The organism is Arthrobacter sp. 1088, assembly GCF_031455315.1.
In the GTDB taxonomy this organism is placed as follows: Bacteria; Actinomycetota; Actinomycetes; order Actinomycetales; family Micrococcaceae; genus Arthrobacter.
The window spans coordinates 1-57,133 of the sequence record NZ_JAVDSM010000012.1 but is presented as its reverse complement, the minus strand read 5'-3'; the positions used below and the strand labels follow the sequence as shown (position 1 = coordinate 57,133).

Below are 57,133 nucleotides of genomic sequence, written 5' to 3'. Positions count from 1 at the left end.
TTGTCAGGCGCTGTTCTGAAAGACGCGCGGAAGGCGCCTGCGTGGCATCGCAGCGGTCATTTCACGTCAGGAGTCTTGCCCGGATCCAGGAGCCTGGCCGGGAGCAATGTTTTGGAGCCGAAGCGTTCGGCGACGCGGTCAAGGGCCTGCTCCGCGGCACGCCAGTTGTCATCGCGCCGGTCAAGGCTGAGCTGCATGGACGCTTGGCCGGCCGGTTCCAACTGCTCCGCACGGACACCCACGAGACGAACGCTCATGGATCGTGCCCCCAAGGATTCCAGGAGTTGCACGGCAACCTGGTAAATAAGCTGGGCGCTGTCAACGGGAGTATGCACCGTCCGGCTGCGGGTCACCGTGGAAAAGTCGGCGTACCGGAGTTTCAAAGCTACGGTACGGGCCAGCATCCCGGAACTGCGCAGCCGCGCCGCCGTGCGATGGGACAGCCTGAGTAGCTCCCTGTGCAGCAGGGCATCGTCCGCCGAATCTGTGGCGAAAGTCTCCTCCGCGCCGATGCTCTTTTCCAGCCGCGTAGGAGTGACCGGCCTGGGATCCATTCCCATCGACAGCCTGTGCACGTGCTCTCCGCTGGCGCCAAGGACCTTTTTCAGCGATGCCACCGGCGTAGCCGCCACGTCAGCCACTGTCCGGATGCCGAGGCGCGCCAGCACCTCGGCGGTCTTGCCGCCGACGCCCCAGAGGGCACTGACCGGCAAGCTGTGAAGGTAGGCGATGGTGTCCTCGGCGTCGATCTGGAGGATGCCGTCCGGCTTGCACCGCGTGGATGCGATCTTGGCCACAAACTTGGTTCCGGCAATCCCCACTGAAGCGGTGATACCAAGTTCAGACCGAACACGACGACGGATGAGATGTCCGATGTCCAAGGGAGATCCGAGACGGCGGATTGCCCCACCAACGTCCAGGAAAGCCTCGTCAACGCTCAAGGGCTCCACAAGGTCAGTAATGGAGGCGAAGATCTCCATGAGCTGTGCCGAAACCTCGTAGTAGAGCTTGTGGCGCGGGTGGATGATGACAGCGCCGGGGCACATCCGCATGGCAATGGCCATGGGCATCGCTGACTTGACACCTGTGGCCCGCGCCTTGTAGGACGCGGACAAGACGACGGAGCGTTCGGCAGGGAAGCCGACGATCACTGGCTTTCCACGCAAGTCCGGCCGGCTGCGCAGTTCCACGGAAACGAAAAAGGCGTCCATGTCCACGTGCAGGATGCTGGTTCGCCGCTGTTCCCGCAGGGCGTCGTGCGCGCTGCGGGCTGGTTCGCTGCCGGCGCTTTGGGCGCCACCGAATGCTTCCTGCCTCACAACGGCAATACTATGCCCGGCCACTGACTAAACTGGAGGCACAGTCCCCCCGTCAGCCCAAGGAAGGATACCCCTGTGAAGCTCTTTGGAACTCCTCAATCGCGAGGGTTTACCCTGCTCGCAGCGAGTGTCGCCCTGGCGGTTTCCGCCTGTACTCCATCCCCCGGCAGCCCGGCTGCCACACCCGCATCCGGGAACTCCCCTGATTCCTCCACGGCTACGACCTCTTCCACGGCCTCCGACCCATCGTCGTCACAGGCTCCTGGCACGTCCGCGTCAGCCGGACCCGTGCCCGGCGCGACGGCCACAGTTGGCGCTTTGGTCCCGGGCTTTCCGGAACAGCTCATCCCGGTGATGCCCAAGACGTCCGTGCGCTCCAGCAGCTTTGACAAGAACGTATCTCCTGCCACCGTTGCCCTCGTAGGAACGGTCAAAGCTCCGCCGGAAAGCGTGGTGGATTACTACAAGACCTCGCTTGAAGCACAAGGATTCAAGGTTGTTCCAGGCCCAGAAGCCGTAGGAAACGTCACATCAATCGACTTCATCCGCGGTGACGGTGAGACGGTCAACGTGTCGGTGAGGCAAAAGGAAGGCGTTTCCACGTTCACCATCGGCGCCAACGTGGCGGCCGGGTCCGTCAAGTGACGCCGGTTTCCCAACTCCACACGGAGCAACTCGAGTTTATTGCCGGCGTCGCCGGGAAGCTGAATGGGTTCCTGGCGGTCCAGCAGGACATGATGGCTACGATTTCCCCGGACGTCGCTCCCCTCATGGGGTCAATATCCAGCCTCGTCACAGGCGGAAAACGGCTTCGTGCACTGATGTGCTACTGGGGCTGGCGGGGTGCGGGCGGTCCCGCGGGTGACGCGGACATCCTGACGGCCGGCTGCGCTTTGGAACTTTTCCAAGCCGCGGCCCTCATCCATGACGACATCATTGACCGTTCCGATACGCGTCGCGGAGGCCCCAGTGTGCACCGCCGCTTCAGCCAACTCCACGAGGCCAACGGATGGGCGCTGGACAATGAACGGTTCGGCCACGCCGCGGCGATCCTGACCGGCGATTTGTGCCTTTCCTTCAGCGAGGAATCCTTCACGGAAATCGGCCCCAGGGCAGCCGCAGGAAGTGAAGCGCGCCGTATTTTCAACCTCATGCGGGCCGAGGTAATGGCAGGGCAATACCTGGACATTCTTGAGGAAGTAGCCGGCCCGGTACGCGATCGCGCGGGTTCCGTGGAGCGCGCCACCTCGATTATTCGCTATAAATCCGCCAAATATTCCACCGAGCACCCCTTGGCCCTGGGCGGAGCATTGGCGGGCGCATCGAAGGACCTGCTGAAGGCATATTCGGCATTTTCATTGCCCTTGGGCGAGGCGTTCCAATTGCGCGATGACGTCCTGGGCGTTTTCGGCGATCCGGAGACAACGGGAAAACCTGCCGGCGATGACCTCCGGGAGGGCAAGCGGACAGTGCTCGTTGGGTTTGCCATTAATCTGGCTCCCACGGATCAAGCCACGTACTTGGACGAAATGTTGGGGAAACCGAATCTGGGTGAGGACGAAGTTTCCACAATCCGCAACATAATGGTCGAGTGCGGCGCCCTTGATGCCACGGAATCCCTCATCGACGAGCTGAGCGACAAAGCCTTCGCTGCCCTGGAACAACTGCCGCTGGAAGAATTACCGCTCACGGCATTGCGCCAACTGGCTGAGGCAGCTGTCAGCCGGGCCGCCTGACGGGGCATTTCCAGACGTTGAGACGACGACGGCGGTCAAGAACCGCCGTCGTCCACTGTTTAACTGCTTATGGGAATCTGAGCGCCGGCTAACCGGCAACCAGGCGAGCGACTGATCTACCAGGCGAGCGATTGGGCGCGACGCCGAATCTCCGTCTTGCGTCCTTCGCGCAACGAATCGACAGGCCGTCCCCGCAATGAATCGTCAGGCGTAAACAACCACACGATGAGTTCTTCGTCGTTATAACCAGCATCGCTAAGAACCGCGATGGTCCCCTTCAAGCTGTCTACGACGTGTCCATCTTGAATAAACAGGGCAGGAATCGAGCGGATATTCCGCTCTCCCCGCCTGATGGCCACCAGCGCACGCTCATCCAACAGTCCATGGACTTTGGTGATGGAAACTCCCAACAGCTCGGCGACATCCGGCAGCGGCAACCAGTCGGAAACAAGGCTTTCTACATTACTCACGGAACTAGGTTGCCACGCCGGGCTGCCAGTCGCCTAGCCGGAGTACGACGACGGTCCCTCCATGCGCGAGAAAGTCGCCTTTCCAGGGGGATGAATTCAGCGACGGGATTTCCATAGTGCAGGAATTGTTGTGCCGAATGAATAAGTGTGAGAGATTCACACTGATCACAGTTGCAACATTGATAACATTGATAACATCAGTAACATTGGCAACACTGGTAACAGCGGCAACACAAACTATTCCCGCTGCTGAGATGAGGACACACTCCATGACGACGCCCCGCTCGCCGAAACGAACCATGAGCATGCCGGTAATTGCGGCAACCACGGCTGCGCTTCCCGCCGTGGTTTTGTCCTCGCTTGCCTTGGCCCAGCCAGCCACGGCTGCACCGGCACCCCAACCGCGCAAGATTCCGGCTACCCTCGCGGCAGCCATGAAGGCCCAGGCCACCAAAGCGGGCAACGTGATTCCCGCCCAAGCGGTTGCGGCAACGCTTCCTGCCGCCCTGAGGCCCATGGCCCCCGCTGTCCCGGACACCTACAAGATCGTCCGCGGAGACACCATCAGTGCCATTGCACGCCGCTTCAACCTGGACACGGCCGCTGTCCTGCAGCTGAACAAGCTCACGGCAACAACGCTGATCTACCCTGGCCAGACCATCAAACTCACTGGCACCGCCCCGGCCGCCCCTGAACAGACGCCGGCGCCTGCGGCACCTTCGAATGCCACCACCTACACGGTGGTTCCGGGCGATACGCTGGGCGCGATCGCCGCCCGGCACGGTGTCCCGCTGTCCAGCATCTTCAGCTGGAACAACCTCAGTGGAAGCTCCATCATCTACCCCGGCCAGAAGATCAAGGTCAGTGGCGGCTCTTCGCCCTCGACTCCGCCTGCTCCTGCCCCCGCCCCGGCACCTGCGGCCACTCCTGTCGCCAGCACAGGCTCGTATACCATCAAAGCGGGCGATACCCTCAGCTCCATTGCATCGCGTCACAACGTTTCGTTGTCAGCGCTGATGAGCGTGAATACAGTTTCGGCGACGACCGTCATTTACCCCGGGCAGAAGCTCACCATCCCCGGCACTTCGTCGCTGCAGCCCGCCGGGGAGACCAAGCCACTGGTGCCGAGCACCTTCCTCGGCTTTACGTACCCGCCCGCTGTTGTCAGCTCTGCGAACGAAAACAAGGCGCTGTTGAACGCTTCGCCGGTCCCGAGCCGGGATGAAATGAAGTCAATCGTGGCTGATACCGCCCGCCGCATGGGAGTCAGCCCCTCCTTGGCACTCGCTTTCGCCGAGCAGGAATCCGGCTTTGACCAGCGCGCGGTCTCCCCCGCCAACGCCATTGGAACCATGCAGGTCATTCCTTCCTCGGGCCAATGGGCATCGGATTTGGTGGGCCGCAAGCTCAACCTCCTGGATCCATATGACAATGCGACGGCCGGCGTCGCCATCATCAGGGCACTCATCGCCACCAGCAAAGACCTTGACAACGCCATCGCCGGTTACTACCAAGGGCAGTACTCGGTCAGCAAGTACGGCATGTACGACGACACGAAGCGCTACGTCGAATCGATCAAAGCCCGGCAACGCACTTTCGGCTAGGCCGTCCCAAGCACCTTTGGACGAGGCCCGGATTCCCCGCGGATTCGGGCCTCTTCCCTGCCTCGTTTAGGATCGTATGGTGCAGGAACCAACGCAGGACCACCTCATCGGGACCACGGTGGACGGGCGCTACCACGTCCGCTCACGCCTTGCCAGAGGTGGAATGTCCACCGTTTACCTGGCCACGGACCAGCGCCTGGAGCGCGACGTGGCCCTCAAAGTCCTGCACCCGCACCTGGCCAACGACGAAACATTCCTGGCACGGCTCAGCCGCGAGGCAAAGGCCGCCGCGAGCCTGTCCCATCCCCACGTTGTCAGCGTGCTGGACCAGGGCGAAGACGGGCATATCGCTTATCTGGTGATGGAGTATGTCAAAGGCCATACGCTCCGCGACGTCATCAACCAGCAGGGTGCACTTCCGCCGCGCCTGGCCCTCGCCCTGATCGATCCGGTCATCGAAGGCCTGGCGGCAGCCCACGGATCCGGACTCATTCATCGGGACATCAAGCCCGAGAACGTGCTCATAGCGGAAGACGGCCGGATCAAGGTAGGGGACTTCGGATTGGCCAGGGCTGTCACGGCCACCACAAGTACTGGCGCCTTGATCGGCACGGTCGCGTACCTCGCCCCCGAATTGGTGCTCGGCAAACCCGCTGACGCCCGCAGCGACGTCTACTCAGCGGGCATCATGCTCTACGAAATGCTCACAGGCAAGCAGCCATATGCTGGTGAATCCCCGATTCAAGTTGCTTACCAGCACGTCAACGCCGTGGTTGGCCGCCCCTCCGAGGCTGCCCCCGGTCTTGCCGAAGACCTCGACGAACTTGTGCAGTGGTGCACTGCCGTGGACGCCGAAAACCGGCCCGTGGACGGCTCCGCCCTGCTATCGGAACTGCGCCACATCCGGACCACACTCAGCGACGAGCAACTGGACCACAGGCAGCCGTCCTCCCGCCCTCTCTCCCCTGCAGCTGCTGCCGGGGCAGTTGGTTCCGTTGGGGCAGCTGCTTCCGCGGGACCCGGTTCCGGCGCAACCCCGCAGGAGAATCCCACCGAGGCCCTTGCCACTACAGCATCGCCCACGGAATTCATTCCACATCAAAGCAACCCGACAACCGTCATGGCAGCGCGGCAACCACACAACGCCGGCCTCGCCCTTCCCGGTGCGAACGATGACCCGCGCCAGCCCGGCAAACGGGAGCAAAAAAAGCTGGAGCGGCAACAGGCTAAAGACCAAGCCCGGGCTGCTGCTACTCCTGTGCGCCCCCTTCGTGAAGGCAATCCCCGCCGACGCGCTGCGATTTGGACAGTCGTGATCGTGATCCTGGCCCTGCTGGCAGGTTCTGCCGGTTGGTTCTTCGGCATGGGCCCTGGATCTCCAGGCACGGTTCCCGATGTCAAGAACAAGACAGTGGCCGAGGCCCAACAGCTCTTGCGAACGGCAGGATTCCAGTCTGAGCCCCAGGACGTATTCGACGACGACGTCCAGGCCGGTCTCGCCGTCGGGACTGAACCAAAATCGGGGGAAGTGGTACGGAAATTTCAACCCATCGCCCTCTTCGTTTCGAAAGGCGCACAGCTCTTTGCACTGCCCGGGCTGACAGGCGGAACCCTTGATCAAGCGAAGACTGCACTGAACGCCGCCCAAATGACGCTCGGAAATGTCACGGAGGCGTTCGACGAAAAGATCCCTGCGGGCATTGTCATCTCCCAGGACCCTGCGCCGGGTAAAGAAGTCCGCCACGGCACGCCGGTATCCTTCGTCGTCTCCAAGGGACCCCAGCCCATCCCCGTTCCCGATGTTCGCGGCTTACAGCAGGATGCTGCCGTGAAAGCAATTCAGGACGCTGGCCTGAAGGCAGTCATTGCCCCTGAGACTGTCAATGACAAAACCGTGCCCAAAGGCGCCGTGGTGGCACAGACGCCTGGCAACGGCACGCTCGTCCGCGGCGAATCAGTGACCCTGACGGTCTCCAAGGGACCCAAGCTTGTGAGGGTGCCGAGCTTTATTGGCAAGCAAGCCAAAGATGCGCAGAAGGACCTGGAAAAACTGGGTTTCGACGTGAAAATCAATGCAATTCTGGGCGGCTTCTTCGGGACTGTGCGAGACCAGAATCCCGTAGACACCGAGGTCCCGGAAGGCTCGGTCGTCACCTTGACCGTGGTCTGATCCAGGACGTACACAGGCGTACACGGAAAAGGGGCGGTCCGGATTCATCCGGACCGCCCCTCTTCTGTAGAGTCCACCATACCTACCGCTTGGATAGTGCTCCTGCGACCAGGAAGGCCATCTCAAGTGACTGCATGTGGTTCAGGCGCGGGTCGCAGACAGACTCATAGCGGTCCAGGAAAGCGTCCTGGTCGATGGGATCTGCGCCACCGAGGCACTCGGCGACGTCGTCGCCGGTCATTTCGACATGCAGGCCGCCCGGAACCGTACCCAGGGAGTGGTGTACTTCGAAGAATCCACGTACTTCGTCAATGACGTCGTCGAAGTTGCGGGTCTTGTATCCGTTGGGCGAGGTCACCGTGTTGCCGTGCATCGGGTCCGTCACCCACAGGACCTGGGCGCCCGAAGCGGTAACACGCTCGACGACGGCAGGCAGCTTCTCGCGGATGTTTTTGGCCCCCATGCGGGTAATGAATGTCAGGCGCCCGGGTTCGCGGTTCGGGTCCAGCTTGTCGATAAGGCGCAGGGCATCGTCGCCGCTGGTGGTGGGGCCTAGCTTGACGCCAATGGGGTTCCGCACACGGGAGAGGAAGTCCACGTGCGCATGATCGAGTTCGCGGGTCCGCTCGCCGATCCAGAGGAAGTGGGCGGAAGTGTCGTACGGCAGGCCCGTCCGGGAGTCGATGCGGGTCAATGCGCGCTCGTAGTCCAGCAGCAGCGCCTCGTGGCTGGCGAAGAACTCAACCCGCTTGAGGGCCTCGAAGTCAGCACCACACGAGTCCATGAACATGATGGCACGATCAATGTCACGGGCAAGGGACTCGTACCGGGCATGTGCCGGGTTCTCAGTGAAGCCCTTGTTCCACTGGTGGACCAGCCTCAGGTCCGCGAAACCGCCCTGGGTGAATGCCCGGATCAGGTTCAGTGTTGATGCGGACGTATGGTACGCCTGCAGCATCCTGCCGGCGTCGTGCGCGCGGGACTCGGGCGTAAAGTCGTAGCCGTTGACGATATCTCCGCGGTACGCGGGAAGCGTCACGCCGTCGCGGGTTTCATCGTTGGACGAGCGTGGCTTGGCGAATTGGCCTGCCATGCGACCCATCTTGATGACCGGCATCGCCGCACCGTACGTGAGCACGACGGCCATCTGGAGGATCGTCTTGACGCGTGCGCTGATCTTGTCCGCCGTGGCGGCTTCAAAGGTCTCTGCGCAGTCTCCCCCCTGCAGGAGGAAAGCCTTGCCCTGGGCGGCCGCAGCCAGGCGCTCCCGAAGAACGTCAACTTCGCCGGCAAATACCAAAGGTGGAACGACGGAAAGTTCCTTAACGGAGGCCTTGAAGACTTCAGAGTCAGACCACGTGGGCTGCTGGGAAATCGGCAGGTCCCGCCAGGCGTCGAGACCGGGGTAATTTGCAGCCCCACTCTGGGCGGTGCTGGCGAGTGGGTCTACTACAGGGGGTGCGGTGTTCGCGGTTAGCTCAGTCACCCTTCAAGAGTAGTAGCCTCCGCCAAGGTTGGGGCACTGCAGGCGTAACTGTCCTTGCCGGATGCGTCACAGTCACCCGCTGGTTGCTCCCCCGTTTTCCTTGGGCCCGTCCTTGTCATCAGCGATGTCCGAAGGAACCTCCTCGGCTTCTTTGACTTTTCCAACCGTCCCGGGTCCTTTGCCATCCATCCGGGCCTTGACCACAGCTGCATATTCGTCCACATACTCCTGACCGGAAAGCCGCATCAGCTCGTACATGATTTCGTCAGTTACGGCCCTCTGAATGAGCCGGTCATCTTCCATGCCGTAATAGCGGCTAAAGTCCATGGGCTGGCCGAAGATCACACCGATACGCCGGATACTGGGCAGCCTCTTGCCAATGGGCTGGACCTTTTCCGTGCCAATCATGGCCACCGGCACTACGGGGACACGGGTCTGGAGTGCCAGCTTGGCGACACCGACCTTCCCGCGGTAAAGCTTGGCGTCCGGACTGCGGGTGCCTTCGGGGTAGATTCCCAAGAGGCCGCCGGAATTCAGGACGTCCTTCCCGGCTTGCAGCGATAGCTCCGACGCGGCTCCGCCGGAACGGTCCATGGGCAGTTGGTTGGTCAACCTGAAGAACAACGCCGTCAAGCGGCCCTTGATGCCCTTGCCGGTGAAGTACTCGGCCTTGGCCAGGAAGATCACCGGCCGGTCCACCATCAGGGGGAGGAAGATGGAGTCCGAAAAGGACAAATGGTTGGATGCAAGTATCGCTGGGCCGTTTTCGGGGACGTTGTCCAACCCCTTCACCCATGGCCTGAACAGGAGTTTGAGAACAGGACCAAGAAAGATCCTCTTCATGACCCAATAGAACACGTTTGTCCTCTCACGGCCGGTTTACGGGCGTCCATCCGGTCAAGCCGGCGGCACTCAACAGCAACCCTACTCCAGTGAGAAATGTCGGGAAGAGTGACACGATGGAGCCATGACGGAACGCAACCAACCAGCCGCGCCGCTCGCCTTCCACCACCCCGGCCATGGAGCGAACGCTTCCACCGGAGTGGCCATCTGCCACGGGTTTACGGGTAGCCCGCTGAGCGTCCTGCCGTGGGCCGAGTATCTGGCCGGGCAGGGCTTTTCCGTCTCAGTGCCTTTGCTTCCCGGTCACGGAACCAGCTGGCACGATCTGGCCACCACACGCTGGCAGGATTGGTACAGGACGTTCGAACGAAGCTATCTGGATCTCGCGGCGCGGACGGAATCATGTTTTGTGGCAGGCCTGTCCATGGGCGGTGCCGTTGCCCTCCGCGTGGCTTCACTGCATGATGTTCCGGGCTTGGTCCTGGTGAACCCGGGTTTGAGTTTCTACGATCGCCGGGTCAGGTACGTCGGAGCACTCAAGTACGTCATGCGGACCACCTCACCCATTGAGGAAGAAAAGCCGACGGCGGCCGCCACGCAGGATGGTGACTACTCCAAGACGCCTTTGAGGTCCGTGCACGAACTGAAGAAGCTCTTCCGCCAGGCAACCCGCGCCCTCCCACAGATTCAAGCACCGGCGCTTGTCTTCAAATCTTCAGTGGACGGTGTCATCCCGCCCAGTTCCGTAGCTATGATCAGCAGGCATATGGACCCGTCCCGGCTCAAGGTGGTGACCCTCCCGGCGAGCGGCCACGTGGCCACGTTGGATGTGGATGCACCCACCATCTTTGAAGAATCGGCGGAGTTTTTCCGTCAGCATGCCGCGGACAGAGTAGCCTCAGAGTCATCATGAAAATGCTTCCCGATTTCTCCCCGTTCCTCAGCAACTGGACCGGCTCAGGCCCCAGGGTTGGCGTCGTTATGTCCCACGGCTTTACGGGAAGCCCGCACAGCGTCCGGCCCTGGGCCGAGCATCTGGCAGCGGCAGGATATGCCGTCAGGGTTCCATTGCTCCCCGGGCACGGAACTACCTGGCAGGATATGGCCACGCGTTCATGGCGCGAATGGCACCGGGCCGTTGACGATGCCTACAGGGAACTGGCAGGCGAATGCGATTTCGTCTTCGCGGCCGGACTGTCCATGGGCGGAACACTGGCACTGCGCATCGCGGCGACACGACCCGTGGCCGGCACCATTGTGGTCAACCCTGGCCTGGTCCTTGATGACCCACGGGCTGTCATTGTTGCCGCCCTCAAGTACGTCATAAAGAGCACTCCGGCGATCGCCAATGACATTTTGAAGCCGGACCAGGACGAAGGGGCCTATTCCCGCACCCCGGTTGCCGCGGCCCACGAGTTGAAGAAGATGTACAAGGATACGGCGGGGCTGCTGCCCCGCATTGGTTCGCCTGTCCGCGTCTTCCGCTCCACAGTGGACAATGTCATCTCCAATGCCAGCCTTGAGTTCCTCCGTGCACGGGTCCAGGCGCCCGTTGAAGTCACCTACCTCAGCAACAGCCATCATGTTGCGACACTGGACAACGACGCCCCTGAAATCTTCGCGGGAACTGTCGACTTCATCCAAAAGACCTTGGCGGCACTGGCCGGCAACGGGCCTTCCCTCGAAAAGGACAAAGCCGATGAACAGGCCTGATCCCAACTCTGCCGATCAGAGTGCCAACAAAGATGACGACGCCGTCTGGTTGGATTTGGTGGCACGGCTGGAAGCGACGGAATCCTCACCGCTCGGAGAGACCGCCGAGCCGGGTCGGCAGGAAAGGGACCAGGCAGGAGCCGGGCCAGCCAGGGAGGACGCTCCGAAGGCCTTCAGGGACTTTGATCCGCTGGGACTGTCTACTCCGGCCACGGCAGCAGCGCCTGATGCCGGCACGACACCAGGAGAAAAGGAACAATTGAACGGCGGGCCCCTGGGTCCCCGCGATTTCGAGGTGGACGACGACGACGGCGCCTTTGTGCCTGAGGAGCCTCCCAGCCTGGTGGGAACAGACCCGCTGACCATGCTGGCGTGGATCGGCGCTGTGGGCGGCCCCCTCGCCCTGCTTTTCACGGCGATGTTCTGGCGTTCCGCACCGTTGCTGGCCATCCTTGGCATAGTGGTGGCCTTTGCAGCTTCCGTGGTCTACCTGATCATGCGGCTACCGCACGAGAAAAACGAGGACGACGACGGCGCCCGCATCTAGTTGGACAGGTCCGCTTGCTTGTGGGCTTTCCTAGCTGTGGGCACGCCCGCTGACCCGCGAAAGATCAGCAGCGCCGATCATGCCTGCACGGGGTCCGAGAGCGGCAAGCTCAATCCTTGCCATCGGACGGAATCCACGCCCCGTCAGATTTCTGGCGAACGCCTCACGGGCCGGTCCGGCGAGCAGGTCCCCTGCATCGCACAATCCGCCTCCGATCACGAACATACCGGGATCCAGTGCCGCCGCCAGGTTGGCCAGCCCCAAGCCCAACCATTCACCCTGGTCCGCCAACAGTTCCCTTGACGTGGAGTCCCCGGCCAGCGCCAATTCGGTAACTGCAGCTCCGGTGATGCTCTCCGCCACACCGCCGGCCCGCTCAAGGAGTGCGCGGCCTTCAGGCGAGTTGGTTCGCACCAATTGGCGGGCCTCACGGCCGAGGGCGTTGCCTGACGCATATTGCTCCCAGCAGCCACGGTTGCCGCATTCACAACGGTGCCCGCCGGGGAAAATGATCTGGTGGCCAAATTCGCCAGCCACACCGTAGCGGCCGCGTTCAACTCTCCCGTCCATCACCATTGCGCCGCCGATGCCTGTGCCCAACGTGATGCACACGAGTCGGCTCTCACCTTGGCCGGCGCCAAAGCGCCACTCCGCCCAGGCGGCCGCATCGGCGTCGTTCGTTAGCAATACCGGCCGCCTCAACAGGTTCTGCAGGCTTTCCCTTAGGGGTTCGTTGCGCCACGCAAGATGCGGGCTGAAGAGGACCGTACCGCCGTCGAGGTCCATCCAACCGGCCGCGCCTATACCCACGGAGGCAATCCGGTGGTCCGCGCTGAGTTCGTCAACCAGTTCCACGATGGTCCGCTCCACGGCCCGGGGGTCGGCGCCAGGCGTGGACCTGCGTGCCTCTGCAAGAATCCTGCCCTCCGCGTCAACCACGCCGGCAGCTACCTTGGTGCCGCCGATATCGATGCCGATGGCCAGCCCCCGTCGGCCCAAATGGCTCCTGTGCCCAGCCCAGGGAACGTCCTTCAAGGCAGCGACGGGTGGCCGGGGCCGGGCACGGGAACTGGACCGTAGTGAAGGCATCCCAACATCCTATTCTGCCGGGGCAAGGCAGGTAGCCATCGGAAGGATTGGGCAGCGCCAAGTTGCCCGAAACGGAGGGTCATCCGTAAAGTTACTCGCCAGTAGGTGAAATAGGACACACCTCCGCGGGTGGGCATACTAGAGTGAAAGCAGCCCCACGCGGCCCGTGCATATCAAAGGAGCTACCGTGCGTGAATTCAGTGTTCCGCCCCTTGTCAACGTTGCCCCTGAAACCAACATCACGGACCTCGTCGTCCGGGAAGCCGCCAAGGCTTCGAACCCGGCCCTGTTCGCCAAGCTGGACAGCAACAAAGAGTGGCAGGACATCCGGGCCAGGGATTTCCTTGCCGACGTCAAGGCCTTGGCCAAGGGCCTTATCGCCAGTGGAGTGGGCGCTGGCGACCGCGTCGGCATTATGTCCCGGACCCGTTATGAGTGGTCGCTGGTGGACTTTGCCATCTGGTTCGCAGGCGCTGTCTCTGTCCCGATTTATGAGACCTCTTCCCCATCGCAGGTGGCTTGGAACCTGGGCGACTCCGGTGCTGTGGCCGCCTTCGGTGAAGCCGCACACCACGAGGACATCATCAGGCAGGCCGTCGCTGCCGAAGACATACAGTCAGTGGCCAACGTTTGGCAGCTTGAGGGTGCCGGCCTTGATGCCCTTCGCGCCGCTGGCACCAGCGTCACCGATGAAGAACTTGAAAAGCGCCGCTCCGCTGCAGGCCTGAAAGACCTGGCCACCATTATCTACACGTCAGGAACCACGGGCAGGCCCAAGGGCTGCGAACTGACCCACGGAAACTTCGTGGAGCTCTCCGAGAATGCCCGTGCGGCGCTGGGCGAAATCATCAACGAGTCGGCCAAGACCATCATGTTCCTGCCTCTGGCCCACGTCTTTGCGCGCTTCATCTCCGTCCTTGCCGTTGCAGGGGGCGTCAAAGTTGCCCACACGCCGGATATCAAGCATTTGCTGGCCGATCTGCAGAGCTTCCAGCCAACGTTCATCCTTGCCGTCCCGCGTGTCTTCGAGAAGGTCTACAACTCCGCACTGACCAAAGCCGAGGACAGTGGCAAGGGCGCCATCTTCCACCGTGCAGTGGACACGGCGATCGAGTACTCCAAGGCGCGCCAGGCCGGTTCCCTGGGCTTGGGGTTGAAGCTCAAGCATGCGGTGTTCGACAAACTCGTCTATGGAAAGCTCCGCGCCGCCATGGGCGGACATGTGGCACACGCTGTCTCCGGTGGCGGCCCCTTGGGCGAACGCCTGGGCCACTTCTTCCAGGGCATCGGCCTGCAGATCCTGGAGGGATACGGCCTGACGGAAACCACGGCACCCATCTCCGTCAACACACCCTCGATGATCAGGATCGGCACCGTGGGCGCCCCACTTCCCGGCAATGCCGTCAAGATCGCGGACGACGGCGAAATTCTCGCCAAGGGCGTCTGCGTCATGCGTGGCTACTACAAGCGCGAGGATCTCACGCAGGAAACTTTTGCCGACGGATGGTTCCGCACCGGCGACATCGGCGAGCTGGATAGCAACGGCTTCCTCAAGATCACCGGCCGCAAGAAGGAAATCATCGTCACGGCAGGTGGAAAGAACGTGGTTCCTGCCCTGCTGGAAGACCAGATCCGTGCAGACGCCTTGGTTTCCCAGGTCCTGGTAGTGGGCGACAACCGTCCGTTCATCGGCGCTTTGGTAACCCTGGACGAGGAGGCGTTGCCGGGATGGCTGGAGCGCCATGGGCTCCCGTCCGGTACCACCCTGGAGGAAGCTGCCGGGAACCCGGTAGTACGGGCTGCCGTCCAGGACCTCATCAGCAAAGCCAACCAGTCTGTCTCCCAAGCGGAGGCGATCAAATCCTTCCGGATAGTCCCGGCGGACTTCACGGAGGCCTCAGGCCACCTCACTCCGTCGCTGAAGGTCAAGCGCGCGCAGGTCATGAAGGACTTTGACGCCGTGATTGAAGAGATGTATTCGGCGCCCCGGCCGCAGTAGCCAAGGCGCCACCGCAAACGAAAAACCCCTTCCGGAATTCCTCCGGAAGGGGTTTTTCGTTGATGGATCGTTAGCCGATCACCAGCAGCAAATCGCCGCCCTGGACCTGCTCCACCGAGGAGATGGCGAGGCGGGAAACGGTGCCGGCCACCGGCGTCGTTATGGATGCTTCCATCTTCATTGCCTCGATCGTGGCAACGGTATCGCCGGCGTTGACCACATCGCCTGCCTTGACCGTAACAGTGACCGCCCCCGCGAACGGGGCTGCAACCTGCCCGGGCTGTGCTGGGTCGGCCTTCTCTGCGGCCTTGACGTTGCTCACCACGGAACGGTCGCGGACAACCACCGGACGCGACTGGCCGTTGAGCGTACACATCACTGTACGCATGCCCTTCTCGTCGGCTTCGGAGACAGCCTCAAGCTGGGCGATCAGCCGTACGCCCTTCTCCAGCTCGATGACGTGCTCAGCACCGCGCTGCAGCCCGTAGAGGTAATCACGGGTGTCCAGCACGGAGATGTTGCCGTAGGTCTCCACGCTCTTGAGGTAGTCCTTGGTAGGACCTGCGAAGAGAAGCCTGTTCAGGGTGTGCTGGCGGGTCTTCGAATCACCCTTCAGCGCGGCGCTGTCCTCTGAACTGATCTCAACGTCCCGGACCTTGATGCTGCGGCCTTGGAGGGCCTTGGTACGGAACGGCTCCGGCCAGCCTCCGGGAGGGTTGCCGAGCTCGCCGGAGAGGAAGCCGATGACAGAATCCGGAATGTCATAGTTCTGCGGATTCTCGTTGAAGTCTGCGGGATCCGCGTTCAGTCCAACGAGGTGCAGGGCAAGGTCACCCACCACCTTGGAGGACGGCGTCACCTTGACCAGGCGGCCCAGGATGCGGTCTGCCGCCGTGTACATGTCCTCGATGGCTTCGAACTGCTCTCCCAGCCCCAACGCGATGGCCTGCTGGCGAAGGTTGGACAGCTGGCCCCCAGGGATTTCGTGCTGGTAGACGCGGCCTGTGGGACCTGGCAGCCCGGACTCGAACGGCGCGTACACGCGTCGGACCGCTTCCCAGTAAGGCTCCAGTGCGCCGACATTGGCAAGGCTCATCCCGGTGTCGCGCGGTGTATTGGCCAAGGCCGCAACGAGGGCGGATGCAGCAGGCTGACTGGTGGTGCCCGCCAGTGAAGCAGAAGCGACATCGACGGCGTCGACTCCGGCATCCACGGCCGCCAGAATTGTTGCGAGCTGGCCACCGGCGGTGTCATGCGTGTGCAGGTGCACCGGGAGATCGAAGCGTTCACGCAAAGCCGAGACGAGCTTGGCAGCCGCAGCGGGACGCAGGAGACCTGCCATGTCCTTGATGGCGAGGATGTGGGCACCGGCATCGACGATCTTCTGGGCAAGGTCCAGATAGTAGTCGAGGGTGTACAGGTCCTCGTTCGGGTCAAGGAGGTTGCCTGTGTAGCAGAGTGCCACCTCTGCGACGGCCGTTCCGGTGGCACGCACAGCCCGTATTGCCGGGGCCATCTGGTTGACGTCGTTGAGGGCGTCAAAGATGCGGAAGATGTCAATGCCGGTAGCCGCGGCCTCGTTGACGAAAGCCTCGGTCACCTCTTCCGGGTAAGGCGTGTAACCAACGGTGTTCCGTCCACGGAGCAGCATCTGGATACAGGTGTTCGGCAGCGCCTGGCGCAAAGCAGCCAAGCGGTCCCAAGGGTCCTCGCCGAGGAAGCGGAGCGCGACGTCGTACGTCGCACCACCCCAGGCCTCCACGGAAAGAAGCTCCGGCAGCAAGGCAGTGACGGCCGGGCCGGCAGCCACGAGGTCGCGGGTACGGACACGGGTAGCCAGCAAGGACTGGTGCGCGTCACGGAACGTGGTGTCCGTAACGGCGACTGCCTGCTGCTCGCGCAGCGCTTTCGCGAAGCCCTCAGGACCGAGTTCCAGCAGCTTCTGGCGCGATCCTGACGTGGGAACCGGGCCCTCAACGACGGGCAGTTTCTTGGCGGGATCGGAGTGGACCGTCAGCTCGCCATTGGGCTTGTTCACCGTGACATCGGCCAACCACGTCAGCAGTTTGGTGCCGCGGTCCGCGGAGATGTGCGACTTGAGCAGCTCCGGCCGCTTATCGATGAAGTCCGTGGCTACGTTGCCGGCGTTGAAGTCCGGATCGGCCAGCACGGCCTGCAGGAACGGAATGTTGGTTGACACGCCACGGATCCGGAATTCTGCCAGGCCGCGCCGCGCACGGGCAACCGCAGCCGGGTAATCGCGTCCGCGGCAGGTCAGCTTGACGAGCATGGAGTCGAAGTGCGGGCTGATCTCGGCACCGGAGTAGACGGTACCGCCGTCGAGACGCACGCCTGCGCCACCTGCGGAACGGTAGCCGGTGATCTTTCCGACGTCCGGGCGGAAGCCGTTGGCCGGATCCTCCGTGGTGATGCGGCACTGCAACGCGGCGCCCTTGATGGATACTGTCTCCTGGCTCAGGCCAAGGTCCGCAAGGGTCTCCCCTGAGGCAATACGCATCTGCGCCTGCACGAGGTCCACATCCGTGATTTCTTCGGTCACAGTGTGCTCAACCTGGATGCGGGGGTTCATTTCGATGAAAACGTGCTGGCCGGCCCGCTCACCCTCGGTGTCCACCAGGAACTCCACCGTTCCGGCGTTGACATAGTTCAGGGCTTTGGCGAAGGCCACGGCGTCACGGTATAGCGCCTGGCGGATGTTCTCATCCAGGTTGGGCGCGGGCGCGATTTCCACTACCTTCTGGTGGCGGCGCTGCAAGGAACAGTCACGTTCGAACAGGTGCATGACGTTGCCTTCGGCGTCCGCCAGGATCTGCACTTCGATGTGGCGCGGGCGCAACACCGCCTGCTCGAGGAACATCGTGGGATCGCCAAACGCGGCATCGGCCTCGCGCATGGCGGACTGCAGGGCCTCGGGGAGGGCTTCGCGGGTCTCCACGCGACGCATTCCACGTCCACCACCGCCGGCAACGGCCTTGGCGAAGATCGGGAAGCCGATTTCGTCGGCTGCCGCAATGAGCTCGTCGAGGTCCTTTGAGGGCTTGCTCGACTTCAGCACGGGGACACCGGCCTTGCGGGCGGCTTCCAAGGCAGCAACCTTGTTTCCCGCAAGCTCAAGCACCTCAGCTGGCGGACCCACAAAGGTGATGCCCGCGGCCTTGGCAGCGCGCGCGAGGTCCGGGTTCTCGGACAAGAATCCGTAACCCGGGTAAATGGCGTCAGCGCCGGCTTCCTTGGCGACGCGGACAACCTCCTCTACGTCCAAATAGGCGCGGACAGGGTGGCCCACCTCGCCGATCAGGTAAGCTTCGTCGGCCTTCTGACGGTGGATCGAGTTACGGTCCTCGTGCGGAAAGACGGCTACGGTCTTGGCGCCCAGTTCATAACCAGCGCGAAACGCCCTGATCGCGATTTCGCCGCGATTGGCCACCAGAATTTTCGAAAACATACTTCTCCTGCATCATTGCGGGTGGATCGGTCGGTGGTCACAGTGTGTAGTGCCGCCAGCATCAAACACAAATCTTTGTGGCAACCATCACAATGGAATCGTCATCTGGGCTGTATATGCGTGCGCGCGAATCCCTGCCGTGCTATTGCCCACACCATCCAACGCTGCCCGGGCGCGTAGAAAGCGGGATTCCACCGCCCCGCCCCATATGATGTTGGAGGGGCTTCGGCAAGCCCCGGCTTCGGCGGTCCCGAAGCGGAAAACAGCGCGATACGGCAACCGGCGTTAGGTTTTGGGTTTTCAAGTGCAAGTAGTCAGCATCAGCAGCCTCAAAGGCGGAGTGGGAAAGACGTCCGTGACCACCGGCCTGGCGTCCGCGGCCCTCGCGGCCGGCATTCCAACCCTCGTGGTGGACCTCGATCCCCATGCGGACGCGACGACGGCACTCGGCGTCCAGCGAGGCGGGCAGTTGGACATTGGCCGCATGCTCAAGAGTCCCAGAAAAGCCAAACTCCCCGAGAACGTCGCCAGCAGCAGCTGGGTCTCCAACGGTTCCAGCGGCGGCAAGCTTGACGTTGCTGTCGGATCGGCTTTCACGGGCATCTATGATCGCCCGGACCTCGGCCGACGGGACCTTCGCAGGCTCTCGGCCGTTCTTGCAGGGACCACCAACTATGAATTGATTCTTGTGGACTGCCCTCCTTCGCTGAACGGGCTCACACGGATGGCATGGAGCGCGAGCGACCGCGTAGTACTCGTGGCCGAACCCGGCCTGTTCTCCGTGGCCGGTACCGAACGAACCATGCGCGCCATCCAGTTGTTCAGGCAGGAGTTTGCCCCGCATCTGGCGCCAGCGGGAATCGTCGCCAACCGGGTTCGTTCCGGATCAGCCGAGCACACCTTCCGGCTGTCCGAGATGGAGTCCATGTTCGGCGAGCTGCTCCTGACTCCGCACATTCCGGAACAGGCGAACTGGCAGCAGATCCAGGGCGCAGCGCATTCGGTACATCATTGGCCAGGCGATTCCGCCAAAAACTCCGCAAAACTTTTCGATGCACTCTTGCAGAGCCTGCTGCAAAGCCAACCCGCTTCGCGGAATCGGCAGCAGCGCTAGCCCTCAACTCAACAGCCATACAACGAAAGAAGCCGCACCCTGTATCCAGGGGCGGCTTCTTCCGTTGCTGAGAGATCCAGTGGGGGCGTTCTTAGCCGATGCGGCGTGCAACGCGCCGCTTGCTCAATTCGTCGTCCGGAAAGGACTGCTCGGCGGCATGCTCGCTCGGAAGCGCGGCAAGGCTTCCCTCGACTTCCCGCCATACACGTCCGACCGCTATGCCAAAGACACCCTGTCCGCCTTGCACGAGGTCAATCACTTCGTCGGCAGAGGTACATTCATAAACGCTGGCGCCATCGCTCATCAGCGTAATCTGCGCAAGGTCTTCAACGCCACGCTCGCGAAGATGCTCAACCGCGGTGCGGATCTGCTGGAGGGAAACGCCGGTATCAAGCAGGCGCTTGACCACCTTGAGCACCAGGATGTCGCGGAATCCATAGAGACGTTGCGAGCCTGAACCCGCAGCACCACGGACGGCCGGCTCGACCAAGCCCGTGCGTGCCCAATAGTCCAGCTGACGGTACGTGATACCTGCAGCCTTGCAGGCAGTCGGCCCGCGGTAGCCCGCGTCCTCGTCCAGCACTGGAAGGTCCTCTGTGAAGAGCAAACCTTGGGCGCCGGATGCGGGCGCAGCAATGCCGGTCGAGGCCTGCTTCAGCTCGCCTGCTTCGCCTTTCGGACTCACGTGACCTCCTTGTTCTCAGTTCCCTTGGGGACGGTGCGTACCACTGATCACAACGCCGAAATTCAGCCGTGTAATTCCCACAAGCCGCACCTTCCAGTGTGACTTGCGCGGGCAGTGTATGCAACGGGAACTTGATACCTTCGACGTTAGGCCCGGGAGGGCCCTAGGTCAAAGACCCCGGACGCAAAATCCGGTCGTGTCGAAAGTTTCACCCTCAACTTTAGGCTTAGGGTGATTCAGCCTTCGAAATCCTCAGGTTCGACGTCGTCCAGGAACTCGCGGAAACGCCGCATTTCGCGTTCTTCGTCCACGCTGGGATCCGGCTCTGAATCTTCGCCTTCATCATGCTCAGTGATCCGGACACCGGCTTCCTCCATCACTGCATCCGCGCACCAAATGCGGCACTTGGCCCGCAACGCAAGCGCCAACGCATCAGAAGCGCGCGAACTGACAACCGTGCCGTCGTCGAATTGCAGCTGCCCATAGAAGATGTTGTCCTCAACCGCCACGATGTTAACGCTGATGATCGAATGCCCCAGGGCCTCCACGACGTCAATCAGAAGATCGTGGGTCATGGGTCGCGGTGGGACAACACCTTGCTGGGCCAGGGCGATGGCGCTGGCTTCAGGTGTTCCAATCCAGATGGGTACATGCCGCTCCCCCTTGATTTCGCGAAGGAGGACCAAGGGTTGGTTGGACGGCAGTTCGATCCGGACGCCGACAATTTCAACTTCGATCATCAGGTGTCCATCCGGGAGATACGGTCGTGGACGAGCGCCCTGTGCAGCGTAAGGCACAGTTCGCTGATTTCACGCGCCGCCTCGGCAGCCCGTGCTTGGGAGGCTGCGTCGCGCCTGGACGTCAGGGGCGCAACCGCTCTTTCCACCAGTCCGAACTCACGCTCGGCTGCGGCCTGGAACGGCCGGAGATGGCGGGGTTCCAAGCCGTGACCCTCCAACTGAACGCAAGCACGCGCAACCTGGAGGGCGTGTTCATCGAACTTGCCGCCAACGTGGCTGATAAGCCCGAAGCTCAGGAGCGACTCCAGCAAGGGCACACTGGCACCCGATTCGGCCCGGAGCTGCTCCTCGCTGAGGGCGCGCGCACGGCCTTGGATTTCCGCAGCCATCTCCGCGGAAACCACCCGGGGAGACACCGTGACGCCCGGAGGCAGGTTCTCAGGCCGCTCCCCGCGGTCAATCGCGTCCAGGTAATCCTTAATCACTTTCAGTGGTAAGTACTGGTCCCGCTGAAGGGCAAGAACAAATCGGAGGCGCTCAACGTCGCTGTCCGTGTACTGCCTGTACCCGGCAGGGGTCCGCTTGGGGTTAATGAGGCCCTTTTCCTCAAGAAAGCGGATTTTGGACGCGGTCATGCCAGGAAAGTCGTCGCTCAATTGAGCCAGGACTTCCCCGATGTTCAGGACCTGCGGTCCGCGACGTTCCGGCTGGGCCATTGCCACAGGCAGGTACCCCGGGGTCAGACTTGGCCCGCCGGGCGGCCAGGGCTCAAGTAGTAAGTCAGCCGGAACTTGCCGATCTGGACCTCATTGCCGCTCTTCAACTGCACCCGATCCACGCGGTCGTGGTTCACGTAGGTTCCGTTGAGGCTGCCCATATCCACGAGTTCGAAGCCCGTTGGGGTCCTGTGGAATTCCACATGCTTACGGGACACCGTGACGTCATCCAGGAAGATGTCGGCGTCGGGGTGCCTGCCCGCAGTAGTGGTATCGGCGTCCAGAAGGAAGCGGGCTCCTGCGTTTGGTCCGCTGTGTGCGATGAGCAAGGCAGAGTCCGGCGGAAGGGCTTCAACGGACGCGCGCTCTTCCGGTGCAAGCCTGGGTGCAACCCTGGGCTCGTCCCACGTTGGCGTAATGCTGATCGAGGTGGTCTCCGACGTGGGTTGCTCTTCCGCGCCCTTTCCGACATTGGCTTGATTCTGTTCTCCGCCAACCATGGAATTTCCTCCTCATCCGCCGACAGTTCCAAACCCCGCCAGCCACTTCCGCCTCCCGGTACCGCCGGGCAAATCGGTTGCTGGCCCGCCTTCCCGCGTCCTTGGCTAAAAGAATGCAGCCGGGCGGGCCAGATAACTTTAGCCTACCTGTTGTTCGTACTCCGATGCACTGAGCAGGGAATCCACTGCATCGGCTTCTGCCAGCTTTACTTCAAAAAGCCAACCGTCGCCGTAAGGATCAGAGTTGATCAGTGCCGGATCCTGGTCCAAAGAGTCATTCCGGTTAATGACTTCACCGCTAACGGGAGCATAGATATCACTGACGCTCTTGGTGGATTCAACCTCGCCAACAACTTCATTCCCGGTGATCTTGGTTCCGGGTTCCGGCATCTGGGCGTAGACAACGTCACCCAGGGCGTCCTGTGCGAAGTCGGTGATACCAATCCGCACCACGCCATCGGCGTCAGGAGCGGAAACCCACTCGTGCTCTGCAGTGTAGGAAAGATCGGCTGGAATATTGCTCATGGGTCGCCTTTCATCGGGACATTTACGGATCTCGACGGCGGCCCGGGCATCCGGCCACCGCTGAAAGTATAGGCACAATTCCCCTGTGCCTGATGAGGTCTCTGCCATGATTGACCCATGACTGAACAAGCACAAGTACCGGCTCGGAAAAAACGCAATTGGGGCGTCAAAATTATTCTGATCCTGGTGGCATTGCTTGTCGCTGTGGCAGCCTACTTTATCCTTGGGGCCATCCTGCCGCGTTGGTGGTCCGACGTCGTGGCGGGGCAGATCCGGCGGGACCTCGGCGCGAGCGTGCTGGTGGGCATGTTCTACGGCTTCGTCTTTACCTTCATTCCCCTCGCGGTGGCATGGCAGGCAACCCATAAGGCTGTCTCCTGGCCTTGGAAGATCGTCATCGTACTGGCGGCCGTCGCCATCGCCACGCCCAACCTGCTTACGGCAGGCATAGTGTTCGGTTCCACCGAGTCCGCGCACGCCGGCCAGCGCACCTTGAGCGTGGATGCCGGATTCTTCACTACCTGGACCGCGATCTCGGCCGTAGCGGCTGCAGTGGTTTTTGTGGTGGTTACAGTTCTTTGGGCCCTGTGGCGCCGGCGGGGCAAGCAGATGAGGGTGTTGAAGCAGGCAGAGAGCGAACGAACCAGGGCTGCTAAGAGAGCAGAGCAGGAAGCCCGCGACAGTACGCCCAAGCCCTAAGCGGCCCCTGGGACGCTGAAGAGCCCGCGTGGAACGGTTGAACCGTTCCACGCGGACTCTCACTTTCCCGGTCGGACGTAAGGAGAGTCAGGAGACGGCCGCCCCTTGGGGTTCGCGTTCGACGTCGGGCCTGGCCGTTGCTGCCGAAACTTCCTTGCGCTTGGCTGCTGCAGCGGCAGCCAGCATGACCAGCAACGCGGCCAAAGTAATCGCGGCCCCTGCCCAGATGGGCGAGGTGTAGCCCAAGCCGGCCGAAATGGTAACCCCTCCGAGCCAGGCGCCCAGAGCATTACCCAGATTGAAGGCGCCAATGTTGGCACCGGATGCCAGCGTGGGCGCGGAGGATGCATAGTGCATCACGCGCATCTGCAGACCCGGGACAGTAGCGAAACCGAAGCCGCCCATCAGTGCCAGTGAGAACAAAGTTGCGATGCTGCTGGCCGCGGTCAGGGCAAAGAAGCCCAGGACCAGCACCAAGCCGGCGAGGATCTTGACGAGCGATCCGTCCAGGTTTTTGTCGGCCGCCTTCCCGCCCAGGAAGTTGCCGACGAACAGTCCGCCGCCGAACAGCACCAGCAACCATGGGACGGCGCCCGGTTCAAACCCGGAGATTTCGGTAAGCGTGAAGGCAATGTACGTGAAAGCACCGAACATGCCACCAAAACCCAAAATCGTCACCAGGATGGAAAGCCAAACCTGGCCGGATGTGAACGCACCCAGTTCGCTGCGGAGACCCTTGGCCGGCTGCGTACTCCCCTTCGGGACCATCAACGCGATGCCAAGCAGTGCCATCACGCCGATACCGGTGATGGCCCAGAACGTTGAACGCCAGCCCAGGTTCTGGCCGAGGAGAGTACCGAAAGGAACACCAAGGACGTTGGCAGCTGTAAGCCCAGTGAACATGATGGCAATGGCACCGGCCTTTTTGTGCGCAGGGACCAGGCTGGCTGCCACCACCGAGCCGATTCCGAAGAACGCACCATGGCACAACGCCGCAATGATCCGGCCCACAAGCATGGCCATGTACGAGTCCGCGATTGCGGAGAGGAAGTTGCCGGCGATGAACAGAACAAGCAATCCGACAAGGACCGGCTTTCGCGGAAGCCTGGTAACGGCGGCGGTAACCAGGAGGGCGCCGACCGTGACGCTAAGTGCATAGCCGGAAATGAACCAGCCTGCCGAGGCTTCGCTCACCTGGAAATCTGCCGCTACTTCCGGCAAAAGGCCCATGATGACGAATTCGGTTAGTCCGATGCCAAATCCGCCAAGGGCAAGGGCTATCAACCCTGCGGGCATGTGGAACTCCTTAAGTGGGTGGCTCCTGAAAGCAAAGTGGATGTGCGCCTTCGGGAACCCGTAGAATAATAGTTGCAGACGCTGTATATATAGTTGCACACGCTAGATAATTGCGCAAGCAACTACTTTCGGCGACTGCGCTGATACGCAAACCAAGGCAGGAGCACAACAGGCATGGGCATCAAGGATGACGCCGTAGAAGTACGGGCACAGGGTTGGCGCACCCTCGCCGCCCTGCACGGAAGCATCGAGGCGGAACTCGAAAAAGCACTCCAGGCTTCCACCGAGCTGTCGGTAGTGGAATACACGGTTCTTGACGCCCTGAGCCGCCAGGACGGATGGCACATGCGGATGCAGCAGCTTGCCCGCGCCACGGCCCTTTCCAGCAGCGCCACGACGCGCCTGGTTAACCGCCTCGAGGACCGGGGGCTGCTGACGCGGATCCTCTGCGCCGATGACCGCCGCGGGATCTACACCGAACTCACGGTGGCGGGCCAAAAGCTGCTTGAGGCAGCAAAGCCCGTGCACGATGAGACCCTGGCGTCGGCGTTGGAGGCCGCTGAGCAGGTTCCGGAACTCGAACCTCTGGTACGCGCGCTCGGAGCGCTGCAGAAGGCCTAGGCAGGCACAAAGTCCGTCCTTGTTCGCTGAACGCCCCCTACAACGTCGAGTTCAGCGAACAAGGCCTTGCCTTGCTGCCTACAGCCCTGACTTGCCTTGCTGCCTACACCCTGAACCGAGGCCACCAACTCGTTAACGACCAAAGGCCGGAACCCCGCGTTTCCGCGTGGTTCCGGCCTTTATGGTCGGGCTGACAGGATTTGAACCTGCGACCCCTTGACCCCCAGTCAAGTGCGCTACCAAGCTGCGCTACAGCCCGCTGGTTCCACCGTTCTCCGCCCAGGTTTTCCTCCGAAGAGTCCCACCTAAGCAGTCCGGCCGAACCACCTCCAAAAGCTTACACGAAGTTGGAGGGTGCCAACGCCATCACAGCCAAACTCGGCTGTGATGCCCGTCTCATTTAGCGTTTCTTGCCGCGCTTCTCGCGGACGCGCATGTTGACCTCGATGGGCGTGCCTTCGAAGCCGAACGTTTCGCGCAAGCGACGCGTGATGAAACGGCGGTATCCGGGATCCAGGAAGCCGGTGGTGAACAGCACGAATTTCGGCGGGCGGCTGGAGGCCTGGGTGCCGAAGAGGATACGCGGTTGCTTGCCACCGCGAACCGGGTGGGGGTGGGCAGCAACCAGTTCACCCAGGAAGGCATTCAGGCGGCCAGTGGGGATACGGCGGTCCCAGCTTTCCAATGCGGTATCCAAGGCAGGAACCAGGCGGTCCTTATGCCAACCCGTCTTCGCAGAAATGTTGACCCGCGGAGCCCACTCAACGTGGGCCAGGTCCTGCTCGATTTCACGCTCAAGGTAGCGGCGGCGTTCGTCGTCCAGCAGGTCCCACTTGTTGAACGCGAGTACCAAGGCCCGGCCGGATTCAATGGCCAACTGCAGGATACGGACGTCCTGTTCGCTGAGGACCTCGTCCACGGCGAGGAGCACGACGGCGACCTCCGCCTTTTCGAGCGCAGCCTGCGTACGCAGTGACGCGTAGAAATCGGCGCCCTGCGCCATGTGCTGGCGGCGGCGGATACCTGCGGTGTCCACGAAGCGCCAGGTCCGGCCGCCAAGTTCAATGAACTCGTCCACGGGGTCACGCGTAGTGCCCGCCAGTGGATCCACGACCACGCGCTCAGAGCCGGCCAGCTTGTTCAGCAGCGAGGACTTTCCGACGTTCGGACGGCCGATCAGGGCGATGCGGCGCGGTCCACCGGAACGCTCCACGCCCTCCACCAGGGAGAACTCGGGCAGGGTGTCCATGACGTGGTCCAGGAGGTCCGCTACGCCGCGGCCGTGAAGGGCGGACACAGGGTAGGGCTGGCCGAAACCGAGGCCCCACAATGCTGCGGAGTCAGCTTCCTGTGCAAAGTCATCCACCTTGTTGGCCACCATGATGACCGGCTTCTTGCTCTTGCGCAGCATCTTCATGACGCCTTCATCCGTGGCGGTCGCGCCTACGGCGGAGTCCACGACGAAGAGGACAGCGTCGGCAAGCTCAACAGCCATCTCGGCCTGCTCGGCAACACGGGCGTGGATGCCCTTGGCGTCGTGCTCCCATCCGCCAGTGTCTACCAACGTGAAGTTGCGGCCATTCCAACGCGCGGAGTACATCACGCGGTCGCGGGTAACACCCGGGGTGTCCTCGACAACAGCTTCGCGGCGCCCCAGGATGCGGTTGACCAAGGTGGACTTGCCCACGTTCGGACGGCCAATGATGGCAAGCACGGGATCCAGCTTGAGGGGACCTTCATCGCCTTCGTCGTCGTAGTCGCCGCTAAGCAGCGCGGCGTCGTCTTCGTCGAGGTCGTAATCATCCAGTCCCGCCCGGAGGGTGGCTGCACGGAGTTCGGCCTCTTCATCGTCCAGGGCAGCCAGGTTTTCAGCCACCTGGTCGGTGCCGGTGGGCGTGTATTCGTCGTCGCCGGCTCCGTGGAGGCCGGATTTTTGAGTCGTATCGCTCATTGCACGTTCCTTAATGGTGGTCTGCCGGCGTCCCGGCTACTTCTGTTTGGCGGTGCTGCGGTGCGGATGGTCCGGACGGAGGTTCCTGGGGAAGGCCCTGCCCTGTAGTCCTGACTGCATCCTGGACGTGTCCTGCCAGTGCATCGCGGATTGCCGCAGCCGCCCTGTCCATTGAAACACGCCCCGGTTCGCCCTTCCGGCGCTGCACCGTGAGGGGTTCGCCGAAGCTGACATACAGCCTGCGGCGGGGTTTGGGAATATGGTCGCGGTGCTCATCGCCCTTACGGGTTCCGAGGATCGCGACTGGTATGACGGTGGCCCCGGAGTTGATGGCCAGCCAGGCGACACCATTGCTGATGCTGTCAGCGGAGCCGCTCCCCCGGGTACCTTCGGGCAGGATCCCAACGCAACGGCCGGCGTCGAGCAGTTGTTTGCCCACGTGCAGTGCGCTGCGGTCACCGCTTCGGTCCACGGGAATCTGCCCTGATCCCCTGAGGACGCGCCCCAGGAATCCACGGAACATCTCTTTCTTGACCAGGATGTGCATGGGGCGCGGCGAGGCGCCGAACATCACAGGACCGTCCAGGAAGCTGATGTGGTTGCCTGCAAAAATCACCGGACCAGCAGCGGGTATGTTGCTCTTGCCCGCCACGACCGTGCGGTAGATGACATGATCCAGGACCCAGCCAACGGGACGGCTCCAGATGCGTGTCCACTTGGCTGGGAGGCGGACCGCAGGAGGCTGGTTAGTCGCCATAGATGACCTTGCTAACGATCGCCAGGGCTGTTTCCACTGTTTCCTCAAAGTCCAGCTCCGAGGAATCGAGGGTCACGACGCCGTCAGCCGCTTGGGTAAAGTTCACCACCGTGGAGTCCTTGGCATCACGCTGCGTCACCTGCGCGGCAAGCTGTTCCTTGCTTTGCGTCCCACCCAACTGAATTCCACGACGCCGGAGCCTGGCCTCTTCGCTTGCGGTCAGGAGCATGCGGACCTCGGCATTGGGGGCAACCACCGTGGTGATGTCGCGTCCCTCCACCACCATCCGGTGATGGTGCTGGTCGATGAGCTGGCGCTGGCGGCGGATCAACTCCGTGCGCGCGCCCAGCGTAGTAGCCACGGCGCTCACGGAAGACGAAATCAAGGGATCGCGGATTTCATCGGTAATGTCCGTGCCGTCCACTGCCACGTACTCGGTGGCCGTGCTGGTGCTGATTTCCAAGGGCATGACCTTGGAAGCCTGCTCCACCGCAGCGCCGTCCTGGAGGTCGAGGCCTGTTTTGAGGCAGTACCACGTGAGTGCGCGGTACATCGCACCTGTATCCAGGTACGCCAGCTTCAAGCGCCGGGCTACTTCCTTGCTGACGCTGGACTTACCCGATCCCGAGGGGCCGTCAATCGCGATCACGAGCGGCTTGCCGGGGCGGGCAACTGTCTCCGGCCCAAAGAATTCACGCGTCATTACTGGAGTACCCGCCATCCACGGTCGGTCAAGGCTTCTACAAGGAGGTCGTGCTTGCTCGGCAGGACTGAAAGCTCCACCATGCCAACGTTCTGACCCGATGAATGATCGAGCCGGAGGTCTTCGACATTCACGCCGATCTCGCCAATTTCGGTCAGAAGCTGCGCGATCTGGCCCGGCCTGTCATCCACCAGGATAGTCAGCCAGGAATACGCCTGCGGAGGTCCGCCGTGCTTGCCCGGTATCCGGGCCTGTCCGGCGTTGCCTTCACTGATGAGCTGGGCGAGATCCAACCGCGCTCCGGGCGCAGCCGGCGCTTCCAAAGTCCCTATCAAGCGATTCAGGTCCTCACGAACGCCGTGCAGGATGGAAACAACCTTTTCCGCGTTGCCACCCAGTATCTGCACCCACAGGGTGGGATCACTGGCAGCGATGCGGGTGGTGTCCCGCAACCCGTTACCGGCCAAAGACAGCGCATGCAGGGGTGTTCCTTGCAAGCGGCTCGCCAGCAGCGAAGACATGATCTGCGGCAGATGCGAGACCAAGGCCACCGCTTCATCGTGCTCGTCGGCAGTGAACTGGGAGACAATTGCCCCCAGGTCCCCCGCCAGCGCACGTGCCGTTTGCAGTGCGTCGGTGTCGGTTTCCTCCGTTGGGCAAACCACCCATGGCATGGACGTGAAAAGTTCGCCCCTGGCGGCGACCGGCCCCGACTTTTCGCGGCCGGCCATCGGATGGGTCCCCACGTACCTCGCCAGGTCCACGCCGCGCTCCCGCAATTGGGATTGGATAGTGGCCTTAACGCTGGCAATATCAACGACGACGGCGGACGGGTAGTCCGCCAGGGCCTTCTCCACGACGTCGGCCGTCACGTCCGGCGGTGCAGCGACCACAACCAGCTGAGGCTGCCCGTCAAGCTCAGCCAAGGGCCGCCCAGCACCAATGTCTACAGCGACCGCCTGGTTGGTCGGCGACGGATCGAAAAGGAAAACCGGAACGCCGCGTCCGCGCAGGCCAAGGCCAATGCTGGCTCCAAGCAGGCCTGTACCAAGAACCACGACCGGGCCATCAAGATGGCCGCGGCCGTGCGTGCGGAATGCCGACATGCCCTAGAGCCCCACAGATGCCAGGAGGTGACCGACTTCCTGCCTGCCGAGGTTGCGGATGCTGCCCTGGCGCTGGTCTCCCAAGCCAATGGGACCGATCTTGACACGGACAAGACGCTCTACCGGGAAACCCACAGCATCGAACATGCGGCGCACAATACGGTTCTTGCCGGAGTGCAGGACAACCTCGATCAGGACGTGCCCGGGCGTGGAGTCAACCAGGCGGAACGAATCCACGGTTGCCAGGCCGTCTTCAAGCTCGACGCCGGACTTCAGCTGCGCGCCGACGCCCTGCGGGAACGGACCACGAACCTGAACCAGGTACGTCTTGGGCACCTCATAGGAAGGATGTGTCAAACGGTTGGCGAGTTCGCCGTCGTTGGTCAACAACAGCAGGCCTTCCGTGGCGACGTCCAAGCGCCCGACGTGGAAGAGCCGCTCACCCTTGGCGTTCTTCAGGAAGTCGCTGATGCATGGCCGGCCCTCGGGGTCTTCCATGGTGGAGACAACGCCCTTGGGCTTGTTGAAGACCATGTAGACGAGGGTTTCGTCGAGCTGGATGCGGATACCGTCAACGTGGATCACGGCGGTTTTGGGGTCGACCCGCATGCCGAGCTCTGTGGTGACCTGGCCATCAACCTCGACGCGGCCTTCGAGAATCATTTCCTCGCATACGCGGCGGGAGGCCACGCCGGCCTGCGCCATGACCTTCTGCAGGCGCACGCCGTCGACATCATGGAGGTCCGACTGCGGGACTTCCTGGCGCGGACCGCGGTTGCGGGCAGGCTTGCGGATGGGGCCCAGGTTCTGGCCGAAGCGTTCGCTGCCAAAGGCCTTGGAGCCGTACTGCCTTGCGGGCTTGGCCTTCGGCTTCAACGCACCGGGTGTTCCGGGAGCCTTGCCGTAACCGGGCTTGTTGGAGCCGGGCTTGCGGAAGGGCTTTGCAGGCCTGGCGGCCTGGCCGCGATCGTAATCGCCCGCCGTCGTGGGGTTATCGGGATCGAAGGGGGCCGCTTCCCGTGGCTTTGAAGCCTTGAACGGGCGGCCTTCGCCCTGGTTGAAGTTGCGCTTTCCAGCGCCGGCACTTCCGCCGCGGCCGGAGAAGCCGCCGGCGTTGGAGCGGCCCGTGCCGCCCCTTGCCTCATTGCGTCCAGAACTGTTGCGTCCCGAACTGTTACGTGGTGAACCCTGGCGTCCCGCCTGTGTCATGACCCGTCCTTGTGTAGTAATGGCCGGCATTCAGTGCTGCAATCAACACTAGCCAGCCGGGCAGACATCGTCTGCCCCTTGTTGCCGTGGCACCGTCCATGCGGTGCCGTGAATCAGTATGTAGTTCTCGTGCAGTGCCGGCTTACATCCGGCTGGCGTCGTAGTACTCGTCGATCCCTTCCAAACCCGGAAGGTGCGGCGAGAGCTGGGGCAATTCCGACACCGAGCCGATGCCCATCCGTTCCAGGAAGTAGGAGGTTGTCCTGTACAGCACAGCCCCGGATTCGGGATCGTTCCCGGAGTCTTCGATCAGACCACGCTGGGTTAGAGTCCGGACCACAGAATCGACGTTGACGCCTCGAATTGCGGACACCCGGGCCCTGGAGACCGGCTGCCGGTAGGCAATGACCGCCAGAGTCTCAAGCGCTGCCTGAGTGAGCCTGGTGGTCTGCCCTTCGAGGACAAACCTGCCCACAATGTCCGCAAAATCAGACCGTGAATAGATCCGCCACCCACCGGCGACATTCCGCAATTCAAAACCCCGGGGGGCAGCGCTGGCAACGGCAAAGCCGACAGCATCCACGTCCGGGGCTTTAACAGTATAGCCGCTATACTCCCGCTGCAGGTCCTGCAGCAAATCCTCGACGACGGCGACCGTTACGTTCAATCCCGCGGCCAACTCCTCCGAGGTGGCTGGCTCGTCGATGACCATGAGCACAGCTTCCAACGCTGCCCGTGCCCCGCCAGGCAAAGTTTCAAGCTCGGCAAGGCCGGCTTCGGCCATGTCCTGCTCAGTCACTGGCTGTCCCTTCGCTCGATTCCTCGTACTCTTCGCTCAGGTTCGAACTGTCCCATTCGGCCACGTCCCCGGTCCACCTAACCGTCAGCTCCGCCAACGGACCTGCCTGTTCGAAGGCCACAACCTTGTCCCGGAACATCTCCAGCAAGGCCAGGAAACGGGCCACGACCACCAGGGTTGTCCCGGCGTCCGCTATCAATGTGCGGAAAGAGAGCGGGGCTCCGAGTTGCAGGCGGTATCCGATGATCTCGGCTTGCTCCTTGACGCTCACCGGCGGTGCGTGAAGGTGATCCAATCCCACCTCAGAGGGCACGGAGTCTTTCGGTTTGAGCGCCTTGGCGGCAAGCTCCGCAAATTGTTCGGGGGTGTGCCGCCACACGAGTTCCGGCAGCAGCGCCGCGAAATGGCCTTCCAACGCCACCTGGCGAGGGTATCTGCGGCCTTCCTGTTCCAGCGTCTCACTGATGAGACCTGCGACGTGCTTGAACGCCTTGTACTGCAGCAAGCGGGCGAACAGCAGATCCCGGGCTTCCAGGAGGGCGATATCTTCCTCGTCCTCTACTTCGCCGGCGGGAAGGAGCCGGGCAGCTTTGAGATCCAGGAGCGTCGCGGCAATCACCAGGAATTCGCTGGCCTCGTCCAGCGCCCAATCCTCCCCCAGTTCCTGGAGGCGGCGGATGTACTTGATGAACTCATCGGTGACGGTGGCCAGCGCCACCTCCGTTATGTCCAGCTTGTGCTTGGAAATCAGGCCCAACAGGAGATCGAACGGCCCCGTAAAGTTGGCGAGCCGAACCTCAAAGCCCGGCTTGCGGGCTTCGGAGGGGCCCGCGTCGGAGGTATCGGCGTCGGGCGTTTCTTCCGGAATGACCACCGCGGAGGGCGGGGCGAGTGACCGTCCCACGCCGTTGGCTACGGTGCGCCGCCGCGCGAGATAAGTTCCTTTGCGAGGCGGCGGTAGGCGTCTGCACCGATGTGGTTGCCGGCATAGCTGGTAATAGGTTCAGCGGCCACGGTTGCGTCCGCGAATTTGATGGAACGCTTGATGACGGTCTCGAAAACCTTGTCCCCGAAGGCCTCCACGAGGCGCGAGATAACTTCGCGGCTGTGCAGGGTGCGGGCGTCGTACATGGTGGCGAGGACACCGTCCACCTGCAACCGCGGATTCAAACGGTCCTGCACTTTCTCGATGGTTTCCACGAGGAGTGCTACGGCGCGAAGTGCGAAGAACTCGCAGATCAACGGAATGATGACGCCGTGGGCGGCGGTCAGCGCGTTGACCGTCAGCAGGCCGAGCGATGGCTGGCAGTCGATCAGCACGACGTCGTAGTCATCTTCAACGCTCTTGAGCGCGCGGTCCAGGACTTGCTCGCGGGCGACTTCATTGACCAGTTGAACTTCAGCCGCGGAGAGATCAATGTTTGCGGGCAGAAGGTCCACGCCTTCCACTCCGGTCTGCTGGATGGCATCCCGGATGTCCACTTTGCGGTCCATGAGGACGTTGTAGACAGTGAGGTCGAGCTCATGCGGATTGGCGCCGAGCCCGGCAGAAAGGGCACCTTGTGGGTCAAAGTCCACCAGGAGCACGCGCCGGCCGTATTCCGCGAGCGCCGCCGCAAGGTTGATGGTGGACGTGGTTTTGCCCACGCCGCCCTTTTGGTTAACCATGGCAATGACCCTTGCAGGGCCGTGGGAGGCAAGCGGAGCCGGTTCCGGAAAATCGCGGTGAGGACGGCCCGTAGGCCCCATGATGGCGTCTTCCAGATCGAGCTCGGTGTCTCCCAGCGTAGCTGTTCCCCGTTCGCTGCTCACGTATCTAACCACTCTTTCGACGACGATCTTCCCTGCCGCTGTTCCCCTGGGTACAGCGCTGCTACCCACCTAGGCTACAGCCCCCGACACGGCATTTCGGGGAACTTGACTTTCGCCGATCTTTGAGCCTTTACCCTCTAGTTGAGGTCGAAGGTTAGGAAGTTGGGCCATGATTCGTTGGCATCCGCGCGAACGGCAGAGGACCGACACCCCTGTACGGGGGCCGGTCCTCGTTGCTTCGTATCCCGCGAAGCTGATCCTGCTAGATGGTTGCCTTGTCGCGGGCTTCAGTTTCCGGAGCCGTCTCAGCCTCTGCGCCATGGGCGATCATTGTCGTCTCGTCGAACGGTTCGCTGCCGGAGAGAACGCGCTCCACCTGGCCGTTGTCGATTTCCTTGACCCAGGTGCCGATCAAAACGGTGGCAACGGCGTTGCCGGTGAAGTTCGTCAGTGCACGGGCTTCTGACATGAAGCGGTCGATGCCAACGATCATGCCGACGCCGCCCAGGAGCTCGGGCTTGTGTGCCTGCAGGCCGGCGGCAAGGGTTGCAAGGCCGGCTCCGGTGACGCCGGCGGCGCCCTTGGAAGCGATGATCATGAACACCAGCAGCGAGATCTGGGCACCCAGGTCCAGCGGCGTCCCCATGGCGTTGGCCACGAACAAGGAGGCCATGGTGAGGTAGATGGCCGTGCCGTCAAGGTTGAAGGAGTAGCCGGTGGGTACCGTCACGCCGACAACCGGCTTGGAGACACCCAGGTGTTCCATCTTGGCGATGAGGCGGGGCAGGGCCGCCTCGGAGGAGGACGTGGAGAAGATGAGGAGGTATTCCCGGGCCAGGTACTTCATCAGCTTGAAGATGTTGACGCCGGCCACAGCACGAAGCAGGGAGCCAAGGATGACCACGATGAACACAGCGCAGGTGATGTAGAAGGCCAGCATCAGTGTGAACATGCTGAGGATTGCCTGGGCGCCAGTGGCACCCACGACGGCGGCGATCGCACCGAAAGCGCCCACCGGAGCCAGCCACATGATCATGATGAGGATCCGGAAGACAAGGCGCTGTCCGTGGCCGATTGCAGTGAGGATCGGAGTGCCCTGCTTACCCATCTTCTGGAGTGCGAAGCCCACCAGGATTGCTGCAAGAAGGGTGGGCAGGACGGGAATGTCGCCAGGGATGATGCCCAGCAGGAAGTCCACCGTGCTGTCCGTGGCCGCCTTCTTGTTGGGATCGTACGGAGTCAGCTTCAGGCCCTCACCCGGGTGGATGAGGTTGCCGACGACGAGGCCGATAGCCAATGCGAAGGTCGACATGGCCACGAAGTACCCAAGTGCGAGCCCGCCGACCTTTCCGACGGTGGCAGCTTTGGCGATGGAGCCGATGCCAAGGACGATGGTGCAGAAGATGACCGGAGCGATCATCATCTTGATGAGCTTGATGAAGCCGTCCCCGAGCGGCTTCAGGGATTTTCCAACCTCAGGGAACAGCAGGCCGACCACGGCACCAAGCACTACGGCCAGGATGACCGCGATGTACAGGTAATGCGACTTGTCGAGCCCCCTGCGTCCACCGGTGGCGGCTACTGCCGACTCTCCTCGTTGAGAGGTCATGGGATTCTCCTTCTGGATACTGTGTAAGGCGCTGCGGTCCTGCACTTGTGTCCAATCCGCTGCCCTTGTGTGATATCCATCATTCAGCTGCGGGTGACACACATCACCCTTGCGGTCATATTGGTCATGGGAGGCCTATTTGTTTCATCGCTGGAGCATCGCCCGCCGCTTGTTTGTGGCAAACCTGCTGTTCGTGCTGGTGCTGACAGCTGTCTTCGGCGCGTTCTCGGTGCTGGAGGCCCGGGACAGGGCATACGAGGATGCGGGCAGCCGGATGCTTGCGATCGCAACGTCCATTGCCAACAACCCCTTGGTGTTGCAGGCGGCGGCAACCTCTGATCCGTCGGCCATACTGCAGCCCTATGCGCTGGAGGTCATGAAGGACGCGGACGCGGATTTCATCACCATCATGGCTCCCGACAGGACCCGATGGACCCATCCCCGTCCCGAAGAGCTGGGCAAGCCCTATATCGGCACGATCGAACCTGCCCTGCGGGGTGAGACTTTCACCGAAGTCACTGCTGGTACGTTGGGGCCCTCGGTCCGGACCATCGCGCCGGTGAAGGACTCCGGTGGAACCGTCAAAGCCTTGGTGGCGGCAGGCATCACCGTAAGGACCGTGGATACCGATGTGGCCGAAAGGCTGGGAGTGATTGGCGGCATCGCGCTGGTGGTGTTGTTCTTTGGCTCCATAGCTTCGTGGCTGCTCGGACGTTACCTGCGGTCCGTGACGCGCGGATGGGGTCCGGAACAGCTCGCGCAGCTCTTCGCCTACTACGAATCAGTCCTTCACTCCGTTCGTGAAGGCGTGATCCTGATCGATACCCGGGGAAAAGCAGTGATGTACAACGATCAGGCCGCGGAGTTGCTGGGACTGGAACCTTCCGAGGCCGATCGCTCCCCCGATGACGCTCCCAAGCTGTCCGACCTCCCCTTTGACGGGAGCCTGCGAGCGCTTTTCGAATCCGGCAGGCCAGCCCACGACGAAATCCATTTGACTGGTTCACGGATCCTGGTGGTAAACCAAGCTCCGGCCGTGGGCCCGGTTCCTGCCCGCAGCCGGCAAAAGCCGTCGGTCTACGGCACCGTGGCCACTATTCGCGACCGCACTGAGATTGAGTCCTTGGGAACCGAGCTGGAAACCATGAAGACTCTCTCGGATGCATTGCGGGCCCAGACCCATGAACATGCCAATCGCCTGCATATGATCGTTTCCCTTCTTGAGTTGGGCCGCACGCCCCAGGCACTCGAGTTCGCCACCAAGGACCTGGAGCTCAGCCAGCAGCTCACGGACGACATGCTTGCTTCGGTGGATGAACCGGTGATGAGTGCTTTGGTGATGGGCAAGGCCGCCGAGGCCCATGAGCGCGGGGTCGAACTGGTGGTTCGGACATCAGGGAGTTCGGGTGTCCGGGGTCTGGAAATCCAGGACCTCGTGACGATCCTGGGAAACCTCCTGGACAATGCCATTGATGCTGCGGCGTCCGGTGGGATGCCCCGAAAGGTGGAACTGGACGTCGAAGCCAGTGCGGCCGGTGTTGGATTTACCGTTAGGGATTCCGGGGCCGGTATCGATCCCGGTTCGATCGATGACGTGTTGCAGTACGGGTACAGCACCAAGTCCGCCCAGGAGGGTCCACGGGGAGCCCATGGCCGGGGTGTCGGCCTTGCCCTGGTCCGGCAGGCGGTCCAGCGGCTGAACGGTACTATGACGATCAGCAATCCAGGCGGCGCCCAGTTCCATGTGGTGCTGCCCGCGCCCATTCCCGAGGAAGAGAAGGCATGACAGACATCCGCGTCCTGGTGGTCGAGGACGAGCCCATCGCCTCGGACGCCCACTCCATTTACGTGGGCAGGCTCCAAGGGTTCACGCTGGTGGGAACGGCTCCGGATGGTCAGTCAGCACTGCGCATCCTTGGCGAGTTCGCTGGCTCCGGCTCGCCCGTGGACCTGGTTCTCCTTGATATGAACCTGCCGGACCTCCATGGGCTGGATGTTGCCCGGCGCATGCGCTCCGCGGGAGTCTTCGCCGACATTATTGCCATCACAGCCGTCCGTGAACTGAACATCGTGCGCAGCGCCGTTTCCATCGGCGTCGTGCAGTATTTGATCAAGCCCTTCACCTACGCAACCTTTGCCGACAAGCTGAACAGCTACCGCACTTTCCGTGATCAACTGGCGGGCTCAGAGTCCGGCATCTCCAAGGCCGGAGCTTCCCAGAGCGATGTTGACCAGGCCTTCGCGAGTCTTCGGGCCCCAACGGAACTACCGCTGCCGAAGGGTTTGTCCGGTTCCACCCTGGAGTCGGTCAAGGATTTCGTCCGCGCCCGGAAACAAGCCGTGTCCGCCAGTGAAGTCATGGATGCCTTGGGAATGTCGCGGGTCACGGCCCGCCGGTACCTGGAGTACCTGGCCGACGCCGGGACGGTCACCAGGGCGCCGCGATACGGAACACCAGGCCGTCCGGAGAACGAGTACGGCTGGAACCGGGGCTAGCCTCCTGCCGAAGGAACAGCTCCCGCAGTAAGCTGGAGCCGAACCCGTGGAGAGCCCATGTCCCAGCAGCTGCAGCAACTTTCCGAGGCCCGCGAAGCCTTTGCCCGTGGGGAATGGGACGTGGCGCGCCGAAGCCTGGAACGTGCAGCCGTGGACGCTCCTCTCAGCTCCGCGGACCTTGAGATCCTGTCCCGTTCCGCCTGGTGGCTGGGAGACGTTCAACGCTCCATGTCCCTCGCAGAGGAGATCTTCCATCGCTTGGATGACGACCACCAGAGGCAGGCGGCGGCCCGGACGGCACTGACGCTGTCCATGCAGTGGGGCATCCGCGGCAACCTCGCCGTTTCTTCGGCGTGGCTTAATCGGGCGCGCCGGCTGCTGGAGAACATGCCCGAGGTACCCGAACACGGCTACCTGCTCTACCTTGAGGCCAATGACGCAATGAACCTTGAAGGCGATCCGGTTCCGGCCCTCGCCGCCTCAGTTTCACTCAAGGAGATGACCCGGAGGCACGAATCACCCGAACTGGCCAGCTTTGCGTACATGTTGTCCGGCCTGGCGGCGGTTCGGACAGGACAGTCCGCACGAGGATTCCAGGACCTGGATGAGGCCATGCTGCCCGTAATGGCGGGGCAGGTTCCGGCAGAGTGGGGCGGAGACATTTACTGCTCCATCATCCACCTCTGCTACGAGATGGCTGATTTCGCCCGGATGCGCGCTTGGACTGACGCGCTGGCCACATGGTGCGCCGGACTATCCCGGTCCTTCATGTACAGCGGGATATCGCGCGTTCACGAACTTCAATTGCTCGGCACTGAGGGCAATTGGGGACAGGTTGAAGCTGAGATGCCCCACGAAGCCGAGCGCCTTAGGAATGCCCACGGCTGGATCGCCGCGGACGGCTACTGTGAGCTGGGTGAGATCCGTCGGCGCCGGGGCGATGTTGCCGGGGCTGGGTCCGCGTTTGAGTTGGCCCGAGGGCTTGGCGTGGATGCGCAACCAGGACGTGCCCTGCTACTTGCCGATGCGGGAAAGACAGAGTCCGCCATAGAGGCGCTTCAGGCTGCCTTGGCGGACCGCGGAACCCTGGGGAGGGCCAGCCTTCTCTTGCCCCTGGTGGAACTGCTGGCTGCCCGGGATCCCGGTGCGGCGGCCACCCATTGCATGGAACTTGAACAGACCGCCGCTTTTTACAGGACCCCCGGCTTCCTGGCCTGGGCCCACCATGCGCGTGGCGCCGTGCTGATGGCGGAGCAGAGTTGGACTGAGGCGATCAATGAGCTTGAATCCGCAGCACAGGCCTACCGCTCCCAACACATGCGCTACGAACTGGCACGGATCCACGAACGCCTGGCAACTGTCCGGGCTGCCCTGGGTGAAAGCGGACGTGCTGAGGCCGAGCGTGCCACTGCGGCCGCCATCCGGAACCAGCTCGGCGCCAAGAACATTTCCTGGACGCGTCCCGCCCAGGAGCCTGGCGGCTTAACCTCCCGGGAAGTGGAAGTACTGGGATGCGTCCTGGCTGGTTCCAGTAACCGTCAAATTGCCAGGTCGTTGACTATCTCAGAGAAAACAGCCGGACGTCATTTGGCGAACATCTTTACCAAGATCGGGGTCACTTCCCGGACGGCCGCCGCTGCTTGGGCCCACCAGCACGGCATCCCGGAGCGGCCCGGATCGTAGTTGCCGATCCAGGGGCCCTGCATGGTTCGCCCCACGACTACAGAAAAAAATGCAGAAAATGCCCGAAGAGGCTCGTTGGGGTCTGAATTTACCGTGGGATATGGGCAACAGGCCGGAGCCACCGGTCCCCGAAGACCAAGGAAAAGCCATGGAAAGCACCCAGTCCGGAAAGTATGAAACGGCGACGATGCCCGGAAAATCACTTGAAGAAGCGGTGCAGGAAGCGACCGGCAGGCTGATTGACATCCTGAACAGCTCATCCATCGGACTGCTCATTGCCGTGGGCCATCAAACCGGCTTGTTTGAGACGCTTGCCTCGCTGCCTCCTGCGACGAGCCAACTTGTGGCGGATGCCGCTGGAGCACAAGAGCGTTACGTCCGCGAATGGTTGGGAGGGATGACGACCGCAGGAATCGTGGACTTCGAACCCGGCGATTCAACCTACTGCCTTCGTCCTGAATTTGTTCCTGTTCTGTGCGGGACCGGAAAGGAAAACCTGGCGCGCACCCTGCAGTATCTCCCGCTGATGGGCGAGGTGTCCCCCAAGATTGTCACGGCGTTCCGGGAGGGCGGTGGAACAAATTACAGTGATTACCCGCAGTTCCACCACATCATGGCTTCCGAAAGTGCCGCAGTGAATGACGCCTCGCTTTTGGACTCGATTCTCCCCTTGACCGGCTGCGAAAAAGCCTTGCAGGCAGGAATCGCCGTGGCCGATATCGGCTGCGGCGAAGGCCATGCTGTAAACCTGCTGGCCAGCACTTATCCCCACAGCACTTTCACGGGATATGACTTCGCTGACGCGGCGCTAACTGTGGCGCGGGCCGAAGCGGCAGCGTTGAAACTTTCCAACGTCCGGTTCGTGTCCAGGGACGTAACGACGCTTGAGGAAGAAGGCCGCTACCATCTTGTGACTGCCTTCGACGCCATCCACGACCAAGCGCATCCTGCCCAGGTCCTGAAGAATATCCACAAGGCGCTCAAACCCGGTGGAACGTTCCTTATGGTGGATATCAACGCCTCCAGCAACCTGGAAAAGAACGCTGACCTTCCGTGGGCCTCCTTCCTCTACACCATCTCCACGTTTCATTGCGTGGCCGTCTCCCTGGGACAGGGCGGGGAGGGTTTGGGAACCGTCTGGGGCAAGGAATTGGCAGCGGCCATGATCCGCGAAGCCGGCTTCACCAGCGTGGAAGTCAAAGAGCTCGAGGAAGATCCGTTCAACGCGTACTACGTGGCCACATGCTAGGCATGTATACATAGGCGCGCGATTTTGAGCTGTTTCCTGTACAACACAGGCTTTATGTATACACTGGAGTCATGCGCGCCAGTGATCGGGCCTACGCGGCTCTTCGTGAAGACATCATTGAATGGCGCCTGCGGCCGGGCACGGTTCTCGCGGAAGTAGAACAGTCCGAGCGGCTGGGTGTCTCCCGCACGCCTGTCCGGGAGGCGCTGGGCCGGCTCACCGCTGAGGGATTGACGACGGCGGCAGGCGGGCGCGGCGTCGTCGTCACCGATATTTCGCTGGACAGCATCGACGAACTGTTCGAGCTTCGCGAAACGCTGGAGGTCCGGGCCGCAGCCCTGGCCGCAGAGCGCGGAGAGCCGGGCGTTTTTGCCGAGCTGCAGGCGCAGCTGCTCCGGGCGCCGGAGCTGCTCAGCGAGGAGGATCCTGCACGGCACGAGTATTACGCGTTGGTTGGCCGGCTGGACGAGGCGATCGATGCCGCAATCTCCAACTCCTACCTGGCCCAGGCCATGCGCAGCCTCCGGGTCCATTTGGTCCGGGTTCGCCGCCTGGCGGCCGATGACGCCGCCCGGCTCCAGGCCGCTGCGGCCGAGCATGCCGCCATTGCTGAAGCGATCGCCGCCGGGAATCCACGGCTGGCCGAAGCCGCCACCACACTTCATTTGCACCGAAGCCTTACCCACGTCAAGGCCGCTCATGTGGCCCGCTAAGACCCTCATTAGAAGGAGCACCATGGTCAAGAACAACCACGTCCGCGTCTACAAGTCCGAAGAGAATCTCCCCCGTGAGGAGCAGTTGGCGCACAAGATCGCCGTGGTCGCTGCCGACACCGTCGACGTAACCCCCGAGGTCACGGATATGGTGATCAACCGGATCATCGACAACGCCTCCGTAGCGATCGCCTCGTTGAACCGTGCACCGATCGTCGCGGCCCGCGCCCAGGCACTGACCCACGGGCCGTCCGCGAACGGCAAGGGCGGGCACGTTTTCGGCATCACCGAGCGGGTTTCCCCTGAATGGGCTGCGTGGGCGAACGGGGTGGCCGTGCGTGAACTGGACTACCACGACACGTTCCTGGCCGCGGACTACTCGCACCCGGGCGATAACATCCCGCCGATCCTGGCCGTCGCGCAGCACGTGGGCGCCAGCGGTGCTGACCTGGTGCGCGGTATTGCCACCGGCTACGAGATCCAGGTGAACCTGGTCAAGGCGATCTGCCTGCACAAGCACAAGATCGACCACGTGGCCCACCTTGGCCCGTCGGCTGCAGCGGGCATCGGCACGCTCCTGGGATTGGATGTTGAGACGATCTTCCAGTCCGTGGGCCAGGCGCTTCACACCACCACGGCCACCCGCCAGTCCCGCAAGGGCGAAATCTCCACCTGGAAGGCCCACGCCCCGGCGTTCGCGGGCAAGATGGCCGTGGAAGCCGTGGACCGTTCCATGCGCGGCCAGACCTCCCCCGTGCCGATCTACGAAGGCGAAGACGGGGTGATCGCGTGGATGCTGGACGGCCCGGACGCCTCCTACGAAGTCCCGCTGCCGCTGCCCGGTGAAGCCAAACGCGCCATCCTGGACACCTACACCAAGGAACACTCGGCCGAGTACCAGGCCCAGGCGTGGATCGACCTCGCCCGCAAACTCCACAAGGAGCACCCGGAAACCACGGACCCGGCCAACGTGAAATCCGTGTTGATCAAGACCAGCCACCACACGCACTACGTGATCGGTTCCGGCGCGAACGACCCCCAGAAGTACTCCCCCACCGCATCGCGGGAAACCCTGGACCACTCCATCCCGTACATCTTCACCGTCGCCCTGCAGGACGGCGCCTGGCACCACGTGGATTCCTACGCCCCCGAACGCGCAGCCCGCCCGGACACCGTGGAACTCTGGCAGAAGGTCACTACCGTGGAGGACCCGGAGTGGACCCGCCGCTACCACTCCCTGGACATCGCAGAGAAGGCCTTCGGCGGTTCCGTGGAAATCACCCTGAACGACGGCACCGTGATCACGGATGAGATCGCCGTGGCCGACGCGCACCCGCTCGGTGCCCGACCGTTCGCCCGCGAGCAATACATCAACAAGTTCCGCACCCTCGCTGCAGGTTTGGTGGAGGACGCCGAGATCGAACGGTTCCTCGCCGCCGTCGAACGCGTCACCGAACTCGGCCCCGGGGAACTGGACCAGCTCAACATCACCGCGGCCCCCGGCGTGATCAACCTCGACGCAGCTCCGAAGGGACTGTTCTAAATGCTGTACTCCACCACCACCCCCGAACAGAAGCGGGTCAAGCTGCGGGAGCTCCTCGCTTCAGGGACCGTGCAGCAGTTCCCCGGCGCGTTCAACCCGCTCTCGGCCCGGCTGATCGAAGAGAAGGGCTTCGCCGGGGTCTACATCTCCGGAGCGGTCCTGGCCAATGATCTCGGCCTGCCCGACATCGGCCTGACCACGCTCACCGAGGTGGCCACCCGCGCCGGGCAGATCGCCCGCATGACGGACCTGCCCTCCCTCGTGGACGCGGACACCGGCTTCGGTGAACCCATGAACGTGGCCCGCACCATCCAGGAACTCGAAAACGCCGGCCTGGCCGGCTGCCACATCGAAGACCAATTCAACCCCAAACGCTGCGGCCACCTGGACGGCAAAAACGTCGTGGACATCGACACCGCCACCAAACGCATCCGCGCCGCCGCCGACGCACGCCGCGACCCCAACTTCCTCATCATGGCCCGCACCGACATCCGCGCCGTCGAAGGAATCCAAGCCGCACAAGACCGTGCCCGCGCTTTGGTCGACGCCGGCGCCGACGCGATCTTCCCCGAAGCCATGGCTGATCTGACCGAGTTCCAGGCCATCCGCGACGCCGTGGACGTGCCCATCCTGGCCAACATGACGGAATTCGGAAAGTCCGACCTCTTCACCGTGGACCAACTCCAAGACGTCGGGGTAAACATGGTCATCTACCCCGTCACGCTCCTCCGCATTGCCATGGGCGCTGCAGAGCGTACGCTGGAATCGATCAAGGCTGCGGGGACCCAAGAGGCACAGGTGGAAAACATGCTCACGCGTGCGCGCCTCTACGAACTCGTGGATTACGAGGCATATAACCAGTTCGATACCGGCGTTTTTAACTTCCAGGTTCCTGGCATCCGCTAGGTCCGGGAATCATCAAGGGGAAAGCAAGCACTCCGGCCCACGGGGCTCTTGCATAATGAACGAAGGAGTTCAGCATGGCTGCTGAAGACATCAAAAAAGGCCTTGCCGGCGTCGTGGTGGACTACACCGCCGTCTCAAAGGTCAACCCGGACACCAACTCCCTGCTGTATCGGGGATACCCGGTGCAGGAACTGGCCGCCAAGTGCAGCTTTGAAGAGGTCGCCTACCTGCTATGGAACGGCGAACTGCCCGACGATGCCCAACTGGCCGAATTTGTTGCCCGCGAGCGGGCAGGGCGTGCGCTTGATCCAGTGGTCAAGTCAGTCATTGACACGTTGCCCACCACCTCGCACCCCATGGACGTTTGCCGTACGGCAGCTTCCGTATTGGGAGCCCGGCACGAGCTGACGGAGGATTCATCCCCCGATGCCAACATGAAGAAAGCAATCGACCTCTGGGCCGCGATGCCCGCCGTCGTGGCCTACGACCAGCGCCGCCGGCGGGGTCAAGAGCCCGTGGAACCGCGGGAGGACCTGGACTACTCGTCCAACTTCCTGTGGATGGCGTTCGGCGAAGAGCAGGTTCCCGAAGTGGTGGAGGCGTTCAACGTCTCAATGATCCTCTACGCGGAGCACTCCTTCAACGCGTCCACCTTCACAGCCCGCGTGGTCACGTCCACGCTCTCTGACCTGCACTCCGCCGTGACGGCAGCGATCGGTGCACTGAAAGGCCCTCTCCACGGGGGCGCCAACGAGGCCGTGATGCACACCTTCGACGAAATCGGCATCCGCAGCGAAGAATCCATGGAGGAAGCCGCGGTCCGTGCGCGGGCGTGGATGGAGAATGCCCTTGCCCAGAAGAAGAAGGTCATGGGCTTTGGACACCGCGTCTACAAGCATGGCGACTCCCGCGTGCCCACCATGAAGGCCGCCTTGGACAAGATGATCGCCCACTACGGACGGCCTGAACTCCTGGGGCTCTACAACGGCCTCGAACAGGCCATGGACGAGGCCAAGGCCATCAAGCCCAACCTCGACTATCCCGCGGGCCCCACGTACCACCTCATGGGCTTCGACACCCAGACGTTCACCCCGCTGTTCGTCGCCAGCCGGATCACCGGCTGGACAGCGCACATCATGGAACAATTTGCTTCTAACTCGCTGATCCGTCCGCTGAGCGAATACAACGGGCCGGAAGAGCGGCACGTGCCGTAGCCTCTTGGCTTCTGGCCGCGCCGGAAGCCCACGATGGCGGAGGAAGCATACGACGGCGGGTCGGTCACCAAAAGGCGACCGGCCCGCCGTCGTATGCTGGAAAACCTGTCTTCTAGTCGGTTCCGGCCCAATCGATGGTGTGCACTTCAGCCACGCTCTCGTTATCGGCAGCCAAATCGACTCGAACTGCGATCCGCTGCCCCGAAATCATCGCGGGCAGCCAATGCTCGGCGTCGGCCCACATGCGTTCCACCGGTAGCTTGGACACCGGGAACCATTCGGGCGCAATCTCGTCGCTCTCCGACGGTTCGCCTGCCCAAGAACGCGTCAGATACACAGTGGTGTACATGTTCCATTCGGGTCGGGCAGGAAACACGAAGTCGATGATGCCGGCGGGGATGAGGTCCGCGGCCTGGACCACCACGCTGATTTCCTCCATGACCTCGCGGCACACCGCCTGCAGCGCCGTCTCCCCCGGCTCCACATGCCCACCCACGCCCACCACTTTCCCACGCCCAAAACCGGTCTTCTTTGTACCGAGGAGGACGTGTTCCCCGTCCACGCCGTCACGGAGGAGGAAGCACAGTGTCACATGGGCTGCTGTCATGCTGCCTACCTTAACCCGATCTCCTGCACCTGAGGTCCCATTGCCACAGTCAGCCCAATTGCTACAGTGAGCCCATGAACGAAGGTGGGGGCGAAGTGCATGCCGGGACACAGGCACAAGCGCAAGCCATCAACCAAGAGGTGAAGGCCCAGGCCGGGGAAGATGCCGAAACTGCCCCTCTGGCCGACGCCCCATCAGCCACCAGAGCCGGGCAGGAGCGCGACGCCTGGCTGCCCCGCTTGGTGGTGGCCCATCCGCTCTACGCCGGCTGGGCTTGGACGGTGGTGTGGGCCGGGCTCATTGTTCTGGATGAGGTGGTGGACCTGGCTGGTTGGACGTGGTACCTGCTGGTCCTCATCGCTGCCCTGCCAACGCTGCTGTCCACGCTGGCCGTGCTGCATGCCACCCCTCGCAGCCACCTCAAGGCAGTGGACGCCACTGTCCTGGGCCATTTCTTCGTCCGCTTCCTGGCCCTGGTGGTCGCCTTCGTGGTGTGGGCTGCCTCCGTGGTGATGAGTGCTTCCATCTCGACCACGGTGCAGACCGTCATCGGCGACTCCGAAAAGGAGGTGACCGCACTCGGCTTCAACCTCATGCTGGCGTCGGTCCCGCTGGTGCTCTCTGTCCTGTGGATGGCGTTCATCGTGCGGTGCGCCTGGTTCCTTCGCCGGCTACGCGGTTGGCGGCAAATACCGTTGAAGACGCGGGTACCCAAAAAGTTCCTCAAGGGACAGCCGCGGTTGAAGCGGGTGGTGGTGGGACTGGCCCACCCAGGCCTTCTGCTCGTGGCCGGTTTGGGGACGTCGCTGCTGGCATTGTTCGTCGATGCCGTGGAGTTGACGTTCAGTGTATTGGACTAACTGCAGCATCAACCGAGCGCGCGGGGATGGGCAGCAGCGTAAACCTCGCGCAAGGTGTCGGCGGTAACCAGCGTGTAGACCTGGGTCGTGGTAACCGATGCGTGCCCCAACAGCTCCTGGACTACACGCACGTCAGCCCCGCCTTCCAGGAGATGCGTGGCAAAAGAGTGCCGCAAGGTGTGCGGCGAAACATCCTTGGTGATTTTTGCCTTCTCTGCAGCAGCCTTGAGGATTGTCCAGGCACTCTGCCTGCTGATTCGGCCGCCACGGGCGTTCAGGAACAAGGCGGGAGTGCCCTTGCCCTTGGAAGCCAGCAACGGCCTTCCGCGGACCACATAGGCTCCGACCGCGCGTGCACCGTAAGAGCCCAAAGGAACCAGCCGCTCCTTGGAACCTTTGCCGAAGAGCCTGACTATTGCTGGTTCGCCGCCTGCGTGCTCCAGGGATACATCGTCAACGTCCAGCCCTACGGCCTCGCTGATGCGCGCGCCGGTGGAATAGAGAAATTCAAGCAAGGCCCGGTCCCTTAGCCCGGTCGCAGAGTCCGAACCCGCAGCTTCGAGAATCCGCGTTACTTCACCGACACTGATGGCTTTCGGAAGTCGTTTGCCCGGCATCGGCGGGTGGACATCGCTGGCGGGATCCGACGTCGTGGTTCCTTCAAGGGCCCAAAATTTATGAAGTCCGCGCACGGCCACTATGGTCCTGGCTGCGGAGCGGACGCCGAGGGCCGCAGCGCCATCGGAGCCGTCTGACAAGGCTTGGGCAAAGCCGGTGACGTGATGGCGCGTGACGTCTCCGGGGCGTTCCACGCCTTGGCCAGCCAGGAAGTTCGAATAACGGGCAAGGTCACGGCGATAGGCAGCCAAGGTATTGGCTGCCAGGCCGCGTTCCACGCCCACGTGCTGGAGGTAGTCGGTAACTCCTCGATCGATGCCGTTGGCAGGACGGGTGGCGGCCTCGGCCATTCTTAGCGCTGGCTCGGGTGCGCGGGCCACGGCGCGTCAGCGGGGCGCAGGCTGGAAAAGCCGTCGGCCTTCGCGGCGGCGGCAGCCAGGATTCCCAGGACCGCGGACGGATTGTGCAGGCGCCCTTCAAGGACAGCCTTCACGGCATCGTCGAGCGGAATCCAGTGGAACTCGATTTCCGACTCTTCGTCCGTGCGGACATGCAGGTCAGCCTCGGGAACAGCGCTCAACCCACGAGCCAGATATATCCGGACAGCCTCGCTGGAGGATCCCGGAGAGTTGAAGAAGTCCACCAGGACATTCCACGTGGCCGCAACAAGATCAGCTTCCTCAGCGAGCTCCCTGGCAGCGCCCGCCACGAAATCCTCGCCCTCAACGTCCAGCAACCCGGCCGGGATTTCCCAGAGATCCATACCAACAGGGTGCCTGTACTGCTTCAGGAGCAGGATTTCACCGTCAACGTTCATCGGCAGCACAGCCACCGCGCCGGGGTGGTCGATGTAGTCGCGAACCAGGGTGTCCGTATCCTCGCTGAGCTGGAAGGCGTCGCTGACCACATCCCAGATGCGGCCTTCATAGACCTTGCTCGTAGACAAAAGACGGCGCGGGCTCGGCGCATCCGAAACCTGCCTTGAGGTGCTGGGGGTTTCGGAAATGCCGGGCATCGCGCCGTCCTTCGTTAGTGCTTGCGTTTACGGTTTACTTGGCGGCCACCGCGCTACTTGGCAGCTACCGCACCGGCACCGGATTTGGTTCCCACAACGGCACCTTCACGACGCTCCAAGGCTGCCTTCACGAGGCCCGCGAAGAGCGGGTGCGGGCGCGTCGGGCGGGAGCTAAGCTCCGGGTGTGCCTGCGTAGCAACGTAATACGGGTGCACTTCGCGGGGAAGTTCAACGTACTCCACCAGCTTGCCGTCAGGCGAGGTACCCGAGAAGACGAGGCCCTCCGCCGCGATCTGGTCACGGTACTTGTTGTTAACCTCGTAGCGGTGGCGGTGGCGTTCGCTCACTGAAGTGGTGCCGTACGTCTCGGCGACAACGGAGCCCTCGTCCAGCTTGGCTTCATAGAGCCCCAGGCGCATCGTGCCGCCAAGGTCTCCCTTGCCTTCCACAATGTCCAGCTGCTCTTCCATGGTGGCGATGACCGGGTACTTGGAGTCCGGCTCGAACTCGCTGGACGAGGCGCCTTCCAGGCCAACCACGTTTCGCGCGTATTCGATCACCATGCACTGCAGGCCAAGGCACAGGCCCAAGACCGGCAGTTTGGATTCACGGGCAAACTTCAGTGCACCCAGCTTGCCTTCAAGGCCACGGATACCGAAGCCGCCAGGTACGCAAATGGCGTCGACGCCGGCAAGTGACTTGGTGGCACCGGCAAGGGTTTCGCACTCGTCCGAGGGGACCCAGCGGATCTTGACCTTGGCCTCGTTGGCGAACCCACCGGCGCGGAGGGCCTCGGTGACGGAGAGGTAAGCGTCCGGAAGGTCGATGTACTTACCCACCAGGGCGATCTCGACCTCGCGCTTGGGGTTGTGGACCGCTTCAAGCAGCTTGTCCCACTTGCTCCAGTCAACGTCCTTGAACGGCAGGTCCAGTGCGCGAACGATGTAGGAGTCCAGGCCCTGCGAGTGCAGCGTCTTGGGGATGTCATAGATGCTGGGTGCGTCCGCAGCGTTGACCACGGCGTCGATGTCGACGTCGCACATGCGGCCGATCTTCTCCCGCATGGCCTCGGGCACTTCGCGGTCCGAACGGATCACGATGGCTTCGGGCTGGATACCGATGGAACGAAGGGCTGCCACGGAGTGCTGCGTGGGCTTGGTCTTCAGTTCCTGGGAGGGACCGATGTACGGAACCAGGGAAACATGGAGGAAGAAGACATTGTTCCGGCCGATGTCCTGGCGCACCTGGCGGGCCGACTCGAGGAAGGGCTGCGATTCGATGTCGCCAACCGTGCCACCGATTTCGGTGATGATGACATCCGGAGCGTTCTTGCCTTCGGCGGGAAGGCGCATGCGGCGCTTGATCTCATCCGTGATGTGCGGGATGACCTGAACGGTGTCTCCGAGGTATTCACCACGGCGTTCCTTCGCGATGACCGTGGAGTAAATCTGGCCCGTTGTGACGTTGGCCGAACCTTCCAGGTTTTCATCGAGGAAGCGCTCGTAGTGTCCGATGTCGAGGTCGGTTTCGGCGCCATCATCAGTCACGAAAACTTCGCCGTGCTGGAAGGGATTCATCGTGCCCGGATCCACGTTCAAATAAGGATCGAGCTTCTGCATAGTTACAGACAAACCGCGTGCCCGCAGCAGGTGGCCGAGGCTGGAAGCCGTCAGACCCTTACCGAGCGAGGACGCCACACCACCGGTGACGAAGATGTGTTTGGTCGTCTTGGACGAGCCCGGGAACCGGGAATTTACACGGGAATTTGATCGCTGCACCACGGAATTCGAGCTTATCATCAATTACGCCTTCCAAGCGTCCGTCCGGATTCCCCAAATGGTCAATAGTTGCCCAAGACCATGCCTGCAATCAAGAGCCGGGCGGGACCAAGTGCACGGATGTGATAGTGGTCGCAGTCCGGCACCGGCCGCGTCCCCGGAATTTCCTACGCCCGCTGGGGAAGCAACTTCGCGTCGTCCAGCAACTCCTGCGCGTGTGCCTGGGCAGATTCCGAGTCTTCCTGCCCGGCCAACATACGGGCAAGCTCCTTCACGCGTTCGTCGTCATCCAGCAGTTGCACATCGCTGGAGGTGAATCCCGTGGACGTTTTTCCGTCGGCGCCCCGCACTGAGGTTTTGGTAACCCGGATGTGCTGGTCTGCGAAGGCCGCAACCTGAGGCAGGTGCGTCACAACGAGGACCTGGACGTGGCGGGCCAACATGGCCAGCCGGCGCCCGATCTCGACGGCCGCCCGTCCACCTACTCCGGCGTCCACCTCGTCAAAGACGAACGTAGGAACAGGATCCACCGCAGCGAGCACTACCTCGATAGCCAGCATCACCCTTGAGAGTTCACCGCCGGAGGCTCCCTTGCCCAGTGGGCGCGCAGGAGCGCCGGAGTGTGGCTGAAGGAGGAAGGCGATCTCATCCGTTCCCCAGGGGCCAAGCGATCCGCTGTCCTCTATTTGGATGATCAACGTGGCATCCGCCATGGCCAACGCCTTCAACTCTGCACTCACACGGGCCGAGAGGTCCTTGGCCGCCTTGAGACGGGCCTTGCTGATCGCTGCGGCCTGCTTGCGCAGGGTAGCTTCGGTCGAAGCCACCTCGGCATCCAAGGATTCGATGCGGCTTGAATCGTCCTGCAGCTCGTCCAAACGCACACGGGCCGTGGCCGCCCACTCCAGCACTTCATCGATGCTTGGGGCGTACTTGCGGATCAGTTTGGCCAAAGCGGCGCGGCGTTCCTCGATTTCGGAGAGCCGCTCCGGGCCTTCGGTGTCCAATGCGGCCTGGTAGCTGGACAAGTCAGCGGCGATATCGTTCAGCAGGAAGCCAACTTCGGCAAGCCGTGCAGCAGCGGCCCCCAGCGCCTCATCATGTTCTGCAACATGCTCCAGCGTCCGCTTGGCCGCATCCACCATCGATGTGGCATCGCCGGCATCCCCGAATTCCTCCGCGATGAGCGACTCATGTGCCGCCGCTGCTGCGAGCCGGAGTTCTTCAACGTTGGCAAGCTTCACGGCCTCAGCCTTGAGGGTCTCATCCTCACCCGGCTGGGGATCCACGTCATCGATCTCTTTGAGCGCAGCGTCCAGCGACTCCGCCTCACGAAGCCGTTCCCGCGCCTCGCTGCGAAGGGTCTCCAGCTCGGCCTGAATGGACTTCCAATGGTTGTACAGATCCTGGTATTCCCCCAGGACCTTCGCCAAAGGTGCACCCGCGAAGCGATCCAGGGCGTGTCGCTGCGCGGTAGCGCTCTTCAGCCTGATCTGGTCCGACTGGCCGTGCACCACCACCAAACTCTCGCCAAGTTCGGCCAGAACCCCCACCGGCGCCGCCCGTCCCCCAACGTAAGCCCGGCTGCGGCCATCGGCACCAACGGTCCGGGCCAGCAGGAGTTCAGCGACGCCGTCGAACTCCTCCGCCTCACCGCCGGCCTCCTTGGCCCGCTCCACCGCGCTGTGGGCTGGATCAAGCTTCAAGACTGCCTCGGCGGAGGCAGATTTGGCGCCGCTGCGGACGGCACCCGCGTCTGAACGGGCACCCAGGAGAAGCCCGACGGCGGTCACCACCATGGTCTTGCCGGCACCGGTTTCGCCGGTAACCACGCTGAGGCCGGGGCCCAGCGGCAGGGCGGCATCAGTAATGACACCGAGGTCACGGATTCGGAGTTCTTCAAGCATGCTTCACTTCGCATTCGTGGGGTCGGATGGCTCACCGTGCCCCGGGTACAGGGATGTTTCGGCGGCCCGGGAATCGTTCGGCTCCCGGGAATCGTTCGAGTCCCGGGAATCATTCGCTTCCCGGGGAGTGGGCAAAGGAGCCGGTGAAAGGGTTCGGATCACGGGGATTGGGCCAGTGTGGACTTCCCCCGACCGGGGAGCCGGACCGCGCCAGCCGTGGATGGGGAGCTGGAACTTCCGCACAAGCCGCGCCGAAAAAGGAGTCCTGTGCGTCCGTGCCAGTCGTACAGGCGTGGCTGAGCGGGTCACCTCGACACGCGCACCCGGAGGCAGATCAACAGAACGCCTGCCATCGCACCAAAGGACGCCCAGGGCATCCGTCCTGTTCATGATTTCCACGGCGAGCTTGGAACGCGGAGAGACCACCAAAGGCTTCGCGAAAAGGGCATGGGCGCTGATCGGCACAATGACGAGCGCTTCCACTTCAGGCCACACCACCGGCCCACCAGACGAAAATGCGTACGCCGTTGATCCCGTTGGCGTCGCGAGGACCACGCCATCACAGCCGAACGACGTCAGCGGGCGTTCATCCACCTCAGTGACGACCTCGAGCATCCGTTCCCGGTTGGCTTTCTCGATGGCGGCCTCGTTCAGGGCCCAGGTATGCCAGATCTTCTGGCCCTTGATCCACACCTGGACATCGATGGTCATGCGCTCTTCGACGGTGTACTGGCGGCTCGCGATCCACTCAACCGTCTGGGCCAGGTCAGCACGTTCGCTCTCGGCAAGGAAGCCCACGTGGCCCAGGTTCACGCCCAGCAAGGGAACGTCCACCTCCCGGACCAGTTCCGCCGCGCGCAGGATGGTTCCGTCGCCACCCAGAACCATCACCAATTCCACGTCTTCCAAACTCACGTCGTCGTGGAGGATCTCAATGGGGGTGTCAACGGCACCAAAAAAGCGCTCGACATCTGCCAATTCCGACTTCTGGAGGACCGGAACCAGGCCCGAGGAGTGCAGCTGCGTACAGGCATCCCACGCCGCCCGGAGCGATTCCTCCCGCCCTGTGTGGGCAAGGACAAGTACATGCCTGCTCATCGGGTTCTGCTTTCTAGTCGTTTGGCCAGAGGTTCTTTATCAACGCAGCAACGTCCTCGTCCCGCTCTTCGATCTTAGGCAACACAGCGGACATCCTGCGCTTCATCCACAGGAAGTACTCAACATTTCCGTCCTGGCCCGGGAGTGGACTTGCTGCCAGGCCATGAAGTTCCAGCCCGGCATCAAGTGCAGCGCGGGCCACTTGGGCCACCGCCCGGCGTCGTTCATTCTCGGAAGACACCACGCCGGTGCGGCTCAGCCGCTCCTTGCCGACTTCAAACTGCGGCTTGACCATCAGGACAAGGTCTCCGCCGGGTTCCGTGCAGGCAGCAAGGGGGCCCAGGACCAACGTCAGGGAAATGAAGGACAGGTCTGCAACTGTGAGGGCCGCGGTGCCGCCGATCTGGTCCGGCGTCACGTACCTGACGTTTAGCCCCTCATGGACCACCACGCGGGGATCATCGCGAAGGAGCGGCACCAGTTGGCCGTGCCCGACGTCGACCGCCACCACTTGCGCGGCGCCTTGCCGAAGCAGCACGTCGGTGAAGCCACCAGTGGAGGCTCCGGCGTCGAGACACCGCCTCCCGGAAACTGCGACCCCCGGAAACGCTGCCAACGCGCCAGCCAGCTTATGCCCGGCGCGGCTCACGTAGATGTCCTCAAGGTGGGATTGGACGTCCAGGTCTGTACCGGCGTCCACCTGCTGGGCCGCTTTGGCCAAAACGACCCCGTCTGAACTCACCTTGCCGTCGCTAATGAGCTTGGCAGCATGCGTCCGGGACCTCGCCAGCCCACGCGTCACGAGTTCCTGATCAAGTCTTGCCATCCGCTATTTGTCGCCTTCCGGGCGGGTAGGACTGGCATGCCGGTCAGAAGCCGGCGGGAGGCCAGGCTCAGCATCCAGCGCCTCCAGGAGAGAGTCATGAAGTGCTGAATACAGCCCGGCATGCTCGGCCACCGGAGCGCCATGAACGCCCTCCAATAAACTGAGGGCACGGTCCACCGGAGCATCGCCGGTGGAATCGAGAGCCTCCGGCCAGTGAACAGCGGTACGTTCAGCCTCAGCTTCCGGGAGATTGATGGGCTCAGTCATCGCACCAGTCTAATGAGTTCGCCATTCCAGCTTCGGCGCTTGGGCCACAGCCGTGTCCGGAACCGCAGCCCACCAGGCAGCGCACGCCGCCCGCCACGTGTCGAGGTCATCCTTGTGCCCTGTTAGCGTGACCTTGCCGTCCTCGGCAATCGCAGAAGCTGCACCGCAACGGTAGGTGCCGCCGTCGCTGACGATTTCGGGGTATGGATTGTAAAGATCACCCAGATCCGCCAACAGGTAATCCGGGCGCTCTTCCGTCCGTGCAGCCAGAATCGTCAGCGTGGTATCGACGCCGGTGAGTACCGCCGCCGTCGCAAATCCCGCACGATTACCGCCCAGGATATCCGTATCCAAACGGTCCCCCACTACCAAAGGACGGTCCGACTTCAAGCGCTTGGCCGCAGCGTGGAACAACGGTGCTTCAGGTTTACCGGCCACCATAGGCGTCTTGCCCGTTGCGGCCGCAACAGCGGCAACGAGAGTACCGTTGCCAGGAGCCATACCGCGCGCCTGCGGGATGGACATATCCGTGTTGGTCGCGAACCATTGGGCGCCACCGGCAACAACATAGGATGCCTCAGCGAGGTCCTTCCAGCCGATCTCCGGGTTAAAGCCCTGGACAACAGCAACTGGCGACTCCGCCGCACTATGCACGGGCTTGAGGCCCACGAGCTCAATCTCGTGAGCCAACGCCGCACTGCCAGTGATGAGCACGTGAGCCCCCGCAGGCAGCATGGAAGCAAGCAACTCCCCCGCGGCCTGCGACGAGCTGACCACCTGGTGATCCTCCGCAGGCGCTCCCAATTCCCTCAAGTGCGCTGCAACCTGGGCGGGAGTACGCGAGGCGTTGTTCGTCACGTAACCCAGCCCGACGCCTACCGTCTCCAGGCGCTGCAGCGACTCTACAGCTCCGGGAATGGCGTGGGGACCCGCGTAAACGACACCATCAAGATCGGAAAGAACCGCGTCAAAGGACGAAATGAGTGAATCAGCCATGCTGGGAGTCAGTGCCCTGTTCGTGGGTAGCCTCTTCATCGATGGATTCCGCGTGGGACACGATTTCGTCAGCCTCTGCTTCTTCTTCGGCTTCGTCAGACTCTTCTGCTGAATCAATATCCGATTCGGCATCGTCCGACTCGAAGTAATCCGATTCGGCATCATCGATGTCAACGTCGTCGTGTTCGGCATCTGCAGCAGCCGCCTCGGCGATCACCGATTCGCTTTCCGGCCTAACGACGTCGGAATCCTCGCCGCGCTTCTCGAAGCGCGGCTTCCGCGCCGCTGCTGCTTCTTCCTGCTCGTCCCAGCCGAGATCAAGAATTTCCGGTTCAGCGAAGTCGCCAACACCCAAGGCATTCTCGGCAACCACTGCCTGGCGGGCCCACTTTTCGGCTTCCTCGGTGCGACCCACAGCCGTCAGTGCTTCCGCATACGCGCGGAACAGACGGGGGCTGTAGGAGAATGCCCGATTAATGTCCAGCTGCGGGATCTCAAGTTCGGCAACAGCAGCGTCAAGCTGGTTAAGGTCAGCGCGTGCGCCCGAAGCCACAATCGCCAGCTCTACCTTGCCCGGAGCATCCAGGTCCTGCGCTTCCGGAGAACGGACCATGTCCAGTGCACGGTCAGGACGGCCAAGGCCACGCTCACAGTCCGCCATGACAGGCAGGTGAACGTTGGACCCGCTGATGCGGCGGTACGTACGGAATTCGCGGAGCGCTTCGCCATAGTGACCCGCAGCGTAAGCCGTCAGGCCAACAGCCTCCCGGACAGCCGAGAGCCGGCCACCCCTGCGGCTGGCAGCCAAAGCGTGCTGGAAGGCCAACTCCGGCTCGATGTCGATCAGGCGACCGGCCATGACCAGGTGCTTGGCAACCCAGCCTGCGCTCTGCTCTTCGAGGGTCTTGATCTGATGGCCGGTGGCGCGGTCAAGTTCCTTACCCGTGACATCCTCATCGATCTCGGGAGAACGTTCGCGGTCAGGGCGGTTGGCGCTGCGAATGTCCTTCGCGTTGGGAACCCGGGCCGGACGGTCTTCCCATGAGTTGGCGCGGTCATTGCTGAAGGGACGACGGTCGCCGCCACGGTCCGGACGGTCACCGAAGGGCTTACGCTCGCCACGGTCATTGTTGAACGGACGACGCTCCTCGCCATCACGACGAGGACCATCAAAGTTCCGCGGACCACGCTCAGGACGGCTACCGAAGGGCTTACGCTCGCCACGGTCGCTGTTGAATGGGCGACGCTCACCATCACGCGCCGGACGATCACCACGGTCCCACGTCACCGCGGTCACCAAAGGGCTTACGGTCACGATCGCCACCGAAGGAACGACGCTCGCCATCACGGGGCGGGCGGTCACCGAACGGCTTACGCTCGCCACGGTCATTGTTGAACGGACGACGCTCACCATCACGCGCCGGACGATCACCACGGTCACCAAAGGGCCTGCGATCACGATCGCCACCGAAGGAACGACCCTGCTCATTGCCGTCGCGATTCTCCCTGGAACGGAATCCGCGAGGATCTCCACCGGAGTTATTGTTGGGGCGGAAAGAACCGCGGTCGCCGCGATTCCCGCCAAAGTTTCCGCGGTTGCCGTCGCGATTGCCGCCGTTGTGCTCAGCCATGGTGGATTCCTCCTGTTGCGAGCCGACCACTGGCGCGTGCGTAGTCGCTCATAACCCTTATTTCGTTGTCACGCCGTCTGCAGCACGGGGCTGCCGACTCGTATGTCTTATGCAATTCTAGGCGACAGCACCTCAGTCGCCGAACGTCAGAGCAGCTCCAGGGGTGTCCCGTGGCAAGTCTCACAGCGTTATTGGCGCGGTGTCTTCCGGGGGTTTAAATGGGTCAAGCCCCGGCCGTGGTGGACGGGGCTTGTCTTGTGTTGGTCTGTTTTTTCTCGTTTGAATGCAGTCGCTTTAATGCGGGAGACCCCCAACCCTGTGTGGGTTGGGGGTCTCTACCTAATGTGTGTCCGGCGGTGTCCTACTCTCCCACACCCTCCCGGGTGCAGTACCATCGGCGCTGTGGGTCTTAGCTTCCGGGTTCGGAATGGGACCGGGCGTT

The 57,133-nt window shown here is 62.5% G+C and carries 51 protein-coding genes, 1 tRNA gene and 1 rRNA gene; 20 read left to right on the top strand and 33 right to left on the bottom strand.

Going from position 1 to position 57,133, the window contains the following annotated elements; all coding sequences use genetic code 11:
* Positions 1-56: 56 nt before the first annotated feature.
* Positions 57-1,319: a DNA polymerase IV gene (gene dinB, locus J2Y41_RS18305; RefSeq protein WP_309930570.1), complete on the bottom strand. Its 1,263-nt coding sequence runs from the start codon at positions 1,317-1,319 to the stop codon at positions 57-59.
* Between the two features lie 75 nt (positions 1,320-1,394).
* On the opposite strand from dinB, the gene J2Y41_RS18300 reads away from it, so the two are divergent.
* Positions 1,395-1,964, top strand: a complete 570-nt coding sequence (locus tag J2Y41_RS18300) for a hypothetical protein (protein ID WP_309930568.1) — start codon at positions 1,395-1,397, stop codon at positions 1,962-1,964.
* Complete coding sequence (locus tag J2Y41_RS18295) at positions 1,961-3,055, top strand: polyprenyl synthetase family protein (protein ID WP_309930566.1); 1,095 nt, start codon at positions 1,961-1,963, stop codon at positions 3,053-3,055. Before J2Y41_RS18300 ends, J2Y41_RS18295 begins: the two co-directional genes overlap by 4 nt.
* A 116-nt stretch (positions 3,056-3,171) precedes the next feature.
* On the opposite strand, the gene J2Y41_RS18290 is transcribed toward J2Y41_RS18295, so the two are convergent.
* Positions 3,172-3,525 carry an Rv2175c family DNA-binding protein gene (locus J2Y41_RS18290; protein ID WP_309930564.1) on the bottom strand — a complete coding sequence of 118 codons (354 nt, stop codon included), beginning with the start codon at positions 3,523-3,525 and terminating at the stop codon, positions 3,172-3,174.
* A gap of 269 nt (positions 3,526-3,794) precedes the next feature.
* Between J2Y41_RS18290 and J2Y41_RS18285 the strand changes: the two genes are divergently transcribed.
* Both J2Y41_RS18285 and pknB read left to right on the top strand, forming a co-directional pair.
* A complete protein-coding gene (locus tag J2Y41_RS18285) occupies positions 3,795-5,129 on the top strand; it encodes a LysM peptidoglycan-binding domain-containing protein (RefSeq protein ID WP_309930562.1) in 1,335 nt (444 codons plus the stop codon).
* A 76-nt stretch (positions 5,130-5,205) separates the two neighbouring features.
* Complete coding sequence (pknB, locus tag J2Y41_RS18280; protein WP_309930560.1) at positions 5,206-7,299, top strand: Stk1 family PASTA domain-containing Ser/Thr kinase; 2,094 nt, start codon at positions 5,206-5,208, stop codon at positions 7,297-7,299.
* An 82-nt stretch (positions 7,300-7,381) separates the two neighbouring features.
* Here the strand turns inward: pknB and J2Y41_RS18275 are convergent, their stop codons facing one another.
* Both J2Y41_RS18275 and J2Y41_RS18270 read right to left on the bottom strand, forming a co-directional pair.
* A complete protein-coding gene (locus J2Y41_RS18275; RefSeq protein WP_224089531.1) occupies positions 7,382-8,785 on the bottom strand; it encodes a class II 3-deoxy-7-phosphoheptulonate synthase in 1,404 nt (467 codons plus the stop codon).
* Between the two features lie 72 nt (positions 8,786-8,857).
* Entirely contained in the window at positions 8,858-9,643 is a 786-nt protein-coding gene (locus tag J2Y41_RS18270; RefSeq protein ID WP_309930558.1) for a lysophospholipid acyltransferase family protein, read from the bottom strand.
* Positions 9,644-9,752: 109 nt separating this feature from the next.
* Here J2Y41_RS18270 and J2Y41_RS18265 point away from each other — a divergent pair, with 109 nt between their 5' ends.
* The 3 genes from J2Y41_RS18265 to J2Y41_RS18255 are packed head-to-tail and all read left to right on the top strand — an operon-like array spanning position 9,753 to position 11,888.
* Positions 9,753-10,541, top strand: a complete 789-nt coding sequence (locus tag J2Y41_RS18265; RefSeq protein WP_224167047.1) for a carboxylesterase — start codon at positions 9,753-9,755, stop codon at positions 10,539-10,541.
* The gene (locus tag J2Y41_RS18260) at positions 10,538-11,341 is read left to right on the top strand and encodes an alpha/beta fold hydrolase (protein ID WP_309930555.1); all 804 of its coding nucleotides are present in this window, start codon (positions 10,538-10,540) and stop codon (positions 11,339-11,341) included. Before J2Y41_RS18265 ends, J2Y41_RS18260 begins: the two co-directional genes overlap by 4 nt.
* Positions 11,328-11,888, top strand: coding sequence for a hypothetical protein (locus J2Y41_RS18255; RefSeq protein WP_309930554.1), 561 nt, complete (start codon positions 11,328-11,330; stop codon positions 11,886-11,888). Before J2Y41_RS18260 ends, J2Y41_RS18255 begins: the two co-directional genes overlap by 14 nt.
* 30 nt (positions 11,889-11,918) lie before the next feature.
* Here the strand turns inward: J2Y41_RS18255 and J2Y41_RS18250 are convergent, their stop codons facing one another.
* The gene (locus J2Y41_RS18250) at positions 11,919-12,977 is read right to left on the bottom strand and encodes an ROK family protein (RefSeq protein ID WP_309930552.1); all 1,059 of its coding nucleotides are present in this window, start codon (positions 12,975-12,977) and stop codon (positions 11,919-11,921) included.
* 187 nt (positions 12,978-13,164) lie between these two features.
* Between J2Y41_RS18250 and J2Y41_RS18245 the strand changes: the two genes are divergently transcribed.
* A complete protein-coding gene (locus tag J2Y41_RS18245) occupies positions 13,165-14,976 on the top strand; it encodes a long-chain fatty acid--CoA ligase (protein WP_309930550.1) in 1,812 nt (603 codons plus the stop codon).
* Positions 14,977-15,046: 70 nt separating this feature from the next.
* Here the strand turns inward: J2Y41_RS18245 and J2Y41_RS18240 are convergent, their stop codons facing one another.
* On the bottom strand, positions 15,047-18,442 hold the full coding sequence (locus J2Y41_RS18240; RefSeq protein WP_224089517.1) for a pyruvate carboxylase: 3,396 nt from the start codon (positions 18,440-18,442) through the stop codon (positions 15,047-15,049).
* 304 nt (positions 18,443-18,746) lie between these two features.
* Here J2Y41_RS18240 and J2Y41_RS18235 point away from each other — a divergent pair, with 304 nt between their 5' ends.
* Entirely contained in the window at positions 18,747-19,556 is an 810-nt protein-coding gene (locus J2Y41_RS18235; RefSeq protein WP_309930548.1) for a ParA family protein, read from the top strand.
* A 91-nt stretch (positions 19,557-19,647) separates the two neighbouring features.
* Here the strand turns inward: J2Y41_RS18235 and J2Y41_RS18230 are convergent, their stop codons facing one another.
* The 5 genes from J2Y41_RS18230 to gcvH all read right to left on the bottom strand — a co-directional run bounded on the left by J2Y41_RS18230 (position 19,648) and on the right by gcvH (position 22,722).
* Entirely contained in the window at positions 19,648-20,241 is a 594-nt protein-coding gene (locus tag J2Y41_RS18230) for a MerR family transcriptional regulator (protein WP_275965381.1), read from the bottom strand.
* A 236-nt stretch (positions 20,242-20,477) separates the two neighbouring features.
* Positions 20,478-20,981 (bottom strand): bifunctional nuclease family protein, encoded by a 504-nt coding sequence (locus J2Y41_RS18225; protein WP_224089514.1) that lies wholly within the window; start codon positions 20,979-20,981, stop codon positions 20,478-20,480.
* Positions 20,981-21,697: a MerR family transcriptional regulator gene (locus J2Y41_RS18220; RefSeq protein ID WP_224089512.1), complete on the bottom strand. Its 717-nt coding sequence runs from the start codon at positions 21,695-21,697 to the stop codon at positions 20,981-20,983. Before J2Y41_RS18220 ends, J2Y41_RS18225 begins: the two co-directional genes overlap by 1 nt.
* Positions 21,698-21,720: 23 nt before the next feature.
* Positions 21,721-22,197: an FHA domain-containing protein gene (locus tag J2Y41_RS18215; RefSeq protein WP_224089510.1), complete on the bottom strand. Its 477-nt coding sequence runs from the start codon at positions 22,195-22,197 to the stop codon at positions 21,721-21,723.
* A 138-nt stretch (positions 22,198-22,335) separates the two neighbouring features.
* Entirely contained in the window at positions 22,336-22,722 is a 387-nt protein-coding gene (gcvH, locus tag J2Y41_RS18210) for a glycine cleavage system protein GcvH (RefSeq protein ID WP_216922914.1), read from the bottom strand.
* A gap of 117 nt (positions 22,723-22,839) precedes the next feature.
* Here gcvH and J2Y41_RS18205 point away from each other — a divergent pair, with 117 nt between their 5' ends.
* The gene (locus tag J2Y41_RS18205; RefSeq protein WP_309930542.1) at positions 22,840-23,421 is read left to right on the top strand and encodes a hypothetical protein; all 582 of its coding nucleotides are present in this window, start codon (positions 22,840-22,842) and stop codon (positions 23,419-23,421) included.
* An 87-nt stretch (positions 23,422-23,508) separates the two neighbouring features.
* On the opposite strand, the gene J2Y41_RS18200 is transcribed toward J2Y41_RS18205, so the two are convergent.
* Positions 23,509-24,717, bottom strand: a complete 1,209-nt coding sequence (locus J2Y41_RS18200) for an MFS transporter (protein WP_309930540.1) — start codon at positions 24,715-24,717, stop codon at positions 23,509-23,511.
* A gap of 174 nt (positions 24,718-24,891) precedes the next feature.
* On the opposite strand from J2Y41_RS18200, the gene J2Y41_RS18195 reads away from it, so the two are divergent.
* Positions 24,892-25,338, top strand: a complete 447-nt coding sequence (locus J2Y41_RS18195) for a MarR family winged helix-turn-helix transcriptional regulator (RefSeq protein WP_216922909.1) — start codon at positions 24,892-24,894, stop codon at positions 25,336-25,338.
* Positions 25,339-25,520: 182 nt separating this feature from the next.
* Here the strand turns inward: J2Y41_RS18195 and J2Y41_RS18190 are convergent.
* The 10 genes from J2Y41_RS18190 to J2Y41_RS18145 form a co-directional block, all read right to left on the bottom strand.
* Positions 25,521-25,597: transfer RNA gene (locus J2Y41_RS18190), tRNA-Pro, on the bottom strand.
* Between the two features lie 141 nt (positions 25,598-25,738).
* On the bottom strand, positions 25,739-27,289 hold the full coding sequence (gene der / locus J2Y41_RS18185; protein ID WP_216922908.1) for a ribosome biogenesis GTPase Der: 1,551 nt from the start codon (positions 27,287-27,289) through the stop codon (positions 25,739-25,741).
* Positions 27,290-27,299: 10 nt separating this feature from the next.
* Complete coding sequence (locus tag J2Y41_RS18180) at positions 27,300-28,046, bottom strand: 1-acyl-sn-glycerol-3-phosphate acyltransferase (RefSeq protein ID WP_224089505.1); 747 nt, start codon at positions 28,044-28,046, stop codon at positions 27,300-27,302.
* Positions 28,036-28,749, bottom strand: a complete 714-nt coding sequence (gene cmk / locus J2Y41_RS18175; protein ID WP_224089503.1) for a (d)CMP kinase — start codon at positions 28,747-28,749, stop codon at positions 28,036-28,038. Before cmk ends, J2Y41_RS18180 begins: the two co-directional genes overlap by 11 nt.
* Positions 28,749-29,855, bottom strand: a complete 1,107-nt coding sequence (locus J2Y41_RS18170; RefSeq protein ID WP_224089501.1) for a prephenate dehydrogenase — start codon at positions 29,853-29,855, stop codon at positions 28,749-28,751. Before J2Y41_RS18170 ends, cmk begins: the two co-directional genes overlap by 1 nt.
* 3 nt (positions 29,856-29,858) lie before the next feature.
* On the bottom strand, positions 29,859-31,064 hold the full coding sequence (locus J2Y41_RS18165) for a pseudouridine synthase (RefSeq protein WP_224089499.1): 1,206 nt from the start codon (positions 31,062-31,064) through the stop codon (positions 29,859-29,861).
* A 142-nt stretch (positions 31,065-31,206) separates the two neighbouring features.
* Complete coding sequence (locus tag J2Y41_RS18160) at positions 31,207-31,848, bottom strand: SMC-Scp complex subunit ScpB (protein ID WP_224167503.1); 642 nt, start codon at positions 31,846-31,848, stop codon at positions 31,207-31,209.
* A gap of 7 nt (positions 31,849-31,855) precedes the next feature.
* Positions 31,856-32,767, bottom strand: coding sequence for a ScpA family protein (locus J2Y41_RS18155; RefSeq protein ID WP_396133565.1), 912 nt, complete (start codon positions 32,765-32,767; stop codon positions 31,856-31,858).
* Between the two features lie 8 nt (positions 32,768-32,775).
* Positions 32,776-33,675, bottom strand: coding sequence for a ParA family protein (locus J2Y41_RS18150; RefSeq protein ID WP_224089498.1), 900 nt, complete (start codon positions 33,673-33,675; stop codon positions 32,776-32,778).
* Between the two features lie 262 nt (positions 33,676-33,937).
* Positions 33,938-35,284 (bottom strand): cation:dicarboxylate symporter family transporter, encoded by a 1,347-nt coding sequence (locus tag J2Y41_RS18145; RefSeq protein WP_224167043.1) that lies wholly within the window; start codon positions 35,282-35,284, stop codon positions 33,938-33,940.
* 139 nt (positions 35,285-35,423) lie between these two features.
* Between J2Y41_RS18145 and J2Y41_RS18140 the strand changes: the two genes are divergently transcribed.
* The 8 genes from J2Y41_RS18140 to J2Y41_RS18105 all read left to right on the top strand — a co-directional run bounded on the left by J2Y41_RS18140 (position 35,424) and on the right by J2Y41_RS18105 (position 45,088).
* The gene (locus J2Y41_RS18140) at positions 35,424-37,070 is read left to right on the top strand and encodes a sensor histidine kinase (RefSeq protein ID WP_224167042.1); all 1,647 of its coding nucleotides are present in this window, start codon (positions 35,424-35,426) and stop codon (positions 37,068-37,070) included.
* Entirely contained in the window at positions 37,067-37,780 is a 714-nt protein-coding gene (locus J2Y41_RS18135; protein ID WP_224167041.1) for a response regulator, read from the top strand. Before J2Y41_RS18140 ends, J2Y41_RS18135 begins: the two co-directional genes overlap by 4 nt.
* A 57-nt stretch (positions 37,781-37,837) precedes the next feature.
* Positions 37,838-39,463 carry a helix-turn-helix transcriptional regulator gene (locus tag J2Y41_RS18130; protein ID WP_224167040.1) on the top strand — a complete coding sequence of 542 codons (1,626 nt, stop codon included), beginning with the start codon at positions 37,838-37,840 and terminating at the stop codon, positions 39,461-39,463.
* 148 nt (positions 39,464-39,611) lie between these two features.
* Positions 39,612-40,712, top strand: coding sequence for a class I SAM-dependent methyltransferase (locus J2Y41_RS18125; RefSeq protein WP_224167039.1), 1,101 nt, complete (start codon positions 39,612-39,614; stop codon positions 40,710-40,712).
* A 71-nt stretch (positions 40,713-40,783) separates the two neighbouring features.
* The gene (locus tag J2Y41_RS18120; RefSeq protein ID WP_224089489.1) at positions 40,784-41,425 is read left to right on the top strand and encodes a GntR family transcriptional regulator; all 642 of its coding nucleotides are present in this window, start codon (positions 40,784-40,786) and stop codon (positions 41,423-41,425) included.
* Positions 41,426-41,447: 22 nt separating this feature from the next.
* Entirely contained in the window at positions 41,448-42,968 is a 1,521-nt protein-coding gene (locus tag J2Y41_RS18115) for an MmgE/PrpD family protein (protein WP_309930521.1), read from the top strand.
* Positions 42,969-43,874 (top strand): methylisocitrate lyase, encoded by a 906-nt coding sequence (prpB, locus tag J2Y41_RS18110; RefSeq protein WP_224167037.1) that lies wholly within the window; start codon positions 42,969-42,971, stop codon positions 43,872-43,874.
* 74 nt (positions 43,875-43,948) lie between these two features.
* On the top strand, positions 43,949-45,088 hold the full coding sequence (locus J2Y41_RS18105; protein ID WP_224089483.1) for a bifunctional 2-methylcitrate synthase/citrate synthase: 1,140 nt from the start codon (positions 43,949-43,951) through the stop codon (positions 45,086-45,088).
* A 112-nt stretch (positions 45,089-45,200) separates the two neighbouring features.
* Here J2Y41_RS18105 and J2Y41_RS18100 read toward each other — a convergent pair whose 3' ends face one another.
* Entirely contained in the window at positions 45,201-45,695 is a 495-nt protein-coding gene (locus J2Y41_RS18100; protein ID WP_224089482.1) for an 8-oxo-dGTP diphosphatase, read from the bottom strand.
* 74 nt (positions 45,696-45,769) lie between these two features.
* Between J2Y41_RS18100 and J2Y41_RS18095 the strand changes: the two genes are divergently transcribed.
* On the top strand, positions 45,770-46,555 hold the full coding sequence (locus J2Y41_RS18095; protein WP_224167036.1) for a hypothetical protein: 786 nt from the start codon (positions 45,770-45,772) through the stop codon (positions 46,553-46,555).
* Positions 46,556-46,563: 8 nt separating this feature from the next.
* Here J2Y41_RS18095 and xerD read toward each other — a convergent pair whose 3' ends face one another.
* The 10 genes from xerD to rrf form a co-directional block, all read right to left on the bottom strand.
* Positions 46,564-47,523, bottom strand: coding sequence for a site-specific tyrosine recombinase XerD (gene xerD, locus J2Y41_RS18090; protein WP_309930517.1), 960 nt, complete (start codon positions 47,521-47,523; stop codon positions 46,564-46,566).
* Between the two features lie 2 nt (positions 47,524-47,525).
* The gene (locus J2Y41_RS18085; protein WP_224089477.1) at positions 47,526-48,188 is read right to left on the bottom strand and encodes an NUDIX hydrolase; all 663 of its coding nucleotides are present in this window, start codon (positions 48,186-48,188) and stop codon (positions 47,526-47,528) included.
* Positions 48,189-48,241: 53 nt separating this feature from the next.
* Positions 48,242-49,987 carry a CTP synthase gene (locus tag J2Y41_RS18080; RefSeq protein WP_309930515.1) on the bottom strand — a complete coding sequence of 582 codons (1,746 nt, stop codon included), beginning with the start codon at positions 49,985-49,987 and terminating at the stop codon, positions 48,242-48,244.
* 146 nt (positions 49,988-50,133) lie between these two features.
* Positions 50,134-51,873 (bottom strand): DNA repair protein RecN, encoded by a 1,740-nt coding sequence (gene recN, locus J2Y41_RS18075; protein WP_224167034.1) that lies wholly within the window; start codon positions 51,871-51,873, stop codon positions 50,134-50,136.
* Between the two features lie 3 nt (positions 51,874-51,876).
* Positions 51,877-52,971, bottom strand: coding sequence for an NAD kinase (locus tag J2Y41_RS18070; protein WP_224167033.1), 1,095 nt, complete (start codon positions 52,969-52,971; stop codon positions 51,877-51,879).
* Between the two features lie 13 nt (positions 52,972-52,984).
* Positions 52,985-53,797, bottom strand: a complete 813-nt coding sequence (locus J2Y41_RS18065; protein ID WP_224167032.1) for a TlyA family RNA methyltransferase — start codon at positions 53,795-53,797, stop codon at positions 52,985-52,987.
* Between the two features lie 3 nt (positions 53,798-53,800).
* Positions 53,801-54,064 carry a hypothetical protein gene (locus J2Y41_RS18060; protein WP_224167031.1) on the bottom strand — a complete coding sequence of 88 codons (264 nt, stop codon included), beginning with the start codon at positions 54,062-54,064 and terminating at the stop codon, positions 53,801-53,803.
* Positions 54,065-54,073: 9 nt separating this feature from the next.
* A complete protein-coding gene (locus J2Y41_RS18055; protein WP_224167030.1) occupies positions 54,074-55,060 on the bottom strand; it encodes an HAD-IIA family hydrolase in 987 nt (328 codons plus the stop codon).
* Positions 55,053-56,549, bottom strand: a complete 1,497-nt coding sequence (locus J2Y41_RS18050) for a hypothetical protein (RefSeq protein WP_309930510.1) — start codon at positions 56,547-56,549, stop codon at positions 55,053-55,055. Before J2Y41_RS18050 ends, J2Y41_RS18055 begins: the two co-directional genes overlap by 8 nt.
* Before the next feature lie 490 nt (positions 56,550-57,039).
* Positions 57,040-57,133 (bottom strand): 5S ribosomal RNA (rrf, locus tag J2Y41_RS18045); the annotation flags it as partial.

What these genes read in the sequence shown, in the direction of transcription:
- J2Y41_RS18285 (WP_309930562.1), top strand. Translation starts at nt 3,795, where the DNA reads ATGACGACGCCCCGCTCGCCGAAACGAACCATGAGCATGCCGGTAATT.
- pknB (WP_309930560.1), top strand. Translation starts at nt 5,206, where the DNA reads ATGGTGCAGGAACCAACGCAGGACCACCTCATCGGGACCACGGTGGAC.
- J2Y41_RS18265 (WP_224167047.1), top strand. Translation starts at nt 9,753, where the DNA reads ATGACGGAACGCAACCAACCAGCCGCGCCGCTCGCCTTCCACCACCCC.
- J2Y41_RS18260 (WP_309930555.1), top strand. Translation starts at nt 10,538, where the DNA reads ATGAAAATGCTTCCCGATTTCTCCCCGTTCCTCAGCAACTGGACCGGC.
- J2Y41_RS18255 (WP_309930554.1), top strand. Translation starts at nt 11,328, where the DNA reads ATGAACAGGCCTGATCCCAACTCTGCCGATCAGAGTGCCAACAAAGAT.
- J2Y41_RS18250 (WP_309930552.1), bottom strand. Translation starts at nt 12,977, where the DNA reads ATGCCTTCACTACGGTCCAGTTCCCGTGCCCGGCCCCGGCCACCCGTC.
- J2Y41_RS18240 (WP_224089517.1), bottom strand. Translation starts at nt 18,442, where the DNA reads ATGTTTTCGAAAATTCTGGTGGCCAATCGCGGCGAAATCGCGATCAGG.
- J2Y41_RS18225 (WP_224089514.1), bottom strand. Translation starts at nt 20,981, where the DNA reads ATGATCGAAGTTGAAATTGTCGGCGTCCGGATCGAACTGCCGTCCAAC.
- J2Y41_RS18220 (WP_224089512.1), bottom strand. Translation starts at nt 21,697, where the DNA reads ATGGCCCAGCCGGAACGTCGCGGACCGCAGGTCCTGAACATCGGGGAA.
- J2Y41_RS18215 (WP_224089510.1), bottom strand. Translation starts at nt 22,197, where the DNA reads ATGGTTGGCGGAGAACAGAATCAAGCCAATGTCGGAAAGGGCGCGGAA.
- gcvH (WP_216922914.1), bottom strand. Translation starts at nt 22,722, where the DNA reads ATGAGCAATATTCCAGCCGATCTTTCCTACACTGCAGAGCACGAGTGG.
- J2Y41_RS18205 (WP_309930542.1), top strand. Translation starts at nt 22,840, where the DNA reads ATGACTGAACAAGCACAAGTACCGGCTCGGAAAAAACGCAATTGGGGC.
- J2Y41_RS18200 (WP_309930540.1), bottom strand. Translation starts at nt 24,717, where the DNA reads ATGCCCGCAGGGTTGATAGCCCTTGCCCTTGGCGGATTTGGCATCGGA.
- J2Y41_RS18195 (WP_216922909.1), top strand. Translation starts at nt 24,892, where the DNA reads ATGGGCATCAAGGATGACGCCGTAGAAGTACGGGCACAGGGTTGGCGC.
- der (WP_216922908.1), bottom strand. Translation starts at nt 27,289, where the DNA reads ATGAGCGATACGACTCAAAAATCCGGCCTCCACGGAGCCGGCGACGAC.
- J2Y41_RS18180 (WP_224089505.1), bottom strand. Translation starts at nt 28,046, where the DNA reads ATGGCGACTAACCAGCCTCCTGCGGTCCGCCTCCCAGCCAAGTGGACA.
- cmk (WP_224089503.1), bottom strand. Translation starts at nt 28,749, where the DNA reads ATGACGCGTGAATTCTTTGGGCCGGAGACAGTTGCCCGCCCCGGCAAG.
- J2Y41_RS18170 (WP_224089501.1), bottom strand. Translation starts at nt 29,855, where the DNA reads ATGTCGGCATTCCGCACGCACGGCCGCGGCCATCTTGATGGCCCGGTC.
- J2Y41_RS18165 (WP_224089499.1), bottom strand. Translation starts at nt 31,064, where the DNA reads ATGACACAGGCGGGACGCCAGGGTTCACCACGTAACAGTTCGGGACGC.
- J2Y41_RS18160 (WP_224167503.1), bottom strand. Translation starts at nt 31,848, where the DNA reads ATGGCCGAAGCCGGCCTTGCCGAGCTTGAAACTTTGCCTGGCGGGGCA.
- J2Y41_RS18145 (WP_224167043.1), bottom strand. Translation starts at nt 35,284, where the DNA reads ATGACCTCTCAACGAGGAGAGTCGGCAGTAGCCGCCACCGGTGGACGC.
- J2Y41_RS18135 (WP_224167041.1), top strand. Translation starts at nt 37,067, where the DNA reads ATGACAGACATCCGCGTCCTGGTGGTCGAGGACGAGCCCATCGCCTCG.
- J2Y41_RS18130 (WP_224167040.1), top strand. Translation starts at nt 37,838, where the DNA reads ATGTCCCAGCAGCTGCAGCAACTTTCCGAGGCCCGCGAAGCCTTTGCC.
- J2Y41_RS18125 (WP_224167039.1), top strand. Translation starts at nt 39,612, where the DNA reads ATGGAAAGCACCCAGTCCGGAAAGTATGAAACGGCGACGATGCCCGGA.
- J2Y41_RS18120 (WP_224089489.1), top strand. Translation starts at nt 40,784, where the DNA reads ATGCGCGCCAGTGATCGGGCCTACGCGGCTCTTCGTGAAGACATCATT.
- J2Y41_RS18115 (WP_309930521.1), top strand. Translation starts at nt 41,448, where the DNA reads ATGGTCAAGAACAACCACGTCCGCGTCTACAAGTCCGAAGAGAATCTC.
- prpB (WP_224167037.1), top strand. Translation starts at nt 42,969, where the DNA reads ATGCTGTACTCCACCACCACCCCCGAACAGAAGCGGGTCAAGCTGCGG.
- J2Y41_RS18105 (WP_224089483.1), top strand. Translation starts at nt 43,949, where the DNA reads ATGGCTGCTGAAGACATCAAAAAAGGCCTTGCCGGCGTCGTGGTGGAC.
- J2Y41_RS18100 (WP_224089482.1), bottom strand. Translation starts at nt 45,695, where the DNA reads ATGACAGCAGCCCATGTGACACTGTGCTTCCTCCTCCGTGACGGCGTG.
- J2Y41_RS18095 (WP_224167036.1), top strand. Translation starts at nt 45,770, where the DNA reads ATGAACGAAGGTGGGGGCGAAGTGCATGCCGGGACACAGGCACAAGCG.
- xerD (WP_309930517.1), bottom strand. Translation starts at nt 47,523, where the DNA reads ATGGCCGAGGCCGCCACCCGTCCTGCCAACGGCATCGATCGAGGAGTT.
- J2Y41_RS18085 (WP_224089477.1), bottom strand. Translation starts at nt 48,188, where the DNA reads ATGCCCGGCATTTCCGAAACCCCCAGCACCTCAAGGCAGGTTTCGGAT.
- J2Y41_RS18080 (WP_309930515.1), bottom strand. Translation starts at nt 49,987, where the DNA reads ATGATAAGCTCGAATTCCGTGGTGCAGCGATCAAATTCCCGTGTAAAT.
- recN (WP_224167034.1), bottom strand. Translation starts at nt 51,873, where the DNA reads ATGCTTGAAGAACTCCGAATCCGTGACCTCGGTGTCATTACTGATGCC.
- J2Y41_RS18070 (WP_224167033.1), bottom strand. Translation starts at nt 52,971, where the DNA reads ATGAGCAGGCATGTACTTGTCCTTGCCCACACAGGGCGGGAGGAATCG.
- J2Y41_RS18065 (WP_224167032.1), bottom strand. Translation starts at nt 53,797, where the DNA reads ATGGCAAGACTTGATCAGGAACTCGTGACGCGTGGGCTGGCGAGGTCC.
- J2Y41_RS18060 (WP_224167031.1), bottom strand. Translation starts at nt 54,064, where the DNA reads ATGACTGAGCCCATCAATCTCCCGGAAGCTGAGGCTGAACGTACCGCT.
- J2Y41_RS18055 (WP_224167030.1), bottom strand. Translation starts at nt 55,060, where the DNA reads ATGGCTGATTCACTCATTTCGTCCTTTGACGCGGTTCTTTCCGATCTT.
- J2Y41_RS18050 (WP_309930510.1), bottom strand. Translation starts at nt 56,549, where the DNA reads ATGAGCAGGGTCGTTCCTTCGGTGGCGATCGTGATCGCAGGCCCTTTG.